This window comes from Azospirillum agricola (assembly GCF_017876095.1).
GTDB lineage: Bacteria > Pseudomonadota > Alphaproteobacteria > Azospirillales > Azospirillaceae > Azospirillum > Azospirillum agricola.
Genome location: NZ_JAGINM010000011.1, coordinates 108,490 through 164,522 on the forward strand (window position 1 = coordinate 108,490; position 56,033 = coordinate 164,522).

A 56,033-nucleotide genomic window follows, 5' to 3' on the forward strand; every position below is an offset into this window, starting at 1 on the left:
TTGCCGTAATCGTGCAGCGACACCCATTTCAGCGGGTCGCCGACCGGCTTGTCGGGCCACAGCACGCGCGGGATCGGCTCGGTGAAGAGCTGGAGATACTGGGTGAACCAAGTGTAGGTCCCCGACTGCTCCGGCACCACCCACAGGATGAAGGCGAGGAAGTCGAAGTTCGCCAGATCCTGGTTGGCCAGCGCGTCGATGGCGCGGCCGCCGTCGCCGGCGGTGGCGCGGAACAGGCTCGACCAGCCGGCGTCGCCGGCCAGGATGTCGCGCAGCGCGCCGCGGTTGTTGCCCAGGATGTTGAACAGCGCCAGCACCGGCAGGGCGACGGCGACGTGCCACAGGCGGAACCAGCGGGTGCGCGTCCGGTACAGCACCAGCAGCACCAGCCCGAGGATGCCCATGATGATCGCCCAGCGCCCCCAGCCGAGATAGGCGCGGTAGGCGACGAAGGCGCCGAAGGGGATGAAGGACAGCGGGTGGAAGCGGCAGACCCAGATCACCCCCAGCGTCAGCGGCAGGCCCATCGAATGCGCCTCGGCGATGTAGCCGGTGGTGTTGGTGTAGATCGGCTGGCCGGTCAGCGGGTCGCGCTCCATCTGCACGTCGCCGCTGCCGGTGAAGCTGGCGCCCTGCTGCCGCTGGATCGCCGAATAGACCGCCAGCGGGGCGAGCAGCGCCGCCGTGGTGACGAAGGCGACGATGTCCACCTTGTCGAAGCGGAAATCGGGCGTGCGCGACAGGTCGGGCCGAACGTTGCCGGCCCAGCCGCAGGCCAGCGCGAAGGCGATCAGCGCCACCGAGCTGACCATCAGCGTGAAGACGAACTGCTGCGCGTCGGGCCAGAAGCCGATGAACAGCCACACCTGATCGAAGTTGGCGGTGTGGACCAGGATCGGCCGCAGGACGAAGACCAGCCCGTGGAACACCAGATAGAGCGTCAGCGGGTGGAACATCGACGCGCTGCCGGTGCTGAGGAAGGCCACGGCGACCAGCAGCAGCACCAGCGTTTGCGCGATCAACGCGATTTCGATCATGCCGCGTCGGTCCTTGGGAGTGAAGGGGAGCGGGACGGTCCGGATAGGAGGAACGGCCAGCCTATACGCCAGGGTCCGGGGCTGGAGGGGTGCAGAGGGTGTGCGCCCTTCGCACCCGCGTCACTCCCTTCGCGCTTTTGCGCCTCTTCGGGGGATGGGGCAGCTTTCCCCTTCCTGCTCGGCCCTCCAGCTCGGGAGACACCCTCATGACGCATCGGATGGCACCCCGGATGGCGCGTCGGACGATCCTGGCGCTGGTCGCGTTCCTGTCCCTGACCGCTCCGCTGCGGGCGGAGGATGCGGAAAGCATCGTCTCCCCCCAGGGGAACGACCAATGGTCGGGGCGGCTGGCCGATCCGGCGCCGGATGGGCGCGACGGCCCCTTCGCCACGCCGGCCCGCGCGCTGGAGGAGGCGCGGCGCGGCGGGCCGAACACCATCCGGCTGCGCGCCGGCACCTACGCGCTGACGGAGCCGCTGGTCGTCGGCGGGAATCTGTCAGGACTGCGCATCGCCGCCTATCTCAAGGAAACCCCGGTTCTGTCCGGCGGCGAGCGGATCGGCGGCGCGTCGGTCGATGACAAGGGCGTGCTGTCGGCGCCGCTGGCGCGCGACCCCGGCCTCGACGTGGCGCTGGCCGGCGTCCGGCTCGACGCCGCCCGCAGCGGCGATTTCGATCCCGCCGACCCGGTCCGCAGCGGCTGGTTCCCGGCGAAGGCCAGCAAGGACGATCCCAAATCGCCGGGCAGCAAGCGCAAGCTGCTCGTGCCGCCCGGCACGCTGCGCGCCGGCTGGGCCGGACCGGGGGTGCGGGCGCAGGCGCTCGACCGCGAGCGGCTGTCCGACGACCTGCTCGGCGTCGCCTCGACCGACCCGCGCGGCCTGCTGACCCTCGACCGGGACGGACAGTACCCCTACCGCGACGGCTCGACCGTCCGGCTGCTCGGGCATCCGGACTTCCTGAAGCACCCCGGCCAGTTCGCCTGGGACGCGAAGGCCAAGCGGCTCATGGTCCTGCCACCGAAGGAGCGCGCCGATGGTCGGGGCGAACTGGTGGTGGCGCGGCTCGGCGCGCTGATCCGCGTCGAGGGCGCCCGCGACGTCGCCATCGAGGGACTCGGCTTCGCCGACGTGCCGCAGGACGGCACCGCCATCCTGCTGAAGGGCGGCGGCGGACACCGCGTCGCCGGCAACCGTTTCGCGCTGGTCGGGACCGCCGTGACACTCGACGGGACGGGCGGCAGCGAGATCGCCGGCAACCGCATGGACCATCTCGGGCGGTCGGGCGTCCAGCTGATGCCCGGCAGCGACGGCAACCGCATCCTCGGCAACCGCATGGCGAACATCGGCGAGGTGCGCTTCTTCGGCGGCGGGGTGATGGCGGCGGGGGTGAGGAACACGCTGATCGCCCACAACGACATCCGCCACGCCGCCCGCTACGGAATCTCGATCAAGAACTGGAACGAGCAGACGAAGAACGTCGACAACGTCGTCGAGTACAACCGCATCCGCGACACCGCCCGCCAGACCGCCGACGCCGGGGCCATCGAGACGCTGGGCCGCAGCGACATCGACACCCGCACGGTGATCCGCTTCAACGACATCCGCGACACCGGCGGGATCGCCACCGACGCGGCGGGCCAATGGCTGACCCGCTACAAGGGCTTCGGCATCTATCTCGACGACCTGACCGACGGGGTGACGGTGGAGGGCAACCTGCTGGAGAACACCGGCATGGCGGCCATCTTCCTGCACGGCGGCGACGGCAATCGGGTGACCAACAACGTTGCACTGCTGACCGACCCGAAGGACCGCTTCCTACGGCTGGAATGGGTGCCGAGCGCCGGCAAGGCCGGCTTCATGCGCGACAACGTGGCGACCGGCAACATCGTCCAGGGCGTCCATGGGCCGGCGGCGAAGGACCAGCTGGTCAACAGCCTGAGCGGCGGCGAGTACCGGATCGAAGGGACGGTGACCGGGCAGGTCGGCGAGCCGCTGCGCGGCGCGGCGATCCCGCGCGACCGGATCGGACCGGAAGGGATGAGGTGACGACCTTCCACCCCAATCCTTCCCCAACCCTTCCCCGCTGGGCGGGGAGGGATCGGGTGGGAGCACGGTCCGTCGCTTGAAAAGCTCTATCCCGCCACGCGCCGCTTGGCGCGGACGGCGGCGGCCGGGAGCGGCAGGGGGCCGGCGATGCGGTCGAGCAGCGCGTCCAGCCCGGAGCGTCCCGCCTCGAAGGCGACTCGGGCGCGGGTCAGCGCCTGTTCCGAGGCCGCCGCCAGCGCCTCGCGGTCGGCGCTCCAGGTGTCGAGGATCGGCAGCGCCGTGGCGACGAAATCGCCCTCCCGCGGCACCAGCCCCTCGTGCGGGATGTCGGAGCCGATGCAGCCCCGCTCATGGGCCAGCACCGGCACGCCGGCGGCCATCGCCTCGAACAGCACCAGCGGCTGCGCCTCGTTGCGGTAGCGGGTGGGGAAGGCGAAGACGTCGATGTCGCGGTAGAAGGCGTCCTTGGCGGCGCCGCTCACCGGGCCGCGATACTCGACGGCGCCGTCGAAGGCCAGCAGGCCGGCGGCGACCAGCGCGTTGTCGCGCTGGCTCAGCCCGGGCCCGGCCAACACCAGCCGGGCGTCGACCCCGGCGACCTGGAGCGCGCGCAGCAGGGCGAACAGCGTGTCCAGCCCCTTGTCGGCGCACAGGTTCGACAGGTGGCCGATGCGCAGCGGGCCGACGCGCGGCGGCCGGGGCGCCAGGGCGGGCGGCGTGAAGATGGCGTTGGACATGGTCGTGCAGGTCCGCGCCGCCGGGTAGGTCCGCTGGAAGCGCAACTGCATGGCCGGGCACAGCAGCACATGGGTGCAGTCCGGCCCGGCGACCCGCGTCAGCAGCCGCATCCGCCAGGTCGGCTTGGCGATGGGGGCGAAGGAATGGTGGTGCAGGGTGCGCTCATAGCCGAGCAGCCGTGCCGTGCCGGCCAGAGCCGCCGTGTAGAGCGCGCCCCAGCCGGCGTCGACCGGCATGTAGAAGCGCCGGTCCGCCCGCCGCACCCCGGCGGCGAGCCGGCCCATGGTGCCGAGCACCCGCCCGATCTTGCGCCGGTGGTAGCCGAAGCCGCCGCCGTTCCAGCCGGGCGACAGGTCGGCGACCTCGACGCGCCCGCGCAGCCGCTCCCGCAGCCGGTCGAGCACCAGGGCGGTGACCCGGCTCATCCCGTCCACCGGCGGCGGCAGCCGGCCCGACACGACGACGTGGGGCGTCGCCGGGTGGGGGAAACGGTCCGGGGCGCTCATCCCTGGCTCCCGCTCAGCTGGCCGGAGGGCTGGGCCTCACGCTCCGTTGCCGGAGCTCTCTTGGGATCGCCTTTGGAGCCGCCCAACGCCGCCACCGCCCGCTCGACCGATTCGGCGAAGAAGTCGGAGTCGGCCAGCGCCTGGAAGGGGCGGCCGTTCAGGCTCAGGCGCCGCCATTCCTCCTCGCTGCCGGCGACCGACAGCATGTAGCGGGCCAGCCCCTCCGGGTTGTCGGGCTCGACGATGTGGCCGTTCAGCCCGCTGCGGATCAGCACGTCGCGGGCGCCGCACTGGTCGGACAGGATGGTCGGCACGCCCATGGCCAGCGCCTCGTTCACGACCAGCCCGAACTGCTCCTCCAGCGAGGGCAGCAGCAGGCAGAGCGTCGAGCCGAGCGTCTCGGCGATGCCCTTCTCCTGGAGGAAGCCACGGAAGAGGATATGGCCGTCCAGGCCGCGCTTGCTCACCTCGGCGCGCAGGTCGCTCTCCAGCGGGCCGGAGCCGCACAGGTGCAGCGGCCGCGCCGCGCCGCCGGCCAACCGTCGGTAGAGGTCGTAGGCCTCGACCGCCCGGAACAGGTTCTTCTTCGGCACGAAGCGGGCGATGATCGTGAAGTGGCGGTCGGCGAAGGGCACGCCGCCCGGCGCCGGATCCATCCCCGACAGCCGGCGGATGCGGTCGAGCGACAGCGTGTCATAGCCGATGAACAGCCGGTCCTTGGGCAGGCCCAGCAGGCGGAAATAATCGACCGTGCGGTGGCTGCCGCCGATGCCCGCCTGATAGGGGGCGTAGAAGACGCTCTTGACCAGCTCGCGCCACAGGATGCGCGGCTTGTCGTCGTATTTCGACGCGTTCATGTTGATGACCTTGCGGCCCATCAGCCGCAGCGTCGTGGCCAGCGCGAAGACGTCGGCGTCCTCGTAATGGCAGAGGAAGACGTAGCGGGCATCCGCCTTGCGGCATTCGCGCAGCAGGGCGCGGTAGACCGTGGCCTTGGACAGGTCGGCCTTCGATTGGCCGGGAAAAAGCGTGATCTTGCGGAAATTCTGGCCGCCGCCGGTCGAATCCCAGGCGTAGGTGTGCGACTTCGACCCGACCTCGAGCCCGACCACGTCGTAGAGGTGGCCGAGCCGGCGGCCGACCGCCTCCAGCCGGTCCATGTGGTAGGGACCGAACATCTCCCAACTGAAGACGAGCGCGGGTTTCGTCATGGCTCATTCTCCGTGGGATTGTTGGGTGAGAAGCGTGGCGTAGCGGTCGAGCGCCACCGCACGGGTGGCGTTGCCCTCCACCCAGGCGCGGCCTCGGCGTCCCATGGCGGTGGCGAGCGCGCGGTCCTTGAGCAGCCGCGCCACCGCCTGCGCCAGCGCCAGCGGCTCGTCGGGCGGGGTGCAGAGGAAGGCGCCGATCTCCGCCTCCAGCGCCGACAGGGCCGAGCCGGGCAGGCAGGTCGCGACGAAGGGCCGCCCGGCCGCCAGGATCGTCACCGCCTTGCCGGGCATGGCGAAGGCCGCCCCCTCCGGCCGCTGCGGCACGAGATGGACGTCGCCCTCGGCCAGCGCCTCGTTCAGCCGGTCCTTGGGCGCCAGGGGGGAGAATTGGAGGTTGGTCAGGGCCATGGCGGCGGCCTGGGCCTTCAGTTCCTCCTCCAGCCCGCCCTGGCCGCGCAGCAGCACGCGCGCCTCGGGCATCAGCGCCGCCAGATGGCGGGCCATGTCGAGCACCTGCTCCAACCCCTGCTTGCGGGCGAAGGCGCCGCTGTAGAGCGCGGTCGGCGGCTGGTCGGGACGGGGCAGGGGGTGCACCGCGTCGGCGTCGACGTGGGGCGGGATGACGGTGATCGGCCGGGTCACGCCCAGTTCGCGCAGCACCGCCCGCATCGGGTCCGACAGCACGACGATGGCGTCGGCGCGGTTCAGCGCGGCGCGCTCCAGGGCGCGGATCGCCTTGACCGCCGCCTTGCCGCCCATGCCAAGGGCGCCCGCCAGCCCCGACTGGATGTCGTGGACGATGGCGACGTGCCGTCCGCCGGGGGCGGTGAAGCGGTCGGCCAGCGCGACGCTGAGGATCGACGGGCAGAGCGACAGCACGGCGCCGTGCCGGCCGACACGGCCCTTGGCGAGCGCCGACGCGAAGCCGGCGTGCAGCACGCCCTCGTGCAGCAGCCGCGCCTTCATGCCGCCGCCGGCCGGCGGGATGGTGGTCAGCCGCTCGATGCGCACGCCGTTCACGGTCGTGCTGTCCTGGGCGCCGTCGGCGTAGCCGTCATAGACCTGGTTGCCCGGGTAGTTGGGGCGCGCGGTCAGCACCGTGGTGCCGCAGCCGGCCGCCGCGAAGGCGGTGGCGAGGTCGGTCATCATCGGCGCGCTGCCCGCCGGTTCCGGCCAGTAGCTCTGGGCGACCAGCAACAGCTTCGGCGGCACCGCCGCCGCGAGGCGCGGCTGGCGGAGGAGCGAGGACTCGTCCGGCATCGGTCTCACTCCGCCGCCTGGGTGACGGAGGGGGCGGGAGCCGGGGGAGCGGCGTGCTCCAGGAACCAGTCGTAGGTCCGCCTCAGCCCCTCCTCCAGCCCGACCTTGGGCCGCCAGCCGGTGGCGAACAGGCGCGACACGTCCATCAGCTTGCGCGGGTGGCCGTCCGGCTTGTCGAGGTCGTGGCCGAGCGTGCCGGGGTAGCCGACGGTCTCGCGGATCAGGCAAGCGAGGTCGCCGATGGCGATGTCCTCGCCGGGGCCGACATTGACGATCTCCCCGGAGTCGTAATGCTCCATCAGGTGCAGGCAGGCGTCGGCCATGTCGTCGACGTAGAGGAACTCGCGGCGCGGCGTGCCGGTGCCCCACAGCGTCACCGTCGGGTCGCCCGCCATCTTGGCGTCGTGGAAGCGGCGGATCATGCCGGGCAGCGCGTGCGAGGTCTCCGGCTCGAAATGGTCGCCGGGGCCGTAGAGGTTGGACGGCATGGCGCAGATGGCGTTGAAGCCGTACTGCTTGCGGTAGGCCTGGCACATGGTGATGCCGGCGATCTTGGCGACGGCGTAGGGCTTGTTGCTCGGCTCCATCGGGCCGGACAGCAGCGCCTCCTCCCTGATCGGCTGCTCGGCGTGCTTGGGGTAGAGGCAGGAGGAACCGAGGAACAGCAGCTTCTTAACGCCGGCGCGCCAGGCGGCGTCGATGACGTTGGTCTGGATCAGCAGATTGTCGCGAATGAACTCGGCCCCGCTGCGCTCGTTGGCGAGGATGCCGCCGACCTTGGCGGCGGCGAGGATGACGTGCTCGATCCCCTCGCGGTCGAAGAAGGCGCGCACGGCGGCCTGGTCGGTGAGGTCGAGCTGCGAGCGGTCGCGGAGCACGAGGTCGGTGTACCCGGCCTCCGCCAGCCGCCGCAGAATGGCCGAGCCGACGAGGCCCCGATGGCCGGCGACGAAAATACGGCTGTTGCGGTCCATGCGCGCCGTCTCCTTGGTGATTTGGTTTCACTTGCCCCCACCCCGACCCTCCCCCGCTGGGCGGGGGAGGGAGCCTTCCGGAAAGGCGACGGCAATCCCCTCCCCTGCGGAGCGGGGGAGGGTTCAGGGTGGGGGCACGGGTGCCGGCGCCTTACTCGGCCGCCTGACGCCCGAACCGTCCGGCGTCGGCCCGAGTCCGCGCGGCGTACCAGTCCACCACCCCCGGCAGGCCCTGCGCCAACGGGATGCGCGGCGTGTAGCCGAGCGCCGTCAGGCGGGAAATGTCCGGGCTGCGCCGGTCGGTGCCGCCGGGGGCGGCCGGGCCGGGGACGATCTCCGCCTCGCGGCCCAGGCAGGCGATGGTCCGGCGGGCGAGGTCGGCGATCGACACCTCCTCCGGGTTCCCGACATGGTAGACGCCGAGATGCGCACCGCGCCCGATCACCGCGATGATGCCGTCGACGGCGTCGTCGATGTGGACGAAGGCGCGGGTCTGGCGGCCGTCGCCCTGGATCGGGAAGGCGACCGGCCCGCCGCCGGGGCTGCGGTCCACCGCCTCCACCCCGCGCCGGACGAATTCGGGGATGACGTGCTCCCACCCCATGTCGGCGCCGTAGACGTTGTGCGGCCGGAAGATCGCCACCCGGTCGAAGCCGGTGCGGCCCCAGTTCACCGCCAGCAGCTCCGAGATCAGCTTGGAGCCGCCGTAGCTGTAGCGCGCGTTCAGCACGTCCGGCACGACCAGCGGCACCTCTTCCGGCGTCGGCACCTGCGGCGGCGTCTGGTAGGCCTCCGACGAGGAGGCGACCACCAGATCGCCGACCCCGTTCGCCCGGCAGGCGTCCAGCACGTTCAGCATGCCGCGCACGCCGACGTCGAGCACCACCTCCGGTTTCTCGTAGAAATGCCTGGTGCCGTTGACGGCGGCCAGATGCAGCACGCCGTCGACGCCCTTCACCGCCCGCGTCACCGCGTCGGCGTCGCGGATGTCGCCCTGGACGAACTCGACCGCGTCGAGCACGCCGTCCAGCCGGCCGGTGTGCCCGCGCGAGTTGTCGTCGAGCACGCGGACCGTGTGGCCGTCGCGGACCAGCCGCCGGACCAGCGCCGCGCCGATGAAGCCGCTGCCGCCGGTGACGAGATAATGCGTCATCCTCAGTTCCCCTCAGGCCAAATCGTCTCAGGCCAAATCTCAGGCCACGTGCGCGTAGCGCGCGGCGCCATGGCTGCCCAGCGCGACGTAGGCGGTGCCCTCCGGCAGGTCGACGTCGCGGCTGTTGAAGTTGTTCCAGAAATCGTAGATCACCCCCGGCCGGTCCATCCGCCCCGCCAGATCGGGCAGCGGCATCGAGGTGAAGACCGGGTGGTTGTTCAGGATGACGGCGAGGTTGGCGCCGCGCACCGCGTCGGCCATGTTGGCCGCCGGCTCCAGACCGAAGGAGCGGATGTCCTCGGGCCGCACCACCGCGTCGAAGCCGCGCAGGCGGGCGGTGGGGAAGCGCTGGCGCAGCTCGTCGAGCACCGGCTTGGCCATGGTGCCGCGCAGGTCGTCGGTCGCCGGCCGGCCCTTGAAGGCAAGCCCCATCAGGCTGATGGTCGGCTCCGCCGGGAAGCCCTGCATCGAGTGGGCGAGGCGGCCGAGGAAGTCGGCGACCTCGACCGGCTGGCTCTCGTTCACCCGGCGGCCGGCGGCGGTGATCGCCATCTCGACCCCGGCCTCGCGCGCCGCCTCGATCAGGATGTGGGGATCCTTCTCCAGGCAGGGGCCGCCGACCGGGCCGGGCAGCGGCAGGTTGGTGCGCGGGTAGCCGAGCTTGCCGGCGCGCGCCACCTCGACCGCCGAGATCTCCATGGCGTTGCACAGCTTGGCGATCTCGTTGGAAAAGGCGAAGGTGACGTCGCGGTAGGTGTTGTCGACCAGCTTGATCAGCTCGGCCGTCTCCAGCGTCGAGACCTTGACCGTCGTCGGCGTCAGGAAGCCGAAAATCTGGGCGGCGCGGGTCGCCACCTCCAGGCTCTCGGCCCCGATGATCTGCGGAAGCTGGTTCAGCTCGACCAGCGCCTGTCCCTCCAGCGTGCGTTCCGGGCAGAAGGCGATGTCGAATTGCTTGCCGGTGGCGCGCAGGATCGGCGCCACCACGTTGCGGGTCGTCCCCAGCTTCACGGTGGAGCGCAGGATGACCAGATCGCCGTCGTGCAGGCAGTCGGCGACCTGCCGGGTCGCCGCCTCGATCATGTCGGTGCGGACCTGGCCGTTCTTTCCGAGCGGCGTGCCGACCGTGATGATGAAGACGCTGGCGGCGTCGCAGCCGTCGTGCGACTGGCTGAAGGTGAAGCGGCCGCGCGCCATCACGTGGCGCAGCTTTTCGGTCAGGCCGGGTTCGTAGAAGTGGGGATCGCCGTTGCCGAGCTTGTCGAGCACGTCGCGGCGCACCTCGACCCCATGCACCCGGAACCCGGCGTCGGCCATCGCCACGGCCAGCGTCAGCCCGACATAGCCAAGGCCGAGGACGCAGACATTGCGGTCGGAAAAACTGTTGGGAAGCATCGTCGCTCCTGCCGTTGCGGGAAGGCCCGCCGTCGCCGGTGAGCCATGGTCGGTCGAGAGGGGATATACGCTTCGGAAATAGTTCAAAGATGAAATTTCGCCATTCGAGCGATGACCTTCCTCATCGAACATGGTGCAGCGCGAAATGTTCCAGAAAACCTAGGCGCTTGAGAAGCCTATGATTGCTGAGCCATCTGGAGTTATTGGAGTTAACACCGGCCGAACACGAATGAATGCTTGGGATGACGAACCGTCACTTTCGAACGTGGTAATCGGGATCATGCGACGACCCCCGTCAGGCGGCGCAACCGGGTTGGCTGCACGAGGCCCGTCAGCAGCGTCGCCGCCGTGAAGACACCGACCACCACGGCGCCGCCGGCCAGGAAATCGACGATGGCCGGTGCCTTCTCCAACAGCGGGGAGGCGAAACGTTGCAGCGCCAGCGCCGCCGCGATGGCCAGCCCGCCGCACAGCGCCGCACGCGCGGCGAGCCGGCCATACAGCTCGCCCACCACCTTGCGGTGCAGCCAGGCGATGGCGACGGTCGCCGCCAGCTCGGCGGTCAGGGTCGCCATGGCGGCGCCCTGGATGCCGTAGCGGGGGATCCACCAGACGTTCAGCACGGCGTTCAGCGCGCCGCCGGCCAGCATGGCGATCATGTAGCCGGTCTGCCGGTGCCAGACGAGCAGCGGGTTGCCGAGGATCATGTTCGCGTAGACCACCGCCGACGCCACCATCAGGATGCGCAGCGGCAGGGCCGCCGGGTCGTAGGCGCCGCCGAACAGCGTCGCCAGGATCGACGGCGCCAGCGCCAGCCCGCCGGCCACCACCAGCGCGCCGACGGTCAGCATCACGGTGGCGTAGGCGCGCATCCGCTCGCGCATGTGGTCGAGGTCGCCGTGGGACGCGGCGAGCTGCGGCAGGAAGGCGTTCATCACGATGTTGCCGGCGAGGTTGGCCAGCGTCTGCACCTTCACCGCGGCGCTGTACCAGCCGACCTCGGCGTGGGGCGCCATGAATCCCAGCATGACGACGTCGAGATGGGTGAAGATCGCCCAGGCGAAGACGCCGACCGCCATCGGAGTCGCCGCCGTCAGGATCTCCCGCCACACCCTCAGGTCGATGCGCGGGCGCAAGCGACCGAAGTCGCGGCGGAAGCGGCCGATCATGATCAGCGCGTTGACGGTGATCGCCCCGCCGGTGATGGCGGCGGCGACGATCGCGTCGTCGGGCCCGCGCACCAGCAGGAACACCAGCAGCATCGAGCCGATCGAGGTGCCGATCTCGCGGGTCGCGATGACCCCCATCCGCTCCGTCGCCTGATAGACGAAGTCGAGCACCAGCGCGTTGCCGAGAAGCTGGACCGCCTGCACCAGCAGCACCGCCTTGACCGCCATCGGCTTGTCGAGCGACAGCACGAAGGCGGCGTAGAGCGCGCCGACCACCAGCGCCAGCACGGTGCGCAGCGTCAGCACATGCTCCGACAGCGGGCCGGCCTCGTCGCGGTCGCGGGCGATCTCGCGGACGGCGTAGGTGGACAGCCCCAGATTGACGAACAGCGCCGCGTAGGCCATCAGCGAGGTGCCGAACCCCAGCACGCCGAAGCTGTCCGGACCCAGCACGCGGGCGGTCCAGGCCGCGGTGACGAGTCCGCTCGCCATCGTCGCGGCCTTGGCGGCGGCCAGGGCGCGGATGTTCTGGAAGATGCGGCGTCCGGCGGTCATGCGAAGCTTTCCGGTGGTTTTCAGGCTCGTCCTGTCGGCGCGGCGACACCGGTCCCGATCCGGGACCCCCTCTCCCCATAGGCGCTGACGTTGCCCTCTCCCCCCTGGGGAGAGGGTTGGGTGAGGGGGACGCGTTGCGTGCCGTGAACCGGAAGCCATGGCTGAGCCATCGTCTTTTCCGGCCTCCGGCCGTAACGCCCCCTCACCGGCCCTGCGGGCCCCCCTCTCCCCGGAGGAGGAGAGGGTTAAGCCGGCGCCGACCTCAGTTCGCGTAGTAGCGCCGGTAGCCGTGGTAGCGTCCGCTGTCCGGGAACTCGTACTGGGCGTGGCGGCGGGTATCGACCTGGCTGAACAGCACGCCGACCACCTCGCCGCCGGCCTCGACCAGTTCCTTCAGGCCGGCCATCGCGGTGCCGCGCTTGGTCAGGCCCCAGCGGACGATGAACACCGTCTGGTCGGCCAGCGCCGCCAGGAGCTTGCCCTCCGACACCGCCAGCACGGGCGGCGAATCGAGCACCACCCGGTCGTATTCCATCGACAGCCGCGTCAACAGCTGATGCATGCGCGACGACCCCAGCATGTCCTGCGGCAGGCTCGACCCATGGCCGGCGGCAATGAAGGCGAGCCCCGTCCGGGGATCCGTCTGGATGACCTCGTCCGGGGTGCAGGCGCCGGTCAGCACCTCGGTCAGGCCGCGCGGGTTGGCCAGGTCCAGCATGTCGTGCAGGCATTTCCGCCGCAGGTCGCAATCGATCAGGATGGTGCGCTGGCCGGCGTTGGCGCAGGTGCGGGCGAAGGCGGCGGCGACCGAGCTCTTCCCCTCGCCCGGCACCGACGAGCTGAACAGGATCACCTTCTGCCGCCCGTCCGGGTTGGCGAGCAGCAGCGAGGTGCGCAGGTTCTGCATCGATTCGGCGAAGGCCGAGACCGGCTTGTCGAGCACGTAGGAGGCGGGCGAGCCGCCGAAGCGCGGGATGCGCGGCACGATGCCCAGGCTGCGCACGCCGGTCGCCGTCTCGAACTGGTGCGGGCTGCGGAAGCCGCTGTCGGCCCGCTCGCGCAGCATCGCCAGCAGCACGCCCAGCGTGCCCGACGCGATCAGCGCCAGCAGGATGATGACCTTGCGGTTGGGCTGCGACGGGTCGAGCGGGATCGCCGCCTCCGACACGATGCGAGCATCGGGCTGCTGGATGTTGCCCTGCGAGGCGATCTCCTGCGAGCGGGTCAGCAGCGCCTCGTACATCGCCTGGGCGGTGCTGGCGTCGCGCTCCAGCGTGCGCAGGCCGACGGTGGACTGCTGCTGCTCGTTCTGCTTGGCCTCCAGCTGGTCGAGGCTCTGCTTCAGCCCGGCCTCGCGGCTCTTGGCCAGCTCGACCTCGTTGCCGAGGTTGGCGACGATCTTGGCGACGTCGGTCCTCATCTGGCCCTGGAGGTCGCGCAGTTCGCTCTGCAACGCCTGCAACGCCGGATGGCGGGAGCCGTAGCGGTTGCTGGCGTCGGCGATGCGGCGCTGGATGTCGACCTCGCGCTGGCGCAGCGACTGGATTAGCGGCGACCCCAGCACCTCGCCGACCGCCGACACGCCGCGCGGCGACTCGGCGAGCGCCGTCACCTCGCGCAGCCGGGCCTCGGCCTCCTGCCGCTTGGTGCGGGCCAGCATGTAGTCGGTGTTGAGGGCGCCGAGCTGCTGCGTGACGACCGTGTTCTCACCGCTCGACGCGGTCAGGCCGTTCTGGGCGCGGTACTTCTCGACCGCGTCGCCGGTGGTCTGCGCCTCCTTGCGCAGATCGGCGATGCGCTCCTCCAGCCAGCGGGTGGCGCGCTGCGACGCCTTGAACTTCTCGTCGAGCTGGTCGACGAGGTACAGCTCGGCCATCGTGTTGGCGACCAGCGACGCCTTGCGCGGATCCTCGCTGTCGAAGCTGACGGCGATGACGTAGGAGCGGCCCTGCGGGCGCACCGCGACGTTGTCGAGCACCGCGTTGACCACGGCGGTGGTCTGGTTGCGGGCGGTTTCCTCCGGCGACAGCGGCAGGTCGCTGCGGGTGCCGCGCAGGGCGTCGATCCACCCGGCGGGAATCCAGTTTCGCGGGTTGAGCGCCGCCCAGAAGCCGGTCGGCTCGGGCCGCAGCGAGGCGTTGAACTCGGGATCGTTCATCAGCCCCAGCCGCTTGACCACCTTCTCGGCGAAGGCCGGCGATTTCAGGATCGCCACCTCGCTTTGCAGGGCGCTGATGTCGGGGTTCATGTCGGACATCACGTCCTGGAAGTTCAGGACGGTGTTCTTGCGGTGCTCCACCATGATCAGGGTTTCGGCGGTGTAGAGCGGCGTCATCCGCAGCGCCACCAGCGCCGCCAGGCCGGTGCCCAGCACGATCGCGGTGCCGATCAGAAGCTTGTGGCGCCTCAGCAGGCCGGTGGTCCGGCGCACCGCGGTGGCGGCGCTGGCCGACAGGTCGAGCGACACGGAGCCGGCGTTTCGTCGTCCGACCGGCTGGTGAGGCGGCTGTTCCTGGATGTCCTGGGTCGCCAAAGGGATCCTCCTCGCATAGCGGCCAACGGGCGGGGCAACCGGCGCCGGGGCGCTGACCGGTCCGAAGGGACGGGCCATAGGACCGGCCATGCGCCCGACACCCTGTGGGCAGGGTCGGCGGTTCGTCCGGTTGCCTGAAACGCAGTGTTAGGCCAGCCGTTGCATAGGCCGACCAGTGCATGCGGCGAGGTCGGGGCGCGGCCTGGGTAGCCTCCCTGCCCCTATTGCGTACAGGGCGGGCGGTTTCTCCGGTTGGCGGCGATAAGGGGGTTCTTCGAAAGGAGAGGTTGGAGCGCTCGTCCGAACGGACGAAGGAAGAAGGGAGCGGGATCAGCGGTGGCGATGGCGTGCCGGCGGCGGTCCCACGCGATTGTCGGCTCTCCGCATGGCTGGGCTGCGGTGTGGGCGCGGCGAGGCAATTTCCTTAGAGATCTTATCATCAGAAACGCAAACGGCCCGCCCCCGGTTCCGGGGACGGGCCATCGGTTTCGCGGCGCCGTGGCGTCGGGAGATCAGGCGCGTGGGGCGTGCTTGTTCAGGATGCGCTGGAGGGTCCGGCGGTGCATCTTCAGCCGGCGGGCGGTCTCCGACACGTTGCGGTCGCACTGCTCGAAGACACGCTGGATGTGCTCCCAGCGCACGCGGTCGGCCGACATCGGGTTGTCGGGCGGCTGGGGCAGGGGGCGCCCGTCGGCCAGCAGCGCCGATTCGACGGCGTCGGCGTCGGCCGGCTTGGGCAGGTAGTCGACCGCGCCGGCCTTCACCGCCGCCACCGCCGTGGCGATGTTGCCGTAGCCGGTCAGCATGACGATGCGGGCGTCGGGCCGCGCGTCGCGCAGCGCCGCCACCACGTCCAGCCCGCTGCCGTCGCCCAGCCGCAGGTCGACCACGGCGAAGGCGGGAGCCGATTCCTGGGCCACCTCGATGCCGAGCTGGACGCTGTCCACGGCGACGACGTTGAATCCGCGCTTCTCCATCGCGCGGGCCAGCCGCGTGCGGAAGGGGGCGTCGTCGTCCACGATCAGGAGGCTGCGGGTCACGTCGCCGGTGAAGGTGAGCTTGACGGCTTCGCCCGACAGCAGCTCGTCGGAAATCTTGACGTTGTCCACCGCTAGTCCTCTTTCCTGATGTTGATGCGTTTCCAGCGCACGGAGATCCGGGCGCCGCCGCCCTTGTTGTTTCCGTACATGACGGACGCCCCGGTCTTTTCCAGGAGCGTCTGCGCGATGAAGATTCCCAGCCCCATGTGGCTGCCCTGGCCGGACCGCTCGCCGCGGACCGACAGGTAGGGCTCGCCGATCCGCCCCAGCAGATGCGGCGGGAAGCCGGGCCCGTCGTCCATCACCGTGACGGTGACGGCCGTCTTGTCCCAGGAGGCCGCGACCGTCACGCGCCGGCGCGCGAACTGGTGGGCGTTCTGGATGAAGTTGCCCAGCCCGTGGATGATCTCCGGGCTGCGGCGCAGCACCGGCTCCTCGGTGTCCCCGGCCGGATGGGGTTCGACGGCGAGCGTGACGTGGCCCAGCCGGTGCGGGCCGGCCGCCGCCTCGATCAGGGCGGTCAGCGGCAGCCGCTCGAACGGATCGCCGCCGTCGGCCTCGGGCTTGCGCGCCAGATCGGCGAGGATCTCGCGGCAGCGCATGACCTGGCTTTGCAGCAGCTCGACGTCCTCGCCGTAGGGGCTGTCGGCCGGCAGGTCGCGCGCCAGCTCCTTCGCCACCACGGCGATGGTGCCGAGCGGCGAGCCCAGCTCGTGCGCGGCGGCGGCGGCGAGCGCGCCCAGCGACGACAGCCGCTGCTCGCGCGCCAGCGCCACCTGCGAGGCGGCGAGCGCGTCGGCGAAGCGCCGCGCCTCGGCGGCGACGCGGAAGACGTAGCCGGCGATGAACACCGCCGAGACCGACAGCGACAGCCACACCCCGAAGGCGTAGAGCGGCGCCATGTTGCGCACCGGCTCCTCCCACGGCAGCGGGAAGTGCCACAGGGCCAGCGCGGTCAGGCAGAGCAGGTTCAGCCCGGTCAGCAGCACCGTGCTGTAGCGCGACAGGATGGCGGCCCCCACCGTCATCGGCGCCAGCAGCAGGATGGCGAAGGGGTTGGTCAGCCCGCCGGTCAGGTAGAGCAGCAGGGTGAGCTGAAGCATGTCGTAGCTGAGGTACAGCGCCGCGTCGCGGTCGGCCAGCCGCAGCCGCCCGCCGCCCTGGGCCATGGCGATGACGTTCAGCACCGCCGAGGCGCTGACGGCGGCCAGCACCGGCCCCAGCGGCAGCGGGAAGCCCAGCACCAGATCGACGAAGGCGACCGTCGCCATCTGGCCCGCCACCGCAACCCAGCGGATCAGGATCAGCGTGCGCAGGGTGATCCGCCCGTCGGGCTGGGTCCCTTGCGGTGGCGGCGCCATGGCCGGCAGGCTGGAGGCGAAGGCGATCACGACGGCGTTCCCCCGGATAATCCCGATGTCGGCCGCGTGGTCCGCGGCTCTGGCGTTCTTGTGTCGCGGCTCCCGCCCTGGCGTTTCCACCGCGGGTGGCCATATTCTGTGCCCATGACCCAGCGCACCCCTTATCCCCGCGTCGCCGACACGCCCGACGCTCCGCCGGCCATCCCGGCCGCCATATCGGCCGCGGGGCTGACCAAGCGCTTCCCGACGCCGGGCGGCGGTTCGGTGACGGCGGTCGACGCGCTGTCCTTCACCGTGGCGCGCGGCGGCGTGACCGGCCTGCTCGGCGGCAACGGCGCGGGGAAGACGACGACCATCTCCATGCTGCTGGGGGTGCTGCTGCCGACGTCGGGCCGGGTGGAGATTCTCGGCGTCGACATGGCGCGCCACCGGCATGCCGTGCTTCCGCGCATGAACTTCTCCTCTCCCTACGTCGAACTGCCCCATCGGTTGACGGTGCGGGAGAACCTTACCGTCTATGGGCACCTCTACGGTTTGACCTGCGTCAAAAAGCGCGTCCAAGAGCTGGCCGAGCAGCTTGACCTGACCCGGTTTCTCAACCGTCCGTCCGGCGGACTGTCGGCCGGCCAGAAAACGAGGGTTGCGCTGGCCAAGGCCCTGCTCAACGATCCCGAGCTTTTGCTGCTCGACGAGCCGACCGCCTCGCTCGATCCCGACACGGCGGACTGGATCCGCACCTATCTGGAGCGCTACCGCGCCCGCACCGGCGCGACGATCCTGCTGGCCTCCCACAACATGCTGGAGGTGGAGCGGCTGTGCGACGACGTGCTGATGATGCGCCAGGGCCGCATCGTCGACCGGGGGGCGCCTCCGGCGCTGCTGGCGCGCTACGGCCGGAGCTCGCTGGAGGAGGTCTTTCTCGACATCGCCCGTGCGCGCGGCAACGCGGGCGCGGCGGAGGCGGCCGATGCGGCGGAGTGAGCGGTTGACCCATCCCACCCTCCATCCCGCCGCCGATTTCTCCCTGCGCCGGGTCGGGGCGATGGTGCTGCGCTACTGGTATCTGCTGCGCGGGTCCTGGCCGCGCATCCTGGAACTGGCCTACTGGCCGACGATGCAGATGATCCTGTGGGGCTACATCAACCAGTTCATGGCATCGGGCAGCGGCGGGGGCAGCGGCTGGGTGGCGCAGGGGGCCGGCGTGCTGGTCAGCGCCGTGCTGCTGTGGGACGTGCTGTTTCGGGGGCAACTCGGCGTGTCGGTCTCCTTCCTGGAGGAGATGTGGTCGCGCAACCTCGGCCACCTGTTCGTCAGCCCGCTGCGGCCGACCGAATGGGTGGTGTCGCTGATGGTGATGAGCCTGCTGCGCACGCTGATCGGCGTGCTGCCGGCCGCGCTGCTGGCGATCCCCTTCTTCGGCTATTCGGTGTTCGGGCTCGGCCTGCCGCTGGTGGCCTTCTTCATCAACCTGATCGTGCTGGGCTGGTCGCTGGGCCTGCTGATCGTCGCGCTGATCCTGCGCTACGGCATGGGGGCGGAGGGGCTGGCCTGGATCGTCGTCTTCATGCTGGCCCCGGTCAGCGCCGTCTACTACCCGATGAGCGTGCTGCCCGGCTGGCTCCAGGCGGTTTCCTGGGCGCTGCCGTCCTCCCATGTGTTCGAGGGGATGCGGGCGCTGCTCTACGAGGGCGCGATGCGCTGGGACCATCTGGCCTGGGCGACCGGTCTGAACGCGCTCTACATGGCGCTCAGCGTCGGCGTCTTTCTCTACGGCTTCCACCGGGCGCGGGTGCGCGGCGCCCTGCTGCAAACCGGGGAATAGGCTCCGAACACCCCACCGGTCATCCTCGCAGTCGCTGCCCGGCCGTGCTAGGGTCCCCGCCGTTTTTCGACCCAGACCCGGTGCCCGCCATGAAGCTGTCCGAGATCGCCGCCGCCCTGGATGCCCATGTCGAGGGCGACGCATCCCTCGTGATCCGGCGCGCCGTCCATCCGTCCGAGGCCGAGGGGCCGGAGGATCTGGCGCTCGCCATGGACAAGGAGCTGCTGGCGCTGCTGCCCGGCAGCAAGGCCGTCGCCGCCGTCGTGGCGGAAGGCGCGGAGGTGCCGGACGGCATCCAGGGCCGCATCGTGGTCAAGCGCCCGCGCTACGCCATGGCCGGGCTGCTCGACGTCTTCGAGCGCCCGGTCCACGCCGAGCCCGGAATCCACCCGCAGGCCTACGTCGCGCCCGACGCGGTGGTGGCGGACGGCGCGTCGATCGCGCCCTTCGCCTATGTCGGGCCGCGCGCCCGCATCGGCGCCGGGGCGATCGTGCTGCCGCACGTCACGGTCGGGGCCGACGCGGTGATCGGCGAGGGCAGCCTGCTGCACCCCGGCGCCCGCATCGGCGAGCGGGTGGTGCTGGGTGCCCGCTGCATCGTCCATCCCAATGCGGCGGTCGGCAACGACGGCTTCAGCTTCGTGACGCCGGAACCGGGCAGCGTCGAGTCGGCCAAGACGACCGGCCGCGTCGTCGGCACCAACGTGCTGATCCGCCGGGTCAATTCCATCGGCACCGTGGTGCTCGGCGACGACGTCGAGGTCGGCGCCGGGGCGACCATCGACCGCGGCACGGTGACGGCGACCCGTATCGGCAACGGCACCAAGATCGACAACCTCGTGCAGATCGGCCACAACGTGCAGGTCGGCACCAACTGCATGCTGTGCGGGCATGTCGGCATCGCCGGCAGCACGATCATCGGCGACCGGGTGGTGCTGGCCGGCAAGGTCGGGGTGGCCGACCATGTGAAGATCGGCAGCGACGCGGTGGTCGCCGCCAACTCCGGCGTCGGCACCGACATCCCGCCCAAGTCCGTCTACATGGGCTATCCCGCCGTCCCCCGCACCCGCGCCTTCGAGCAGTACAAGGGCCTCGCCCGGCTGAAGCGCCTGTTCGCCGACGTCGCCGACCTGAAGACCCGCCTGCGCGCCCTGGACGGGCAGGGCGGCGGGGCGGCGGTTCCGGCGGCGGCCGAGACCGAGCGGGACTGACGCCCCCGGCGCCTATGTCCCCACGTTCCTTCCCCCTCCTTGCAGCCCTCTCGAACATTCAACCCTCAGCACCGAACCCATGACCTCCGGCCAGAATCCCACCCTCCAGCCCGTCCTCGGCGGCCCCGCGATCATCCTGGTGCAGCCGCAGATGGGCGAGAACATCGGCGCCTGCGCGCGGGCCATGCTCAACTGCGGCCTGACCGATCTGCGGCTGGTCCGCCCGCGCGACGGCTGGCCGAACGAGAAGGCGACCGCCAACGCGTCGGGCGCCGACCTCGTGATCGACAACGCCCGCGTCTTCGAGACCACCGCCGAGGCGGTCGCTGACCTTGAGGCCGTCTTCGCCACCACGGCGCGCAGCCGCGACATGATCCAGCGCTTCGTCACCCCGCGCGTCGCGGCGGAGGAGATGCGCGACCGCCACAACGCCGGCCACCGCGTCGGGGTGATGTTCGGGCCGGAGCGCACCGGGCTGGTCAACGACGACCTGACCCTGGCCCAGACCCTGGTCACCGTGCCGCTGAACCCGGCCTTCGCCTCTCTCAACCTGGGGCAGGCGGTGCTGCTGATCGGCTACGAATGGTTCCAGACCGGGGACCTGCCGCCCGAGCGCTTCCTGCACACCGGCCAGACCCGCCCGGCGACCAAGGGCGAGCTGGTGAATTTCTTCGAGCATCTGGAAGGGGCGCTGGACCGCACCGGCTTCTTCACCAGCCCGGAGAAGCGCCCCTCGATGGTCCGCACCCTGCGCAACGCGCTGGAGCGCATGGACATGACCGAGCAGGAGGTCCGCACCTTCCACGGGGTCATCGCCGCGCTGACCGGCAAGCGGAAAGGCGCGCCCTGAGCCGCGCGTCCGGCTATACTCGCCGTCCATGGAATACGCGTTGCAGAACATGGACGTCGGGGTGGTGCTGCTGGATGCCGGGCGGCGGGTGACCGCGCTCAATCCGGCGGCGGTGCGCATGCTGGGCGACCGCGCCGCCGGGCTGGTCGGCGCCTTCCTGCACGACCTGCACCCGCCCTCGCACCGGGCCAAGGTCGAGTTGCTGCTCGCCGCCGCCACCGACCCGGCGGCCCCGGCCTCGGCCTGTTCGATGATGATCGCGCTGCCGGGCCGGGTGCTGGTGGTCAAGGCGTCGGCCCTGACGCTCGGCGACGGGCCGCCGATCACCGCCCTGATGCTGATGGAGGCGGCAAAGCCCGCCGCCGCCGCCGCTGCCGCCCCGTCCCCCGCCCCGGCCGAGCCGCTGGTGAAGCTGCCGGTCGAGAAGGGGCAGGGGCTGGTTCTGCTCGATCCGGCCGACGCGGTCTATCTCCAGGCCGACGGCCACTACACGACGGTCCACACCGCCGAAGGCGCCTTCTTCTGCGGTCTGCCTCTGTCGGAGCTGGAAACCCGTCTCGACCCGCGCAGCTTCGTGCGGACCCACCGCGGCTACATCGTCAACCTGCGCCACGCCCAGGCGGTGGAGCGGCGCGACGGCCGTGCCGCCTTCGTCATGGCCGCCCCCGGCGCCCCCCGTGTGCCGGTCAGCCGCGCCCGCGGCGAGGCGCTGAAGAAGCGGCTGGCGTTGTAGCCTCTCCTTTCCCATAAAAATTTTCCGGTCATTCACGCGGCTGCGGCGCCGTTCACGCGGGCGTGGGGCGGTTGGTGCACACACCATTGAAGGGGACCAGCTCGACCCGGCAGGTTGCGGTGCAACATCCCCGCTTCGCCCAGGAGGCCGCTTCCATGGACAGTGTCGACGCTCCCGACCGCTATGTTTCCTTCAAGGGAATCGACTGCGACGGCAATTCCCGCCAGATCATCGCCCGGCTGCGTTCGCACATCGACGACCCGGCCAAGACCAACGCCTTCTGGGAGCGCTTCAAGGAGAAGCTGGCGGTCGCCGACGACGTGCTGAAGCGGCAGGCCGACGGGCTGTGCCTGCTCTGCTCCAACGTCTATTACATCGCCGACCTGTTCGAGGAGTATGACGACGAGGAAGGGCTGGCGATGCTGCGCCAGCTGGAGGACGAGTGCTGTTGAGCGCACCCGCCTGACGGGGCGGGGCGTCCTCGTCCCGCCCCGCGACCGTCTTCCCCGGCTCGCCGATTCACGGTCCGGGCACTGGCCCTCAGCGCGCCGGCTCTGCCCCGATCAAGTCACTTGCGGGCGCCGAGGGCCGAAGCCCATACTTCGGCCAAAAGGTCTGGCGAGAAGGTCTGGCGGGCAGCGGCGATGATGGATGCGACTCCGACCATGGCGGAGCCGGCGGCGCTTTCGCCGTCCCGGCTGCGGCCCCTTCTGCTCGCCACCTTCGGGCTGATCGTGCTGTTCGCCGTCGGTTTCTGGGGTTTCGTCGCCTGGAGCGACCGCAATGAGACTCTTCACCACGCGCGCGAGCAGGCCCAGGGTACGGCCCGCCTGTTGCAGGAGCATGTGCGCCGTTCGGTCAACACCGGCGATCTGGCGCTGGCCCGCGTGCTGGACCAGATCCGCACGCACGGCATCGAGGGCCTCGCGACCAACCGCGCCGTGTGGGAAACCACCCACGAGATGGTGGAGAATCTTCCGGAGATCGCGGCGGTCTGGGTCCATGGCGCCGACGGCGGCAGCCTGCTGACCAGCCGGCAGTACCCGACGCCTTCGGTCAACGTCTCAGACCGCGCCTATTTCCAGGCCCATGCGGCGGGAGCGGATTTCCATGTCGGGGAGCGCATCGTCGGCCGCCACAGCGGCCAGCTCTCCTTCACCGTCAGCCGCCGGATCATGATGGACGGGCGGTTCCGGGGCGTCATCCACGCCAACGTCGAGATCGACTATTACCGCCAGCTTTTCGAAAGCCTCGATCTCGGCGCCGGCGCCAGCATCGCGCTGTTCCGTTCCGACGGCACGCCGGTGCTGCGCCTCCCGGCCGGCGAGCCGCTGGAGGGCGAGGATGGGCGCGAGGCGTTGCGCCGCGCCACCCAGGCCGCGACCGAGACGTTCGAGGTCGCCGCCCCGGTGGCGGGCGGCCTGCGCGTCGTCTCCTACCAGCGCGTCCCGTCCCTGCCGCTGGTCGCGGTGGTCGGGTTGTCGAAGGACACCGAACTGGCGGCGTGGCATGAACGGACGATCCGCAGCGGCGTCCTCGTGGCGCTGGCGGTGCTGGCCTGCGCCGGGCTGGCCTACGCCGCCGCCCGCAGCCTGGGGCGCGAGAGCGTCGGGCTGCGCCGTCTGGCCGAGGCCAACGCCGACCTCGACGCCACCGCCCGCCGCCTGGAGGAGGCCAACCGTGCCTTCGCCACCGCCAACCGGCGGATGAACCTGATCCTGCAATCGGCCTCCGACAGCATCTGCGGAGTCGACCGCGCCGGCCAGATCACCTTCGCCAACCCGGCGGCCTGCGCGCTGACCGGCTACGGCAAGGACGAGATGCTGGGCCGCAGCCTGCACGCGCTGATCCATCATTCGCGGGCCGACGGCAGCCCCTACCCGGTGGCCGAAAGCCCGGTGACCGAGGTGCTGCACAGCGGCGAGACCCGGCGCGGGCTGGAGGACACCTACTGGACGAGGTCGGGCCAGCCGGTGACGGTGGAGTTCACCGCCTCGCCGATGCTGGAGGACGGCCGGGTCGAGGGCGCCGTCGTCGTCTTCCACGAAATCGCCGAGCGCAAGAAGGCGGAGGAGGCGATGCAGAGCGCGCGCCTTGCCGCCGAGCTGGCCAGCCGCTCGAAGAGCGAGTTCCTGGCCAACATGAGCCACGAGATCCGCACCCCGATGAACGCGATCCTCGGGCTGATCCACCTGCTGCGGCAGACCGAGCTGTCGGCGCGGCAGGCCGATTACGTGCAGAAGGTGCGGGTGTCGGCGCAGTCGCTGCTCGGCATCCTCAACGACATCCTCGACTTCTCGAAGGTCGAGGCCGGGAAGATGGAACTGGAGCGCGTCGATTTCCGGCTCGACGAGCTGTTGCAGAATCTGGCCGTCATCATCGGCTCCGCCGCCCAGGAAAAGGACATCGAGGTGCTGTTCGCGGTGGCGCCCGACGTGCCGCTCGACCTGGTCGGCGACCCGCTGCGTCTCCAGCAGGTGCTGATCAACCTGGCCGGCAACGCCATCAAGTTCACCGACGCCGGCGAGGTGGTGGTCTCGGTGCGGCCGAAGCTGGTGGCCGCCGACCACGCGGTCCTCACCTTCTCGGTGCGCGACACCGGCATCGGCATCGCTCCGGAACAGCGCGAGCGGCTGTTCCAGGCCTTCAGCCAGGGCGACAGCTCCACCACCCGGCGCTTCGGCGGGACCGGGCTGGGGCTGGCGATCTGCACGCGGCTGGTCGGGCTGATGGGCGGTTCGATGGACGTGGACAGCGCGCCGGGGCAGGGCAGCGATTTCCATTTCGACGCGCGGTTCGACCGCCGCCCGTACGCCGCCGTCCGTACGCCGGCGATGCGCCCGCTGCCGCGTGACCTGTCGGTGCTGGTGGTGGACGACAACGCGACCGCGCGCGCGGTGCTGGCCGAGATCGCCCAAACCTTCGGCTGGTCGGTCACCGCCTGCCGCGACGCTCCGGCCGCGCTCGAGGAGTTGGAGCGGGCGGCGGCCGGCGGCGCGCCTTACGACGTCGTGCTGATGGACTGGAAGATGCCGGGGATGGACGGGATGGAGGCGGCGCGCCGCATCCGCGCCGATTCCAGCGTCGGCGCACCGATGATCATCGTCATCAGCGGCTATGGGCGCGAGCGGGTCGGGGCGCGGTTCGAGGAGATCGGCATCGCCGGCTTCCTGGTCAAGCCGGTCACCCCCTCCACCTTGCTGGACGCCGTGACGGTCGCCTACGCCGAGCCCGCCGGGAAGGCCGGGCCGGAGCCCTCGGCCCTGGCGGCGCCGGCCGCCGGCTCGGGCCCGGCCCTGTCGGGACCGGGCTGGGACGCCAGCCGCGTGCTGCGCGGCCGCCGGCTGCTGCTGGTCGAGGACAACGTCATCAGCCAGGAAGTCGCGCGCGAAATCCTGGAGCGGGCCGGCGCGCGCGTCACCACGGCCGGCACCGGGCGGCAGGCGCTCGACCGCGTCCGCCAGGCGGGGCATGGCTTCGACGCCGTGCTGATGGATGTGCAGATGCCGGACATGGACGGGTTCGAGGCGACGGCGGCGATCCGCGCCCTGCCCGGTGGGAGCGGTCTGCCGATCATCGCCATGACCGCCAGCGCCCTGCCGGTCGACCGGCAGCGCTGCCTCGACCATGGCATGAACGACCATGTCCCCAAGCCCTTCGATCTCCAGCAGCTTTTCGATGTGCTCGCCCGCTGGGTCGGTCCGCCGCTGCTGACGGCGGCGCCAGCCGGCGCGTCCCTCGGCGGACCGCCGCCATCCGGATCGCCACTATCCGGACCGCCGCCGGCGGAGGCCGCCGCCCTTCGCCCCGACGGGCTGCCGGACCGCCTGCCCGGCATCGACCTGACCGACGCGCTGAACCGCCTGGACGGCGACGCCGACCTGCTGCGCCGCTTCGTCGCGGAGTTCGCGCGCAGCTATGGCGGGGTGGCCGACGCCATCGCCACGGCGCTGGACGGTGGCGACCTGTCCCGCGCCAAGGCCATCAGCCATGAGTTGAAGAGCGTGGCCGGCAACGTCGGCGCCCGCCGCCTGTCCGCCGCCGCCGACACCATGCAGGTGGCCGCGTTCCAGGGCGATGCGGCGGGGGTGGCCGGACAGCTTCCCGTGCTGCGCGCCGAGCTGTCGGCCGTCCTCGAATCGGCGCGGCTGCTCGACGCCACGCCGTCGGCCGCAACCCCAGAGGGAACTGACGCGGTGAATTCGTCCCTCGACCGGGTTGCCCTGGAAGCCGCCTTGCCGCAATTTGCGACTTTGCTGCAAGACAGCAACTTCGCAGCGGCGGAGGAATTCGCTATCCTGTCGCCTCTTCTGGCGGATTGGGTCGATCCTTCCACCATGAAGGGTCTGTCGTCCGCCATCGACAGTCTGGATTTCACCAAGGCACTCGGCATCGTGCAGCGGATCGCACGGGAGTTGGGCCTTTCGACACAGACGGTTTGAACCGCCCATGGCCGATGTGCGCCCCAAGATCCTGGTCGTGGACGACATCCCTTCCAACATCCACGTCCTCAGCCGGATCCTGAAGGAGGATTACGACATCTATTTCGCCACCGACGGCGAACGTGCCCTGGATCTGGTGCAGACGCGGCTTCCCGACCTCGTTCTGCTCGACATCATGATGCCGGGCATGGACGGCTACGAGGTCTGCACCCGCATCAAGTCCGACCCGGCGACCCACGACATCCCGGTCATCTTCATCTCCGCCAAGAGCGAGGTCGAGGACGAGACCAGGGGGCTGGAGGTCGGGGCGATCGACTTCATCACCAAGCCGATCAGCCCGCCCATCGTGAAGGCGCGGGTGCGCAACCATCTGTTGCTGAAGCGGCAGGCCGACCTGCTGCGCAGCCTGTCCTTCCTCGACGGGCTGACCGGCATCGCCAACCGCCGCCGCTTCGACGAGGCGATGGCGCGGGAGTGGCGGCGCTGCGGGCGGGCGCAGCAGCCGATGTCGCTGATCCTGCTCGATGTCGATCATTTCAAGGCCTACAATGACCATTACGGCCATCAGGCCGGCGACGAATGCCTGCGTGCGGTCGCCGAACTGCTGGCCGAGCGGGTGCAGCGCCCCTGCGACCTCGTCGCCCGCTACGGCGGCGAGGAGTTCGTCTGCCTGCTTCCCGAGACGTCGAGCGCGGGGGCCGGGCAGGTCGCCGAGCGGCTGCGCGCCGCCGTCGCCGATTGCGGCATCCCGCATGCCCAGTCGCCGGTGGCGCCGCACATCACCATCAGCCTGGGCGTCGCCACCATGACCCCGGAGGTCGGCAGCGTGCCCGACCGGCTGGCGCAGACCGCCGACCAGATGCTGTACCAGGCCAAGCGGGCCGGACGGAACCGGGTGCAGGGTGTCAGCGTTCCAGCTTTGTGACCTTCGCAAACGAGCCGACGCCATCCCCCCCGTCCCAACCTTCCTCCCTCCGGCGGGGAAGGGAGCGGTCGCCGTGCGCCCCTCGCGCCGCCCCCTGCACCGTCGCCCCCTGCACCGTCGCCAGGACCGTCCCCTTTCATGACGTCCGGGAACGCGGTTTTCCCTCCCGCGCGCCGCTGGCGGCGGCGCAGGGCTGGATCGACCGCCACTGCCTCCCCTCCACGCCGCGTCGGGTGACGTTGGCCGACGCCGCCGGCCTCGCGCTGGCCGCGCCGATCCTCTCCCCCTGCGATCTTCCCGACCGTGACCGCGCCCTGCGGGACGGCTACGCCGTGGCCTCCGTGGACACGCTGGGGGCCGGCTCCTACAACCCGGTCCCGCTCCCGTCCGTTCGTCCGGTCTCCGCCGGAGAGGCGCTGCCGCCGGGCGCCGACGCCGTACTGCCCTTCGAGTTCGTGCAGGCCCTGGGCGTTCTGGTGGAGGCGCTCGACGCCGTTGCCCCCGGCGCCGGGGTGGAGCGGCGCGGCGCGGCGCTGAAGGCCGGCACGCCGGTGCTGGAGACCGGGCGCCGGCTGCGCCCGTCCGATCTCGGCCTGCTCGCCGCGCTGGGGTTGGCCGGAATCGCCGTCACGCCACGCCCGCGCGTCCGCATCCTGCTGGCCGGCGGCCCACGCGCCGGAGCCGAGGGGCTGGGCGCCCTGCTGACCGCGCTGGTCCGCCGCGACGGCGGCGTTCCCGAACTGGTCGGCCCGCTGCCCGCCGACCGGGACGCCCTGTGCGGCGCTCTGCTGCGGCCGGGGGCCGATCTGGTCCTGGGCGCCGGGCGCACCGGGCTGGGGCATGACGACCTCATGCCGCCGGCTCTGGCCCGCGCCGGCGAGCTGTCGATCCATGGCATCGCCGTGCGTCCCGGCGACAGCGCCGGGCTGGGCCTCGCGGGCGGGATCCCGGTGGTTCTGCTGCCCGGCGAGCCGATGGCCTGCCTTGCCGCCTACGAGCTGCTCGGCGGGCGGGCGGTGCGGCGGATGACCGGGTGCCCGGCGGCGCTGCCCCTGCGGGCGCTGCCCGCCGTGACCAGCCGCAAGCTGGTGTCCGAGATCGGCTGCGTCGACCTGCACCGGGTGCGGCTGATGGCCGATGGCCGTGTCGAGCCGGTGGCCTCGCCCTCGCTGCCGGGGCTGGCGGCGGCGGCTCGTGCCGACGGCTTCGTCCTGATCCCGGCCGAAAGTGAGGGTGTGCCCGAAGGGGCGCCCGTCACCATCTACCTCTTCGATCCGCCGGCCTGACGAAGAGGGAATTCCGCGTGGCCACCGAGGATGTCCGCCGTTTCGTCGCCCAGGCCGCGCGCCAGGAGCAGTTTCTCGACGTCGTCAGCGGCGAGGAGGCGCGCGCCCGCTTCCACCGCCACCTCGATCTCACGCCGCGCGGGGAGGAGAGCGTGACCCTCGCCGCGGCGCTCGGTCGGGTGCTGGCGACCGACGTGGTCGCCGGGGTGGACGTGCCGGGCTTCGACCGCTCGGTGGTGGACGGTTTCGCCCTGCGCGCCGCCGACAGCCTCGGTGCGGCCGAGGACAACCCGATCCGCCTGCGCCTCAACGACGAGGTGCTGGCCGCCGGCCGTGCCCCGGCCCTGACGGTGGAGCCGGGCACCGCCACGGTGATCGCCACCGGCGGCATGCTGCCGCGCGGGGCCGACGCGGTGGCGATGGTCGAACACACCGAGCCGGTCGAGACGCCGGGCGAGAGCGGCGGCCTTTTCATCGCCCTGTCGAGACCGTCGACCCCCGGCGCCTTCGTCGCCGCCGCCGGGTCCGACATCGGGCGCGGCGAGGTGGTGCTGCGGCGCGGGCAGGTGCTGACCTCGCGGGAGATCGGCGTGCTCGCCGCCATCGGGCAGGCCGAGGTCGCGGTGGTCCGCCGGCCGCGCGTCGCCATCCTGTCCACCGGCGACGAGATCGTCGCCCCCGGCCAGCCGATGCGGACCGGCGCCGTCTATGACAGCAACGCCGCGATCCTCGCCGCCGCCGTCGCCGAGTCGGGCGGCGAGCCGGTGCCGCTGGGCATCGCCGCCGACGACGACGCCCAGCTGGAGGCGCTGGTTGCCCGGGGGCTGGAATGCGACGCGCTGCTGCTGTCGGGCGGCACGTCGAAGGGGGCGGGGGACCGCTCCCACCGCGTCGTTGCGCGACTGACCGATCCCGGCATCGTCGCCCATGGCGTGGCGTTGAAGCCGGGCAAGCCGCTCTGTCTGGCGGTGACGCGCGGCAAGCCGGTGGTGATCCTGCCGGGCTTCCCGACCTCGGCGATGTTCACCTTCCACAGCTTCGTGGCGCCGGTGATCCGCGCGCTCGCCGGTCTGCCGCCGGCGGCGGTGGAGACGGTGCCGGCGACCCTGCCGGTCCGGCTGGGTTCGGAGCGCGGGCGCACCGAATATGTGATGGTCTCGCTGGTGCAGGGGGCGGAGGAGGGCGTGCTCGCCGCCTATCCGCTCTCCAAGGGCTCGGGGGCGGTGACCGCCTTCAGCCACGCCGACGGCTTTCTTGCCATCGACGCCCAGGCGGAAATGGTGGAAGCCGGCACGCCGGTGTCGGTGCAACGGCTCGGCCGTTCGCTGGCGCCGGCCGACCTGATCGTGGTCGGCAGCCAGTGCCTCGGCCTGAACGCCGTGCTTGGCGGGCTGATCGCCGGGGGGATGACGGTGAAGGCGCTCAACGTCGGCTCGATGGGCGGTCTGGCGGCGGCGCGGCGCGGCGAGTGCGACGTGGCGCCCATCCATCTGATGGATCCGGAGACGGAGGTCTACAACACGCCCTTCCTGGCGCCGGGCCTGGAGCTGGTCGCCGGCTACCGCCGCATGCAGGGCATCGTCTTCCGGCGCGGCGATCCGCGCTTCGAAGGCAGGGCGGCGGCGGAGGCCGCGCGGGCGGCGGCGGAGCGGCCGGACTGCATCCTGATCAACCGCAACGCCGGCAGCGGCACGCGCATCCTGGCCGACCGCCTGCTGGGGGCGGCGCGCCCGACCGGCTACTGGACCCAGGCGAAATCGCACAACGCGGTGGCGGTCGCGGTGGCGCAGGGCCGCGCCGACTGGGGACTGGCGATCGAGACCGCCGCGTCGCTCTACGGGCTGGGTTTCCTGCCCCTGCGCGAGGAGCGTTACGACTTCGTGATTCCCGCCGCCCGCCGGGACCGCCCGGCGGTCCGCCGGTTCGTCGAGGCGCTCGAATCGGTCGAGGTGGCGGATTCTCTGAGGGGAATGGGTTTCGCGCGCTGAGCCCGCGCCATCGCCTCAGTGGGTCGTGGCGCTGGTTCCGCAGGAGCCGCCGCCGCAACCGCAGCCGCCTTCCGGCGCCACCACCCGGATGGCGCCGCCGGCCGTCGCCAGCACGGCGGCCAGCGGCAGGCCGGTCGCCTCGGCGACGGCGCCCAGGCTGGCCTCGCCCGGCAGGCCGGCCTCGGGACCGAAGGCCGGGTGCAGCATCGCCAGCCGCCGCCGCGCCACCGGGTCGTGCGCGTCGAGGGCGGCGAGGCTGGTGTCGGCGGTGACGTCGAGGCTCATGGGAGCACATCCTTGAAAGCGGTGCGATGTCCCTCTCCCACAAGGGGAGAGGGGCTTTGGGAGGTTACCACGTCCCGGCCGGGCTCGGGTCGCCGTGGGCGCCGGCCGCCGGCTCGTGGTGGGCGAGCCAGCGCTCGGCCTCCAGCGCGGCCATGCAGCCCATGCCGGCCGCCGTCACCGCCTGCCGGTAGACCTTGTCCTTCACGTCGCCGGCCGCGAAGACGCCGGCCACGTCGGTCGCCGTCGAATCGGGGGCGGTGACGATGTAGCCGGCCTCGTCCATCGCGACCTTGCCCTTGAACACGGCGGTCGCCGGCTCGTGGCCGATGGCGACGAAGACGCCGGCCGCCGGGATGGTCCGGGTCTCGCCGGTCTTCACGTTCTTCACGCGCACGCCGGTGACGGCGCGCGGGTTGCCCAGGCTGCCGTCGCCCTCGCCGACGATCTCCTCGACCGCGCTGTCCCACACCACCTCGATCTTCGGGTGGCGGAACAGCCGGTCCTGCATGATGCGCTCGGCGCGGAAGCTGTCGCGGCGGTGGATGACCGTCACCTTGGTGGCGTGGTTGGTCAGGTAGAGCGCCTCCTCGACCGCCGAGTTGCCGCCGCCGATCACCGCGACCTCCTTGCCGCGGAAGAAGAAGCCGTCGCAGGTGGCGCAGGCCGACACGCCGGCGCCGCGGTAGATCTCCTCGCTGGAGATCCCCAGCCAGCGGGCCTGGGCGCCGGTCGCGATGATGACGCTGTCGGCGGTGTAGGTGTCGCCGCTGTCGCCCTTGCAGACGAAGGGCCGCACGGTGAAGTCGACCTCGGTGATGAGGTCGAACACCATCTTCGTGCCGACATGCTCGGCCTGCTTCTGCATCTGCTCCATCAGCCACGGACCCTGGATGGGGTCGGCGAAGCCGGGGAAATTCTCCACGTCGGTGGTGATCATCAGCTGGCCGCCCGGCTGCATGCCCTGGACCATGAGCGGCTCCAGATTGGCGCGGGCGGCGTAGATCGCCGCCGTGTAGCCGGCCGGACCGGCGCCGATGATGAGGACCTTGCTGTGATGGGTGCTGGGCATGGGGTCGTCCCGAACGAAAGGGGGCTCCAAAGAGGGAGCGTCAGAATCCGAACATATGGTCGAGGCTGAAGGCGCTGTCACCGTGCAGGCAGCCGTGGTAGCCGAACAGCCGGCAGGTCGTGTCGCGGATCAGCGCATAGCCGTGCTCGCCCGCCGCGGTCCGTTCCGCTTCCGTGAACATCTCGGAGGACCGCCAATAGAGCGAGCCGCCGCAGGGGATGGCGACCTTCCGCCGGGCGATTTCGACGCCGTCGCGCCGGGTCAGGACCAGGCTGGTGTCGGAGGTGGCATGCCAGGGTGTCGAGGCAGGGTAGACGAGATGGCAGAGCGTGTCCCACGGCGCCGCGCCCAGCCGCAGGAACAGCCGCGTCGACAATCCGGGCGGCCGCCCATGGTAGCTCTGCGGCTCGTCGCGGTAGACCATCGCCGTGTTGAAGATGTGGCTGCCGAAGCTGGTTTCCGCCACATGGCCGGTGTTCACGTCCTCGTAACGGACCAGCGCGTGCAGCCAGCCGTCGGCGACCGTTCCGGCTTCGAAATCATAGACCAGCTCGACATGGCCCCAACCGTCCGGAACGGCGGCGCCGGCGACCAGCCCGGTGACGTCGAGCGCCACGCTGTCGGAGCGCTTCAGGTTGCCGAAGCGGTGCTCGGCCAGCGCCGCGCCGTTGCGGTCGTAGACCACCGCCTTGACCGGCAACTCGGTCTGCGCCGTGCTCATCGGCGTCGGCAGCAGAATGGTGCGCCAGCGTTCCATCGGCAGCAGCGGAGCCGGCAGGATGTGGCCCTTGCCGATGGGGCCGCCGGTCAGCCTGGGCAGCCTGGGGTCGGGCTTGAGGTCGGTGCGCTCGACGTTGGCGTGGGCGACGCGGCGGCGGCCGTTTTCAGCGACGACTTCGTAACGCGGCCGGACGAAATGCTTGCCGGCCTGGATCTCGAACTGGAGGGGCCAGCGCGCGTCGGGGAACAGCTCGCGGGTGTCGAGCGCCAGGGTGGCGAAGGGGGCGATCTCGCGGTCGAGCGCGCGGATGTCATCGGAGCCCATCAGGTTGAGGCCGACGGCGCCCGCCGGGATCGGCGTCGGGTGGCTGTTCTGGATCCACAACGACACCCGTTCGTCCTCGCGTGGGGCGGGCAGGCCGGCGTAGCGCTCGGCCGGCCAGGCGTTGGCGTCGTGGGTGCAGGACAGCACGGTGTCGTCGTCGCCGTAGGTGTCGAGCGCGTATTTCACCACGTCGTGCCCGGCGGCGCCGATGACGTGCAGGAACAGCGTGCCGCAGAAGTCGTCCAGCCCAAGCCGCTCGCGCACCTGCCGGCTGTCGATCACCACCGTGCCGTCGCTGGGCGGCATCGCCTCGGTCCATTCGGCGATCGGGCGGCCGTTGCCGTCGAACAGGCAGGCCCACAGCCGGGTGCCCTTGGCGCCGTAGCGCGGCCAGTAGTTGGCCGAGACGATGCGGGTGTGCTGCCCGGCCTCGTCGCGGAACCAGGCGAAATTGGTCGCCCAGTTGAACTTGGACAGGTAATGGGCGGGATCGTTCAGCATGTCCTCGGGAACGCGCATGGCGTCCAGCGAAACGACGCCGGCGTCCTTCGGGATCAGGTGGGCGATGTGCCCTTCGCAGCGCTGGGAATCGAAGGCGACGACGAAGACGGTGCGGGCGCCGCTGTCCGGCAGCTCCGTCACCGCGCGGGCGGCGTGGCCGAAGATCTCGGTGCCGACCAGCTCGACGTTCTGCACATAGACCCCGGCCACCGGGATGGCCGACAGGTCGTAGAACTCGGCCAGACCCGACAGCAGCCCCAGCGGATCGTAGATGGCGACCGGACCGTAGGACGCCAGACGCGCCATCAGGATGGCCGCCTTGGGCGCCGCCAGCGGGTGGCCCACCGCCTTGAAGAAGCTGGAGCCGCCGGTGACGTTGGAGAAGGTCTCGATCCGAAGAGGCATAAGGACACACGCGAAAGAGCAGCCGAAGGCGTCGGTTATAGCCCGTCGGTTGGGGGCGCGACAGCCCTTTGTCCGGATGCCGGTGGATGTCCCCTCCCGGTGCTCCCCCTTCCCGCGGATCCCGTCGCCGCATTTCCTCCTTGCCGGCGACACGGTTTCGATATATCTAAGTTTTCGATATATCGAAACTGTATCAAGAGAGGGTCTGATGTTCCGGCATCTGTTTCACAAGGGCAGCCACCGCTTTTCCCGTCCGGATTTCGACGACGAGGGCGGCGGGCGCGGATTCGGCCGGGGTGGCCGGCATGGGCATCGCGGTGGTTGGGGTGGTTGGGGTGGCGGCCGCGAGCGCGGCGAGGGCCGTGTCTTCGGCCAGGGCGACCTGCGCCTCGTCCTGCTCTGGCTGATCGAGGAGAAGCCCCGCTCCGGCTACGACCTCATCAAGTCGATCGAGGAACTGGTCGGCGGCGCCTACAGCCCGAGCCCTGGCGTCGTCTACCCGACGCTGACCCTGCTGGAGGAGCAGGGCCACATCCGGGTGGCGTCGAGCGAGGGTTCCAAGAAGCTCTACGAGATCACGCCCGAGGGCGCCGACGCGCTGAAGGCCAACGCCGCGACCATCGCCGCGATCCGCGAGCGCATCGCCCATGTCCGCGCCCACCATGGCCGGGAGCCCGCGCCGCAGATCGTCCGGGCGGTGGAAAACTTCAAGCTGGCCTTGCGGTTGCGGCTGTCGCGTGGCGAACTGACGCCCGAACAGATTCAGGCCATCGCCGAGGCCGTCGACGCCGCCGCCCTGGCGGTCGAGCGGGCTTGAGCGGCGGTTTCACACGGGACGGAGGAGAAGCACCATGGCCGCATCGACCACGCGCATCGCGACGGCGAACGGGCGCCGCTACATGACCCAGCTGTGCAAGCACTGGGCGCACAAGTTCGCGGTGACGTATGACGACGATCAGGGCACCGTGCCCTTCGGCGAGGATCGCCTGTGCCGGCTGGCCGCCGACGATTCGGGGCTGGGGATCACCATCGAGGTGGCGGACGCGGCGGGGCTGCCGCAGCTCCAGCAGGTGGTGATCGACCACCTGAAGCGCTTCGCCTTCCGCGAGGATCTCGGCGAGCCGGTGTGGACGCCGGTGGGGTGAGGGAGAGACACTTGCCCCCACCCATTCCCTCCCCCGCTGGGCGGGGGAGGGAATGGCGGCCTCAATACCCCTTGGACTGGCCCCCGAACACGCCCTTGGCCCAGGCGCCGACGCGGTGGCGCCACTGCTCGTGCCAGATGTAGACGCTGCCCTTCACCCAGTTCATCTGGATGGCCCGGCGCTGGCCCTCGAAGGGGTGGTGGCCGTGCCAGGAGGTGTCGCTGCGGCGGAAGCACATCAGGGTGCCTTCCTCCGGCGGAACCTCGGCGGCGTAGTCCTCCAGGTTCTGCGAGCGCAGGATGCGCAGGCGCCCGCCCGCCGCTTCCCAGGGCGGGTTCATGTAGATCAGCACGGTGATGACCTTGCTCGCCGAATCCGGATGGATCTTGCCGTCCGTCGCCCGGCACATGCCGCGCGCGGTGAACATGGTCGGGTACTGCGACAGGTCGAGGTCGAACTTCTCGGAGAAGGCCTTGCAGACCTCCGGCCCCTTCAGCTCCTTGATCATCGCGTCGAAGGCCGGCCCCTGCGGGAAGACGCCGAGCGGGATGGAGCCCGGCTTGTCCACCTTCGGGTAGTCGCGGTGCAGCGCCTCCAGATGCTCCTTCTTCACGAATCCGGGCACGCACAGGAAGTCGTACGGGTCGTGTTGCAGGGGCGTGGCGCGGAACTTGTCCAGATCGAGCATGGACATCGCAGGAGGTCTCCAGGCGGAAAGGCGGTCGGCGACCGCCGTTGTCGACGGCTATTAATCACGCAATGGGCTGGTCGGGGAAGCACAGCTCGTGGCGCGCCCGCCATTCCGGCGAGACATAGTTGACGATGATCGACTTGCGCACGCCCTCGATCGGCCGCTTGGCGAAGCCGTGCCAGGTGTCGGCGCCGGGGATGAAGATCAGCCCCTCGTTGAAGGCGTAGGGCGCGCGGGCGACGATGGTCTTCGTCGAATCCAGCACGTCGGTCCCCCAATCGGCGCAGTTCTCCCCCTTCGAGAGATAGACCAGCATCGTGTATTTCTTCACGCCGATGTCGGTGTGCGGCTCCAGCCAGAAGCCGTCGGTGTCCTGGCAATACTCGATGCGCAGGCTGGTGCCCGACAGGTCGACGTCGCAGGTGCGCTGGATGGCGTCGGTGACCTCCCGGCTCTGGAAGGCCTGGGCGACCGTCTCGCACACCGGATGCTTCGCGCGGTTCTCCGCCCCGAAATAGGTGCGCGACGCGTTGTTGGTCTCGCGCTTGCCGTAGGTGTCGGACACCCGCGGTGGGCCCCAGGGCAGGGCGGCGATGGCGTCGGCGGACTCCTCCGGCAGCGCTTCTGTCAGCAGCCAGTGCCGGTAGGGCTGGGAGGACAGCCGGCTGTTGTCCAGGCAGCGCAGGAAGCTCTGGGAGACGGCGGCGGGGGTGGTCATGGTGCAGTCATCCAAATCGACGAAACTTTGGGCAGGACTGCCCGCGTTTATGGCATGGGGCGGCCCGCCGGACCGCCGTAAAACTGGTGATACCAGCGGGTGTGCGGTTTCGTCGCAAGATCATTGCGTGTGATGCCGTGCCCGGTGCACCGCAAGGCGGTGGCGCAGCTCGTCGGCGACGCCCTGGGTGTCGTTCAGCAGCGGGTGGTCCCATGTGTCGAGCGTGCCGTCGAAACGCCGGGTGATGCCGTCCTTGTAGAGCCCGTCGTGGAAGGCGCGGAACTTGGGCGAGCCGCCGTCGAGCTCGATGACGTAGGTGGGCTTGCCGGTCGAGCAGGCCTCCGAGGTCATCGACACGCTGTCGCAGGTGACGACCACCGCGTCGGCGAGGCCGAGATAGCCGAAATAAGGGTTCTCGCCGGTGCCGTCCCACACCTCGGCCGGCAGGCCGGACAGGCGCGCGCGCAGGATCGCCTCGTTGTCGGCCCCGGTGCGGCGCGACGGCGTCACCATCAGCCCGGCGCCGTGGCTGCGCGTCAGGTTGACCAGCTTCTCCGCCACCTCGCCCATGATCGCCGGGGTCAGGCTGTAGACGCCGTTGTTGCCGCCGATCAGCACGGCGACGCGCGGGTGCGGCAGATGGGCGAGGCGCGGGGCGAAACGGGCCGCCGCCTCGGCCAGGATGGCGGGTGTCACCCGGTGCAGGGCGCCGCGCGTCACCAGCACGTTGTCGCCGCGCAGCTTGTCGTGGCGCGGCACGACGACGAGGTCGAAATGGCGCGGTGAAATCTGCGGATCCTGGATCTGCACGGTGAAGCTGCGGCCGCGCGACTGCCGGCGCACCGCCAGCGACGGCGCGATGCTCTGCCGCCCGGTGCCGATCAGCAGGTCGGGCCAGGGCGCCTGGATCGGGTCGCCGCCCGGCCCGGCGGCGAAGCGGTTGCCGACGCGCAGGTAGGGGCTGAGCTGGCGCCAGGGGGCTCGCAGCGACACGCGCTTGACGACGGGCGTCAGGCCCAGCGCCTCGGCCAGGCCGATGCACTGGTTCTCCATGCCCGGCTTGCCGTCGGACACCACCCAGCAGGTCAGGGGCTGCATCATATCTCGGATTGTTGTGGGAGCGAAGGGAGGAGAGCAAAGCGCGGCATCAGGGGCGACCGCTCTTGCAGGGGTTTCGGTCTTGGCGTAGACACCATCACCGTGTAATATCCTTTCTCCAAATCACCCCCGGAGCGACCGAGTAAACCATGCGGCGGGTCAAACTCGACCGAATTGACCGGCGTATTCTGCGCGACTTGCAGAACGACGGTCGGATGACCAACGTGGAGCTTGCCCGGCGTGCCGGCATCTCCGCCCCGCCCTGCCTGCGCCGCGTCCGCGCGCTGGAAGAGGCGGGATTCATCCGCGGCTATCACGCGGACGTCAACCCCGACGCGTTGGGGTTCGGCGTGACCGTGTTCGCTCAGGTGGGCTTGAGCAGCCAAGCCGAAGCGGACCTAAAGAAATTCGAGGAGCTCGTCAACAGCTGGCCGCTGGTGCGCGAGTGCAACATGCTGGCCGGCGAGTACGACTTCGTGCTGAAGATCGTCGCGGAGGACTGGGACGATTACCAGCGCTTCCTGACGACCAAGCTGACGGCGGCGCCCAACGTCGCCCATGTGAAGTCGGCCCTGTCGATCCGCACCTCCAAGCACAACCCCGGCGTTCCCATCGACGTCGATTCGCCCGACATCCCCGAGGGGAGCGAGGACGACGAGGACGAGGATTTCGCCGAGGACGAGGCCCCCGCCCGCGCCACCCGGCGCTGAGGGCGATTCCCGGAACCTGTCAGAGGCCGGTGGCGGCGAGGGCCCGGACGAGGCCCGCGGCAGCCCCGGCCAGCACCACCCAATGGATGGCGGCGTTCCAGCGCACCAGCGCCACGAGCGCCGCCGCCATGACCGCCCAGGCCCAGAGCGTTCCGATCCAGCCGCCGTCTCCTCCATTCGGCAGCAGCACGGCCACTCCCAGATAGACGCCCAGATTCAGGATCACCCCGACCACCGCCGCCGCGATGGCCGCGAGCGCGCCCGCCGCCATGCGGTTGTGGATCAGCCGCTCGACATAGGGGGCGCCGGCAAAGATGAACAGGAAGCAGGGCAGGAAGGTGACGTAGGTCGTCAGCGCCGCCCCCAGCAGCCCGGCCTGGAGCGGCGTCAGCGCGCCGGGATGGTTCCAGCCGGCGAAGAAACCGACATACTGTGTGACCAGGATCAGCGGCCCCGGAGTCGTCTCGGCCAGCGCCAGCCCGTCGACCATCTCGCGCGGCGACAGCCAGCCCTGGATCTCCACCGCCTGCTGCGCGATGTAGGGCAGCACGGCGTAGGCGCCGCCGAAGGTGACGAAGGCCGCCTTGGTGAACAGCGCCGCGACGCCGCCCCAGGGCTCGGTCCCGAAGAGCGCCAGCACCGCTCCCACCGGCACCGCCCACAGCAGCGCGAACAGCAGGGCCAGCGCCGCCAGCCGCCCCGGCCGGGGGGCGGGTTCGGGAAGGATGGCCGAGTCGGCCGGATGGGGGTGGGCGAACCAGTGTCGGCCGCTCCACGCGGCGACCCCGCCGGTCAGCGCGGCGACGCCGATCACCAGCGGGAAGGGCAGGCCAAAGGCGAACAGACCCAGGAAGGCCGCCGCCGCCAGGGCGACCGCCGCCGGTCCCTTCAGCGTGCGCCGGCCCATGCGCCAGACGGCGGCGAGCACGATGGCGACCACCGCCGGCTTGATCCCGTCGAAGACCGCGCCGACCATCCCGGTGTCGCCATGCGCCGCCGCCAGCCAGGACAAGGCGAACAGCACGAGTGCGCCGGGCAGCAGGAACAGCCCGCCGGCCACCAGCCCGCCGCGCACCCCGTGCAGCCGCCAGCCGACATAGGTGGCGAGCTGCTGAGCCTCCGGCCCCGGCAGCAGCATGCAGAAGTTCAGCGCGTGCAGGAACCGGGTCTGGTCGATCCAGCGCCTCCGGTCCACCAACTCGCTCTGCATCATGGCGATCTGCCCGGCGGGGCCGCCGAAGCTGGTGAGGCCCAGGCGCAGCCAATAGAGGCAGAAGGGTTGGAAGGCTGGGGTGGGGGTGGTCATGGCGGGAGCCTGTGTCTTTAACCCTCGAGGCTCCCTGCTTAGCGCAGGCGCGGCCATCCCGCACGTCGCAAAATTCGCCCCACCCACCCACCGGCCCCGCCAGCGCGGGCCGGTGGTTTTCCGGCGAAGCGGTGCTAATATTGCAATCGCGAGCGCCGCCGCCGGGGTGGCGCGCCGGGTGCCGGGGACCTGCGAGAATGATGGCTTCTACCCTGCGTCTTGCGGTGGTGGCGGGAATGGCGATGGCGGCGTGGACGGTCGTGCCGTCCGCCGCGCGGGCCGCGTCGGGCGTGCATGCCGAGGAGATCGTGCGCTTCCCCTCGCAGGACGCCGACCTGACCGGCGGTGCCCCCACCACCCTGACCGGGCGCCTGCTGCGTCCCGCCGGCAGCGGTCCGCACCCGTCGGTGGTGCTGCTGCACGGCTGCGGCGGTCTCTACGCCAAGAGCACCGGGCGGGTGTCCCCGCGCCATGTCTGGTGGGCGACGACGCTCCAGCGCCAGGGCTACGAGGTGCTGATGGTCGACAGCTTCGGCCCGCGCGGCGTGTCCGACCTCTGCACCGCCAAGGAGCGCCCGGTCCGCGCCTCGGTCGAGCGCAAGCGCGACGCCTGGGCGGCGCTGGCCTATCTGCGCCACCGCCCCGAGGTGGATCGCGGCCGGATCGCGGTCATGGGCTGGTCGCAGGGCGCCGGCACGGTGCTGGCCGCCTTCGGCGCCGGCGAGGACGGGCCGGCGGGGTCGGAGGAGGGCGGCTTCCGCGCCGCCATCGCCTTCTACCCCGGCTGCAAGACCCCGCTGGGCGACGAGGACTGGCAGCCCGACGGTCCGCTGCTGATGCTGGTCGGCGAGAAGGATGACTGGAACCCGCCGCAAAGCTGCGTCGAGCTGTCCAAGCGCGACGTCGTGAAGGAGCGGATGGAGTTGGTCGTCTACCCCAACGCCTACCACGGCTTCGACGCGCCCGACGCGCCGGTGCGCAAGCGCAAGGATCTGGCGACGGTTCCCGGCGGCACCGCGCATGTCGGCACCGACGAGGACGCGCGCAACGACGCCATCGCGCGGGTGACGAACTTCCTGAACGAGCGGCTGCGCGCCGGCGGCTGAGCTTCCCGGTCCGCCGCCCGTCAGTCCAGCGAGAAGATCTTCGCCCCGACCCCGTTGTCGAGCAGCACCGTCGCGAACAGCGTCAGGATCGGCACCAGGAACATCAGGCCGATGACGCAGCGGATCAGCAGATCCTTGCGGCGGGCCGAGCGGCACAGCGGGCAGTCGTCGGGGCCGTGCCCATAGTCGGAGCCGCAATAGGGGCAGGCGGTGGTGTCGCTCATGATCGATCGGTCTTTCCCAGGCGTCCCCACCACGGGCTCGGGGCCATGGGCGTAGGATTGGCCGCATTGTGGGCCAATCCCGCCGCCGTCCGTCATGAAATCCCTGTCATCCGCGCCCCGGTCCCGTCCGGCTGTCCAGGGGCGGCGTGCTCAGAGCAGCGCCATGGCGCCGACCCAGCCGCCCAGCGCCAGGATCGTCAGCAGCACCAGCGTCGTGCCGATCACCGCGTTGGTGCGGCGGATCGAAAGGCAGTTCGGGCAGCCGCTCTCCTCCGCCGGGTAGGTCTTGTGGCAGCGCTCGCAGCGGACGGTCGGGTCCGTCATGGCAATCCTCGTGGGGGAACGGAAAGCGGTTGGTGATCCGCCGCCGGGGTGGGCGGCGCGGCGCACGCTAGCACAGGCGCCGTCACTCCGCATCGCCGCCGCCGGCTTCGGAGCCGGCGTCCAGGTCGGCGGGGTCGGAATCATACTCCAGCAGGTCGGCGGGCTGGCATTCCAGCGCGGCGCAGATCCGGGCCAGCGTCTCGAACCGCAGCCCCTTCACCTTTCCGGTGCGCAGCAGCGACAGGTTGGCCTCGGTGATGCCGATGCGCTGGGCCAACTCCTTGGCCTTCATCCTGCGGCGGGCAAGCATCTGGTCGAGCGTGACGCGAATGGGCATTGAGTCGGACAGACAATGGGTTAGACGAAGCCGGCGTTCTCATCGGCCAGGGCGGCGGCCTCGCCCATCACCCAGGCGATGACCAGAAGAACCATGCCCAGCAGGACGACGGACAAATCGCCGGTGCTGAGCGACAGCGAGCCTCGCGGTCCCCCCCCATCCGGGACGGAACGCAGCACCGCCATCGACAGCAGCACCGATCCGACCGGCTCGCCGAGGCCCGACACCATGAGCGATGCGGCGAAGCGCCGCAAGCGCCGGGCGGAGGTCGGGGAGAACACGAGACCGGCGGCGAACCCCCGGAACAGCGCCCGCAACTCCCACAGCCCCCACAGGCCCGGCAGCGCGGCGACCAGCAAGGCCGCCGTGGCCAGCGCGGAGTCCAGCGCCGACAGGCTGCGCGCCGGCAGGCGCAGCGCGGCGAGCCAGGGATGTCCGGTCAGCATCGCGTCGGAGAAGGCGAAGGCGTAGAGCGCGAGACCGGCCGGCGTCAGCACCAGCAGCGCGGTCATGAGGCCGGCGAGACGGCGGCTGACGCGGGCGATGCGCGCCTGCCGTTTCTGGCGGAGGGAATGGGACATGAAGCCGTGTCCTGTCTGAAATTACTGCTTGGCAATAACTAATTATCGTTTTACAGAAATTACAGGGAGCGGTCAAGGCGCCTGGCCGGCTCCCGTCCATCCCGCTGTCCAACCGAACGAGGTTCCTTCATGCTGCGTTTCCTTCCCGTCCTGGCGCTGGTTCTGGCAACCGGGGCCTGCACCGCCATCGTCCAGCTCCCCGTCACCGGCACGGTTGGCGACCGGACGTCCCTGAATGGTTTCGCGGTGGCGCGCAGCGACACGCCGCTCGGCCGCTACGCCGTGCAGACGGCGGACAGGACGCTGTCCTGCAACGGCGTCTACGACGCGTCGAGCAACGAGCCGCGCATGATCGTCGCCGTGTCCTGCGACGACGGTCGCTTCGGCGCGGTGGACGTGCGGCGGACTCCGGACCTGATGAGCGGCACCGGCAGCGGCCGTCTCAACGACGGCACCCCGATCAAGGTCGCCTTCAGTCCGCCGCCGAAGGCGGAATGACCGGTTCCATCTGGAATTCGGCTGTCCGCAAGTCGGAGGGCCGAAGATCGGAGGTCCGCAGCTCCGCCGCCTGGAGGCGGCGCGGGCTGTGGTCGAGCGGCTCCAGCAGCGGCAGCTCGGCGCCCTCGGGCGCGGCGTGCAGGTCGCGGAAGCGCCGCGCGGTGACCAGCACGCGCGACTCCAGCGTGCCGACCGCGCCGTTGTAGCAGCCGACCGCCTTGTCGAGCTGCGAGCCCAGCCGCTCCAGATGGCCGCCCAGATCGGACAGCCGCTTGTACAGTTCGCCGCCCAGCGCGCTGATCTCGCGGGCGTTGTCCGCCAGCCGCTCCTGCCGCCAGCCATAGGCGACGGCGCGCAGCAGCGCGATCAGGGTGGTGGGTGTGGACAGGATCACCCGGTGGTCGATGCCGGCCTCGATCAGCGCGGGATCCTGCTCCAGCGCGGCGGAGAAGAAATTCTCGCCGGGCAGGAACAGCACGACGAACTCCGGGCTGTCCTGGAACTGGTCCCAATAGGCCTTGGTGCCGAGTTGCCTCATGTGGTCACGCACATGGCGGGCGTGGCGGGCCATGCCGTCGCGGCGCCCGGCCTCGTCGGCCGCCTGGAGGGCGTCGAGATAGCCCTCCAGCGGGGTCTTGGCGTCGACGACGATGGTCTTGCGGCCGGGCAGGGTGACGACCAGATCGGGGCGCAGCCGGCCGTTTGCGCTGTCCACCGTCGCCTGTTCGAGGAAGTCGCAATGGTCGAGCATCCCGGCCATCTCGCAGACCCGGCGGAGCTGGATCTCGCCCCAGCGGCCGCGCGCGGCGGGGCTGCGCAGGGCGCGCACGAGGTTGCCGGTCTCGGAACGGAGCTGGCTCTGCGTCTCGACCAGCGACAACACCTGCTGCCGCAGCCCTTCGTAGGCGCCGGCGCGGGTGGTCTCCATCTCGCGGATCTGGCGGTCCATGGTCTCCAGCGTCTGACGCACCGGATCGACGATGGCGGCGATGGCGGTCTGCCGCTTGTCGAGGTCGCCCCTGGCCTGCTCCTGGAAGCCGTTCAGCGTCTCGCGCGCCAGGTCGAGGAAGCTGCGGTTGTTGTGGCGCAGTGCCTCGGCCGACAGCGCCTTGAAGCTGTCGGACAGGGTGGCCTGGGCACGCTCCAGCAGGGCCAGCTTCTCGGCGGCGGCGGCGCGCTCGGCCTCCAGGCTGGTGGTCAACTCGCCCTGGCGCTGGCGGGCCGCCGCGATCTCGCTCTGGAGGCGGGCGATCTGGTGGTCGCGCGCCTCGACCTCCTCGCGCAGGTCGTCCTCGACCCGTTCGGCAAGGTCGAGCCGGGTGGCCAGTTCGGCGTGCAGCGCCGCGGCGGCGGCCTCGGCGCGGGCGGATGCGGCGCCCAGGATCGCCCAGACCAAGCCACCTCCCAGGCAGAGTCCGGCGAATCCACCCAGCGCCAGCGATACGGCGTCCACCGCGACCTGCATGCAACCCCTCGACCGACCGTCGTCACGCGAAACCGAAGGGGCGCAGCCTACAGGAACGAATCGCGAATTGGAACGGGGCGCGAACAGACGCGCAAGCGCCGCTTCTCCGCTTGTCCAACGGAGGGCTCCGCGCCATATCGGAGGCCATGTCCGACGATACCCTTTCCCCCGGCGGTCCCCGTGTCCGCGCCATCCCGCCCGGCGAGGACCGCGAGCGGCTGCTGTGCCCCGACTGCGGCTACATCGCCTACCAGAATCCGCTGATCGTGGTGGGCTCGGTCGCCACCTGGGAGGATGGGCGCATCCTGCTGTGCCGCCGCGCCATCGAGCCGCGCAAGGGCTTCTGGACGCTGCCCGCCGGCTACATGGAGGAGCGCGAGAGCACGGCCGACGGCGCCGCCCGCGAAGCCTGGGAGGAGGCACGGGCGCGCATCGCCACCGGCCCGCTGCTGGCGATCTACGACATCCCGCGCATCAGCCAGGTGCAGTTGATCTTCCACGCCCGGCTGCTGTCCGCCGACATCGCCGCCGGCCCGGAGAGCGAGGAGGTCGGACTGTTCGCCTGGGAGGAGATCCCGTGGGGCGAGCTGGCTTTTCCGACCGTCCATTGGGCGCTGCGCGAGCACCGCGAGCGGCTGGGGCGCGGCGACTGCGCCCCGGCGGTCAACCCGACCCCCGACGCGCTGGCCCGCTGGGCGACCATGCTGTAGCGCGCCGCCCGCGTCACTCGGCGGGGAATTTCGCCACCACGTCCCGCGTCGCCTCGCCCCGGCGCACGGTAATCGGCAGCCAGGTGCCGGGGGCCTGCCGCTGGACGATGGCGGTCAGGTCGGCTGGCTTGCGGATCGGGCTGCCGGCGGCGCTGACCAGCCGGTCCCCGGCGGCCAGGCCGGCGGCGGCGGCGACGCTGTTGTCGAGCACCGAGCCGATCCTCACCCCGTCGGGCGCCGGGTCGAGCTGCACGCCCAGCCGTGGGCGCGGCGGTTCGGCGGGCTCTTTCGACGGGCCGAGTCCGAACACCGCGTCGGCGACGCGGCCGTCGAGATCGGCGCAGGGGCGGTCGGCGTCCCAGGGCAGCAGCACCGCCGAGTCGGGAATGCCGAGGTCGGCGAGCTGGTGCGGCACGCCGTTGCGCTGCTCGGCGTGGCCGGCGCCGAGGATGGCGACGACGCCGCGGCCGGTGGCGCGGCGGGTGTCGGCGATGCGCTCGGCCATCGCGCGGTCCCAGATGCTCTGCGCCTCGATGAAGCGCTCGGCCGCCTCGGGCGGCGAGTCCGGCCGGTTGTGGGCGGCCAGCGTCTCCAGCAGCCGTTCGCGGTAGGCGGCGGTCGGCGGGGCGGGGGTGCCGACGCCCTCCCGGTCCGCTTCGGGGACGGCGGACCAGCCCTCGCGGGCGATGCGGGAGATCAGCGTGCGCTCGACGTTCAGCCCGACCACCGGCAGCCGGTGCATGCGGGCGAAATGCAGGATCGGCATGTAGAAGGCCGGGTCGAAGCCCCAGACGTTGCGCCAGTCGCTCTCCTTCAGGAAGGTGGCCTCGTCCAGCCCACCGGCCGACCAGCGGTCGAGCAGCGGCTGGAGCCGGCGCGGCATCATCTCCAGCCCGACCGCCAGATCGGGGTTCAGCGCGTGCAGGCCGGCCAGCGCGTGGAGCTGCCAGCGATGGTGCTCGGCCTTGTCGTGCTGCTCGCCCAGCAGGACGGCCGGCTGTTCGGCGACCCGGCGCAGCAGCGGCGCCGTCTCCTGGCGCCGGCCGGTGCCGTCGGCCCAGACGCCCGGCGGAACGCAGGCGGGCGCCGTCTCCTCCGCGCGCAGCGGAAGGGCGGTCAGCAGAAGCAGGGCGAGCAGGGGAAGGCGGCGCACGGGGCAGCTCCGTCGTGAAGGCATGGCCCCAAGGTTGGGCATGGCCGGCACGGCGTCAACGGCGCCGTCGGGGTGGCGCCGCCGGGTTGATGAAGCCGCGTTCAGGATCGGTCCCCGGGCGGGCCTCCGCGGGCGCCGGCAGAATCGCCGGACCGTTCGCGACCCTTCCGCAACGGCCCGGACCGCGCTAGCATGGCGTTATGCCGCACCGTAAGACCGTCATCCTGACCGGCGCCAGCCGGGGTATCGGACACGCCACCGTCGCGCGCTTCAGCGCCGAGGGCTGGCGCGTGATCTCCTGCTCGCGCGAGGACGTCCCGGCGCATTGCCGGCGCGATCCCAACTGGACCCACCACATCCCGACCGACCTGTCCGATCCGGCCAGCCGCGCCGCCTTCGTCGAGGAGGCCAACGACGCCCTCGACGGCGCGCCGCTGCACGCGCTGATCAACAACGCCGGAATCTCGCCCAAGACGCCGATCAAGGAGCGGCTCGGCTGCCTGAACGGCTCGCTGGAGGGCTGGCACCGGGTCTTCGAGCTGAACTTCTTCGCCGCCCTGGTGCTGGCGCGCGGCTTCGCGGCGCCGCTGTCGCGGGCCAAGGGGGCGATCGTCAACGTCACCTCCATCGCCGGCCATTCGGTGCATCCCTTTGCCGGCTCGGCCTATTCGACCTCCAAGGCGGCGCTGTCGGGCCTGACGCGCGAGATGGCGGTGGAGTTCGCCGAGATCGGCGTCCGCGTCAACGCGGTGGCCCCCGGCGAGATCGAGACGGCGATGACCGGCCCGGAATACGACGTGCTGATCCCGCGCATCCCGCTGAAGCGCATGGGCACGCCGGAGGACGTCGCGGCGGTGATCTTCTACCTGTGCGGTCCCGACTCGGCCTATGTGACGGGGACCGAGACCTTCATCACCGGCGGCCAGCACCTGTTCTGAGAAGGCTTCGCCACCGCCGGACGGCGCCTCCCGTATGAGGGGCACAGGGATCGCAGCGATGAGCAGTCTCTACGATCGTGATTTCTACGCGTGGGCCAACGAGCAGGCGGCGCTGCTGCGGGCGGGGCAATGGTCGGCCGCCGACGTCGCGCGCATCGCCGAGGAGATCGAGAGCATGGGGCGGAGCGAGAAGCGCGAACTCGTAAGCCGACTGACCGTGCTGCTGCTCCGTCTTTTGAAGTGGCAATTCCAGCCGGCGCTGCGCGGCAATTCCTGGCGCCTGTCGATCGCCAACGCCCGCGACCGGCTTGTCGATCATCTCGACGACAACCCAAGCCTGAAGGCCAAGCTGCCGGACGCGACGGCATCGGCCTACCGCTACGCCCGACGCGAAGCGTCGGCGGAATCCGGATTGCCGGAGGACATTTTCCCGCCCGGCTGCCCCTGGTCCTTCGAAACCTTCATGGCTCAGGATTTCTGGCCGGAGTGACGACCAGCTCAATGGAAGTTCCGGCCCGAGGGAAAGACCCCCTGTTCGGCCGGGGCCAGGGCGCCGGTGCGCTGGCCGGTGGCGAGGCCGCCCATCAGTTCGCCCAGCCGGTGGGTCAGGTCGATCAGCGTCTCGACCCGCAGATGCACCACGCCGTCGTGATTCTGCACGCGGCCGGTGGCGGCCAGCAGGCGGGCGGTCATGATCGGGCGGCGGAAGGTCTCGAACAGGTCCGGCATCACGACGAGGTTGGCGACGCCGGTCTCGTCCTCCAGCGTCAGGAAGACGACGCCCTCGGCGCTGCCCGGCCGCTGGCGCACCAGCACCAGCCCGGCCACCGTCAGCCGCCGGCCGTCGCGGGTGGCGGCCAGCCGCTCGGACGGGGTGACGCCGGGCAGCCCGTCGCGCAGCAGCGCCAGCGGGTGGGCCTTCAGCGATAGGGACAGGCTGCCGTAATCCATCACCACATGCTCGCCCAGCGGCATGGCGGGCAGCGGGGCGTCGGGCTCGTCCGCCGGGTTGCCGTCGAGCCGGGCGAACAGCGGCAGGGGTAAGCCGCCCAGCGCCCGCACCGCCCACAGCGCCGCCCGCCGGTCCAGCCCGACCGAGCGGAAGGCGTCCGCCCTGGCAAGCCGTTCCAGGGCGGCGGCCGGCAGCCGGGAGCGCCGCCACAGGTCGTAGGCGTCGCGGTAGCCGCCGGCGCGCGACAGGACGAGCGCCTTGGCGTCGGGTTCGGTGAAGTCCTTGATCAGGCGGAAGCCCAATCTCAATCCGAGCCTTTCCGCCTTCGCCCCGCTTTCCGCTCCGGGGAGAGGGGGCGGGGCGTCGGGCTGGATCGGTTCCAGCACGCAGTCCCACTCCGAAAGATTCACGTCCGGCGGCAGCACGGTCACGCCGTGCTCGCGGGCGTCGCGGACGATCTGGGCCGGGGCGTAGAAGCCCATCGGCTGGCTGTTCAGCAGCGCCGCCGCGAACACCGCCGGGTGGTGGCACTTGATCCAGGCCGACACATAGACCAGCAGGGCGAAGCTCGCCGCGTGGCTCTCGGGGAAGCCGTACTCGCCGAACCCCTCGATCTGCCGGAAGCAGCGCTCGGCGAAGTCGGAGGGGCAACCGTTGGCGAGCATCCCGGCGATGAATTTTTCGCGGAAGCGGTGGACGTCCCCGCTCTTGCGGAAGGAGGCCATGGCCCGGCGCAGCCGGTCGGCGTCGGCCGCGCTGAAGCCGGCGCCGACCATGGCGATCTTCATCGCCTGCTCCTGGAACAGCGGCACGCCGTAGGTCCTGCGCAGCACCGGCTCCAGTCGCGGCATCGGGTAGGTCACATCCTCCTCCCCGCGGCGGCGGCGCAGGTAGGGGTGGACCATGCCGCCCTGGATCGGGCCGGGCCGGACGATGGCGACCTCGACGACCAGGTCGTAGAAGGAGCGCGGCCTCAGGCGCGGCAGCATCGACATCTGCGCCCGGCTTTCCACCTGGAACACCCCCAGGCTGTCGGCCCGCCCCAGCATGTCGTAGACCCGCTCGTCGTCCGGCGGCAGGCTGGCGAGCGTCAGGCGCGGCCCGCCGTGATGCCGCTCGATCAGGTCGAACGCCTTGCGCACGCAGGTCAGCATGCCGAGCGCCAGCACGTCGACCTTCAGGATGCCCAGCGCGTCGATGTCGTCCTTGTCCCACTCGATGGTGGTGCGGTCCTCCATGGCGGCGTTGGCGACCGGGCAGAGGTCCGACAGTGGGCCGCGCGTGATGACGAAGCCGCCGACATGCTGCGACAGGTGGCGGGGAAAGCCGATCAGCTCCTCCGCCAGCTCCAGCGTTTGCCGGAGGCGCGGGTCGTCGGGATCGACGCCGCAGCGCCGGGCGCGCTCCGCGTCGACGCCCTTCGAACTCCAGCCCCAGATCGAGCCGGTCAGCCGCGCCACCAGATCGGCCGACAGCCCCATCGCCTTGCCGACGTCCCGCAGCGCTCCGCGCGCGCGGTAGCGGATGACGGTCGCGGTCAGTCCGGCGCGGTGGCGCCCGTATTTTCCGTAGATGTGCTGGATGACCTCCTCACGCCGCTCATGCTCGAAATCGACGTCGATGTCGGGCGGCTCGTTGCGGGCGGTGGAGATGAAGCGCTCGAACAGCAACTCGACCTCGGTCGGGTCGACGGCGGTGATGCCCAGGCAGTAGCAGACCGCCGAATTGGCGGCGCTGCCCCGGCCCTGGCAGAGGATACCCTGCGCCCTGGCGAAGCGCACGATGTCGTGGACGGTCAGGAAATAGGGCGCGTAGCGGAGCTGCCCGATCAGCGTCAGCTCGCGCTCCACCGTCTCCCGCACCGGGTCGGGGATGCCGCCGGGGTAGCGTTCCCTCGCTCCCGCCCAGGTCAGCGCGACCAGCGTCTCCTGCGGGTCGCGCCCTTCGGCCACCTCGTCGGGGTATTCGTAGCGCAGTTCGTCCAGCGAGAAGCGGCAGGCGTTGGCGATCTCCACCGTGCGGGCAACCGCGTCGGGATGGTCGCGGAACAGGCGGGCCATCTCGACGCCGGCCTTCAGGTGGCGCTCGACGTTGGCGGCGAGCCGCCAGCCGGCCGTGTCGATGGTGGCGTGGTGGCGGATGCAGGTCAGCACGTCGGCCAGCGCCCGGCGCGACGGGTGATGGCACAGCACGTCGTTGGTGGCGACCAGCGGCACGCGTTCCGCCGCCGCCAGCCCGGCCAGCCAGTGCAGCCGCCGGGCGTCGTCGCCCCGGTAGCGGTGGCTGGCGGCGAGGTGAAGCTGCCCGCGCGCCAGCCCGCCGCGCCACGCCCGCAATTCGTGGACGAAGGACGGGTCGCGGCGGTCGGGCGGCAGCAGCAGGACCAGCAGGCCCTCGGCGTGGGCCAGCACGTCGGCGCGGGCGAGGAAGCACTCCCCCTTGGGCGCCCGCATCTTGCCGAGCGTCAGCAGGCGCGACAGCCGGGCGTAGGCGGCGCGGTCGGTCGGGTAGGCGAGGACGCTGTCGGCGTCGGTCAGGTCGAGCCGGCAGCCGATCACCGGCCGGATGCCGGCCTCCCTGGCGGCGGCGTGCATCTGGACGACGCCGGCCAGCGTGTTGCGGTCGGTCACGCCGATGGCGGCGTGGCCGAGCCGCGCCGCCATCGCGGCCAACTCGCCGGGGTGGGAGGCGCCCTCCAGGAAGGTGAAGCTGGTGGCGACCTGAAGCTCGGCGTAGGGGGTCATGACGGCCGTCCGCCCGTCGTCCGCCGGCACCATCCCCCTCTCCCCTCGGGGAGGGGGGACGGGAGGGAGGGTGGGGAAGGGTGAAGAGACGAAACCCTCATCCGAAGAACCCGTGCAGATACCAGCGCGGCGTTGCATCCGGAGGCATGTCCGGCCGGTAGAGCCCGTCGCGGAACAGCCAGAAGCGCCGGCCGTCACGGTCCTCCACCCGGTAATAGTCGCGCGGGTTTCCCGTCCGGTCCGCCCCCCTATCCGTCCTGGGGCGCCACCATTCGGTCTCGATCCGCTCCGGCCCGTCGGCGTGGCGGACGCGGTGCAGCGCGCCGCGCCAGCGGAATTGCAGCGGCGGGTCGTCGGGGACCGGGGCGGTCGCCTCGACCGGCTCCGGCGGGCTGAGCAGCCGGACCGGGCGGGGGCGGTCGTCCGGCCAGCGGGCGATGGGCAGCCCCGCAGCCGATGAGCGGCCGGGTGGAGAAGTGGCAAGCGCCGAAGTGGCAAGCGGCGGGGCGGGAGCGACGCTGCGCTCCGGGAGCCAGCTCTCGCGCGGGACCAGCCGCAGCACCGCCCGCTCGCCGAGCCGCGTGCCCAGCCGGTCGACCAGCTCGCCCAGCCCGGTGTCGTCGCCCTCCCCATCCAGCGCGGCCTGGATGGCGCCGAGCGGCGCCGTCTCGGTGGCGGTGAGGATCATCGTCTCGATCCCCGGCCCCGGCTCGATCCGCTCCAGAATCTGCCCGAACAGGCGGGCCAGCGCCGCCGGGTCGCGGACCGGCCGGCTGGTGCCGAGCGTCAGCCGCTGCGGCGCGTCGTCCAGGCGCCGGTCGGTGCGGTGAACCTCCAGCGCCAGCCGCCGGGCGCCGCGACCGGCCGCCTCCAGCCCGGCGCAGAGGGTGCCGAGCAGATGGCGCACCGCCGCCGCGATGGTGTCGGCGGTGGCGATGGGCTCGGCGAAGGCGAGCCTCGCCTCGTGCGGCTCCACCGGCCGGTGCGGCGAGACCGGTTCGTCGAGCCGTCCCTGCGCCTGGTCGAGGCGCCGCAGCACGCCGTCGCCGAAGCGCGCCGCCAGCGCCGCGCGGGGCAGGGCGTGCAGGTCGCCGATCCGGCGCAGGCCGACGGCGGCCAGCCCGTCGAGGGTCGCCACCGGCAGGCGCAGCGCCGCCATGGGCAGCGCGTCGAGCGCCTCGCGTCGCCGGCTGTCGGCGTCGCCGAAGCGCGCCAGCCCCCAGGCGGCGGCCGGGGTGGCGGCGATGGCGGGGCGGGCGGTGAAGCCGGCGTCCCGCAGGCGGCGGTGCAGGTCGGCGAGCAGCGCCGCCTCGCCACCGAACAGATGGGCGCAGCCGGTGATGTCGATCGTCACCCCGTCGGTCCCGTCGGGCGCCGTCCACGGGCTGTAGCGCCGGCACCAGCCGGCGATGCGGTCGAGCAGCCGGGCGTCGTCCTCGGGCGTCGCGTCGGCGACGTCGAGGCCGGGAAGCAGGGCGCGGGCGTCGGCCAGCGTCAGGCCGGGGAGGATGCCGGCGGTCTCCGCCACCCGGTTGACCGCAACGACCAGCCGGCGCCCGCGCTCGGTCCGCAGCAGCGCCAGCGGGAGCGCGCGCCGATCCGTCGCCGGACCGCGCGTGCGCGCGTCGGTCGGCAGGCGGGGCAGCCACAGCGCCAGGATGCGGCGGACCATGCGTCGCTCTCTCCTTGAATTGGACAAGGTTGATCGAACAAAACATGAACATCCTAACGGCAAAGCTCACGCAGGGGGAGTCCCTCTTTCGGGTCCCCCTGGGTCTTCCGTCGGAGCCGGCTTGCCGAAACGATGGGAAGCGCCGACATTCCGGACATGATCGCACCGCTCCCGGCCCGCCATCGCTGGCTTCTTGCCCTGACCGTCCTGTCGCCGCTCGCCGCCTGCGCGCCGTCCGATCTGCGCGACGACATGCCGGGCCGTGCCCAGGGCTTCCCACCGATCCACACCCAGACGCTGCGGCCCGGAGGGACGGCGCCCAGCGCCGACCTGCCCCCGCAGCCGACCCGGCGCTGGAGCCAGGTCCAGGCCGAGCAGGCGGAGCCGGGCCGCGCGGGGCCGGGGGACCAGCCGCCCAAGCGCCGGCGTGGCAGCTCCTCGCCGCCGCCCGACCCGGCGGTCCTGCCGCAGCCGCCGCGCCCGGTCCCCTTGCCCCCGGTTCCCTCGACCCAGAGCGCCACAGACGCCTTCAAGCGCGACCTGATCCGCCCGGAGGTCGACCGCCTGCGCGCCGACGACGCGATGGGCCGCCTTGACCCGCTGGGCCAGCGCGACCTGATGCGGCGGGAGAACGACCTGCGCCAGTTGGGCGATCCGCTGGCCCGCTAGGCGCGCGGCGGGACCCGCCAACTGGAGCTTGACCACCCGATGCCGCCCCGCCATACCGGCCCCCGGATCGACGCCGGAGGGGGAATGGGTATGACGACGGTGACGGGCGCCTTCGGCACCGGGCTGACCGAGCCGGTGTGGGTGCTCCAGCATCTGCTGGGCTTTCTCGCCATCGGGATGTGGGCCGGGCAGACCGGCGGTACCGCCGTCTGGCAGGTGCCGGCCGCCGCCGTCACCGCGGCGCTGGCCGCCGGCATCGCCGCGCAGATGGGGCTGCGTCTGCCCTACGCCGCGCCGGGCCTCGCCGGGGCGCTGATCGTCACCGGCGGGCTGGTCGCGCTGGGGGTGAAGGCGCCGGTGGCGCTGGCGGTTCTGGTCGCTGCCGTCGCGGCGGTCTTCCACGGTCACCCGCACCAGGGATCGCCGCTGTTCTGGAGCGGCTTCGCCACCGGGATGCTGCTGGTCTCCTGCGCCGGGCTGGGGCTGTCGATCGCGGTGACCCAGGCGGAGTCGGCCCGCGCCGTGCAGATCTGTGGCGGTGCGGTGGCGGTCGGAGGCGTTCTCGACCTCGTCGGCGTGATTTAACCGTTCACGGCTTGAAAAGCCGCCGTTGCGCAGAGATCTTTGCCTGACGAGACGTTCCTTCCACCCCCGACCAAGAACGGGATGAGCCGTGCCCCGCGCAGGAGACAAGACCCGTTCCGAGCCCCCCGGCCACCCGCCGGCGGCGGCCTGTTCGCGTCGCCACATGCTTGCCGGCGCCGCGGCGCTCGGCCTGATGCCCGTCCTGCCCCTGTCCGCCGGGACGGCGGCGGCGCAGGAGCTGCGTTATTTCCGCCTCGCCACCGGCACGACCTCGGGCACCTATTTCCCGATCGGCGGGCTGATCGCCAACGCCGTCTCCAACCCGCCGGGCTCGCGCCCGTGCGACAAGGGCGGCAGTTGCGGCATCCCCGGCCTGATCGTGGTGGCGCAGGCGTCGAACGGCTCGGTCGAGAACATCGAACTGCTGCGCTCCGGCGCGGTGGAGGCCGGCTTCGCCCAGGCCGACGTCGCCTATTGGGCCTACAGCGGCACCGGCAGCTTCACCGGCAAGCCGGCCTTCGAGGGGCTGCGCTCGCTCGGCATGCTCTATTCCGAGGCGATCCAGGTCGTCGTCCGCTCCGACGGCTTCATCGACCGCATGGCCGACCTGAAGGGGCGGGCCATCTCGCTGGGCGAGGAGGGCTCCGGTACGCTGGTGGAGGCGCGGCTGATCCTCGACGCCTTCGGCCTGTCGGAAACCACCGTCACCCCCGCCTATCTGAAGCCGGGCACGGCGGCCGACCGGCTGGCGAAGGGGGAGCTCGACGGCTTCTTCATGGTCGGCGGCTTCCCGGTCGCGGCGGTCAGCGACGTGGCGGCGCGGGTGCCGATCCGCCTGATCCCGATCGACGGCGAACCGGCGGAACGGCTGCGCCGCTCCCTGCGCTTCTACATCGAGACGGAAATCCCGGCCGAGGCCTACCCCGGCACCGCCCCGACACCGACGCTCAGCCTGGGGGCCGAACTCCTGACCCGCGCCGACCGCGACCCCGACCTGATCCACGGCGTGGTCAAGGCGCTGTGGCACGAGAACACCCGCCGTGTCCTGGCCGAGGGCCATCCCAAGGGCCGCAGCTTCGACCCGGCCAAGGCGGCGGTGAACGTGTCGGTCCCGCTGCATCCGGGGGCCGAGCGCTACTACCGCGAAGCCGGGCTGCTCGGCAACGCGGCGAACGAGACGGACGCCCGCGCGCCCGTCCTGGAGCCTCCGCCGGCCGCCAAGCCGTGACGCACGGCCGGCCGCCGTCGCGTCAGAGGTCCAGGGTCCAGGGCTCGGCCTTGGCGGCGGCGGTCCAGTCGCGCATCGCCGGCAGGGCCAGCACCGCGTCCATGTAGGCGCGCGCCTCCGGTTCCACCGCGACCCCGTAGGTGGCGAAGCGGGTGACCACCGGGGCGAACATCGCGTCGGCGATGGTGAAGCGTCCGAACAGGAACGGCCCCGCCTGCCCGAAGCGGGCGCGGGCGTCGGTCCACAGGGACTGGATGCGGGTGATGTCGGCCGCCGTCTCCGGGGTCATGCCCTGGCCGGAGCGATCCTGCTTGAGGTCCATCGACATGCTGGTGCGCAGCGCGGCGAAGCCCGAATGCATCTCCGCCGACACCGAGCGGGCGACGGCGCGTGCGTGGGACTCGTCCGGCCACAGCCCGGCGGCAGGGGCGAGTTCCGCCACATACTCGCAGATCGCCAGCGAATCCCAGATGATCCGTTCGCCGTGGCGCAGGCAGGGCACCCGGCCCGAGGGCGAGAACGCGCGGATGCGCTCGGCCGTGTCGGGCTGGCGCAGCGGGACCAAGCTCTCCGCGAACGGCAGCCCGGCCTGCTTCAGCGCCAGCCACGGCCGCAGCGACCAGGAGGAATAGGCCTTGTTGCCGATCAGCAGCGTCAGGTCGGTCATGGCGGACTCCGTGCGAGGGAAAGGGCATCGACCATGCCGGCGCGCGCGCGGTCCGTCCACCCGCCTGTCGCGCAGGGCACGCATTCCCCCCTTTCCAGCCGCGCCGCCGCGCGCCATCCTTACGGGAACGCCTGTTGGTCCCGTCATAAGGAACGTCCGTCTTGCTCGCCACCCTGCTCGCCGTCGCGCCTCCGGACACCGTCGCCCTCACCCCCGTGACCAAGGCCGGCCTGCCGGACTGGCTCGCCGGCCAGCCCGCCGCCGTCGCCGCCTGGGTCAAGGCCGTCGGCTTCACAGGCGACGCCGGTTCCACCGCCTTCCTGCCGGGGGACGGCGGCGCCGTTGCCCGCGTGCTGGTCGGCGTGTCGGCGCTCGACGATCTGTGGGCTTTCGCCGGGCTGCCGGCCTCGCTGCCGGCCGGCTCCTACCGCATCGACGCGGCTCTCGACCGGCGGGTGGCGACCCGCGCGGCGCTGGGCTGGGCGCTCGGCAGCTACCGCTTCGGGCGCTACAGGAAATCCGACAAGAGCTTCGCCGGCCTGGTCTGGCCCGCCGAGGCCGACCGCGGCGAGGTGGAGCGCGCGGCGACCGCGACCTTCCTGGTCCGCGACCTCGTCAACACCCCGGCCTGCGACCTGGGCCCGGCCGAGCTGGCCGAGGCGGCGCAGGCCCTGGCCGACGAGTTCCAGGCCGGGCTGGACGTGATCGTCGGCACCGACCTGCTCGACCGCGATTACCCGGCGATCCACGCGGTCGGCCGCGCCAGCCCGCGCGCGCCGCGCCTGATCGACCTGCGCTGGGGCAACCCGGAGCATCCGAAGGTCACCATCGTCGGCAAGGGCGTCTGCTTCGACACGGGCGGACTGGACCTCAAGCCGTCCTCGGCCATGCTGATGATGAAGAAGGACATGGGCGGCGCCGCGCACGCCCTGGCGCTCGGCCGCATGGTGATGATGGCCGGACTGCCGGT

The 56,033-nt window shown here is 71.4% G+C and carries 50 protein-coding genes (2 of these 50 only partly in view); 23 read left to right on the plus strand and 27 right to left on the minus strand.

Going from position 1 to position 56,033, the window contains the following annotated elements; translation table 11 throughout:
• Nucleotides 1-1,037 carry the 5' portion of a hypothetical protein gene (locus J2847_RS17705; RefSeq protein WP_209780219.1) on the minus strand. It extends 361 nt beyond the left edge of the window, so 1,037 of the gene's 1,398 nt are visible here — the first part of the coding sequence; it begins with the start codon at nt 1,035-1,037; its stop codon lies beyond the left edge, outside the window.
• Nucleotides 1,038-1,243: 206 nt separating this feature from the next.
• Between J2847_RS17705 and J2847_RS17710 the strand changes: the two genes are divergently transcribed.
• Nucleotides 1,244-3,085: a right-handed parallel beta-helix repeat-containing protein gene (locus J2847_RS17710; RefSeq protein ID WP_209780220.1), complete on the plus strand. Its 1,842-nt coding sequence runs from the start codon at nt 1,244-1,246 to the stop codon at nt 3,083-3,085.
• Between the two features lie 86 nt (nt 3,086-3,171).
• On the opposite strand, the gene J2847_RS17715 is transcribed toward J2847_RS17710, so the two are convergent.
• From J2847_RS17715 to J2847_RS17760, 10 genes are all read right to left on the minus strand, one after another.
• Nucleotides 3,172-4,329 (minus strand): glycosyltransferase family 4 protein, encoded by a 1,158-nt coding sequence (locus J2847_RS17715; RefSeq protein ID WP_233474599.1) that lies wholly within the window; start codon nt 4,327-4,329, stop codon nt 3,172-3,174.
• Entirely contained in the window at nt 4,326-5,540 is a 1,215-nt protein-coding gene (locus tag J2847_RS17720; RefSeq protein ID WP_233474600.1) for a glycosyltransferase family 4 protein, read from the minus strand. Before J2847_RS17720 ends, J2847_RS17715 begins: the two co-directional genes overlap by 4 nt.
• A gap of 3 nt (nt 5,541-5,543) precedes the next feature.
• Entirely contained in the window at nt 5,544-6,800 is a 1,257-nt protein-coding gene (locus tag J2847_RS17725; RefSeq protein ID WP_209780221.1) for a glycosyltransferase family 4 protein, read from the minus strand.
• A 5-nt stretch (nt 6,801-6,805) separates the two neighbouring features.
• Complete coding sequence (locus J2847_RS17730) at nt 6,806-7,774, minus strand: GDP-L-fucose synthase family protein (RefSeq protein WP_209780222.1); 969 nt, start codon at nt 7,772-7,774, stop codon at nt 6,806-6,808.
• A gap of 151 nt (nt 7,775-7,925) precedes the next feature.
• A complete protein-coding gene (locus J2847_RS17735; protein ID WP_209780223.1) occupies nt 7,926-8,927 on the minus strand; it encodes an NAD-dependent epimerase/dehydratase family protein in 1,002 nt (333 codons plus the stop codon).
• Between the two features lie 39 nt (nt 8,928-8,966).
• The gene (locus J2847_RS17740; protein WP_209780224.1) at nt 8,967-10,322 is read right to left on the minus strand and encodes a nucleotide sugar dehydrogenase; all 1,356 of its coding nucleotides are present in this window, start codon (nt 10,320-10,322) and stop codon (nt 8,967-8,969) included.
• A gap of 278 nt (nt 10,323-10,600) precedes the next feature.
• A complete protein-coding gene (locus tag J2847_RS17745) occupies nt 10,601-12,046 on the minus strand; it encodes a flippase (protein ID WP_209780225.1) in 1,446 nt (481 codons plus the stop codon).
• A gap of 262 nt (nt 12,047-12,308) precedes the next feature.
• Entirely contained in the window at nt 12,309-14,579 is a 2,271-nt protein-coding gene (locus J2847_RS17750) for a GumC family protein (RefSeq protein WP_209780226.1), read from the minus strand.
• A gap of 512 nt (nt 14,580-15,091) precedes the next feature.
• Nucleotides 15,092-15,688 (minus strand): ActR/PrrA/RegA family redox response regulator transcription factor, encoded by a 597-nt coding sequence (locus J2847_RS17755; RefSeq protein ID WP_085554968.1) that lies wholly within the window; start codon nt 15,686-15,688, stop codon nt 15,092-15,094.
• Nucleotides 15,689-15,690: 2 nt separating this feature from the next.
• Nucleotides 15,691-17,010, minus strand: coding sequence for an ActS/PrrB/RegB family redox-sensitive histidine kinase (locus tag J2847_RS17760; protein WP_325169437.1), 1,320 nt, complete (start codon nt 17,008-17,010; stop codon nt 15,691-15,693).
• A gap of 114 nt (nt 17,011-17,124) precedes the next feature.
• Here J2847_RS17760 and J2847_RS17765 point away from each other — a divergent pair, with 114 nt between their 5' ends.
• The 10 genes from J2847_RS17765 (at nt 17,125) to J2847_RS17810 (ending at nt 30,237) form a co-directional block, all read left to right on the plus strand.
• Entirely contained in the window at nt 17,125-17,961 is an 837-nt protein-coding gene (locus J2847_RS17765; RefSeq protein ID WP_233474601.1) for an ABC transporter ATP-binding protein, read from the plus strand.
• On the plus strand, nt 17,948-18,802 hold the full coding sequence (locus tag J2847_RS17770) for an ABC transporter permease (protein WP_209780227.1): 855 nt from the start codon (nt 17,948-17,950) through the stop codon (nt 18,800-18,802). The genes J2847_RS17765 and J2847_RS17770 overlap by 14 nt, the downstream gene beginning before the upstream one ends.
• A gap of 89 nt (nt 18,803-18,891) precedes the next feature.
• Complete coding sequence (gene lpxD, locus J2847_RS17775; protein ID WP_209780228.1) at nt 18,892-20,013, plus strand: UDP-3-O-(3-hydroxymyristoyl)glucosamine N-acyltransferase; 1,122 nt, start codon at nt 18,892-18,894, stop codon at nt 20,011-20,013.
• 79 nt (nt 20,014-20,092) lie between these two features.
• Nucleotides 20,093-20,863: an RNA methyltransferase gene (locus J2847_RS17780; RefSeq protein ID WP_209780229.1), complete on the plus strand. Its 771-nt coding sequence runs from the start codon at nt 20,093-20,095 to the stop codon at nt 20,861-20,863.
• A 49-nt stretch (nt 20,864-20,912) separates the two neighbouring features.
• Complete coding sequence (locus J2847_RS17785) at nt 20,913-21,596, plus strand: LytTR family DNA-binding domain-containing protein (RefSeq protein WP_233474609.1); 684 nt, start codon at nt 20,913-20,915, stop codon at nt 21,594-21,596.
• A 155-nt stretch (nt 21,597-21,751) separates the two neighbouring features.
• Nucleotides 21,752-22,048, plus strand: coding sequence for a N(2)-fixation sustaining protein CowN (cowN, locus tag J2847_RS17790; RefSeq protein ID WP_209780231.1), 297 nt, complete (start codon nt 21,752-21,754; stop codon nt 22,046-22,048).
• A gap of 192 nt (nt 22,049-22,240) precedes the next feature.
• Nucleotides 22,241-26,038: a response regulator gene (locus J2847_RS17795; RefSeq protein WP_209780232.1), complete on the plus strand. Its 3,798-nt coding sequence runs from the start codon at nt 22,241-22,243 to the stop codon at nt 26,036-26,038.
• 7 nt (nt 26,039-26,045) lie between these two features.
• Nucleotides 26,046-26,963 (plus strand): diguanylate cyclase domain-containing protein, encoded by a 918-nt coding sequence (locus tag J2847_RS17800; RefSeq protein ID WP_085554959.1) that lies wholly within the window; start codon nt 26,046-26,048, stop codon nt 26,961-26,963.
• A gap of 176 nt (nt 26,964-27,139) precedes the next feature.
• Nucleotides 27,140-28,249: a molybdopterin-binding protein gene (locus tag J2847_RS17805; protein WP_211114776.1), complete on the plus strand. Its 1,110-nt coding sequence runs from the start codon at nt 27,140-27,142 to the stop codon at nt 28,247-28,249.
• Nucleotides 28,250-28,266: 17 nt separating this feature from the next.
• A complete protein-coding gene (locus tag J2847_RS17810) occupies nt 28,267-30,237 on the plus strand; it encodes a molybdopterin biosynthesis protein (protein WP_209780234.1) in 1,971 nt (656 codons plus the stop codon).
• A gap of 15 nt (nt 30,238-30,252) precedes the next feature.
• On the opposite strand, the gene J2847_RS17815 is transcribed toward J2847_RS17810, so the two are convergent.
• From J2847_RS17815 to J2847_RS17825, 3 genes are all read right to left on the minus strand, one after another.
• Entirely contained in the window at nt 30,253-30,522 is a 270-nt protein-coding gene (locus J2847_RS17815; RefSeq protein ID WP_085554956.1) for a hypothetical protein, read from the minus strand.
• Between the two features lie 64 nt (nt 30,523-30,586).
• Complete coding sequence (gene trxB, locus J2847_RS17820) at nt 30,587-31,591, minus strand: thioredoxin-disulfide reductase (protein WP_209780235.1); 1,005 nt, start codon at nt 31,589-31,591, stop codon at nt 30,587-30,589.
• Nucleotides 31,592-31,631: 40 nt separating this feature from the next.
• Entirely contained in the window at nt 31,632-33,542 is a 1,911-nt protein-coding gene (locus J2847_RS17825) for a hypothetical protein (protein WP_209780236.1), read from the minus strand.
• A 208-nt stretch (nt 33,543-33,750) separates the two neighbouring features.
• Between J2847_RS17825 and J2847_RS17830 the strand changes: the two genes are divergently transcribed.
• Entirely contained in the window at nt 33,751-34,359 is a 609-nt protein-coding gene (locus tag J2847_RS17830) for a PadR family transcriptional regulator (RefSeq protein ID WP_209780237.1), read from the plus strand.
• A 34-nt stretch (nt 34,360-34,393) separates the two neighbouring features.
• Complete coding sequence (locus J2847_RS17835) at nt 34,394-34,687, plus strand: DUF2218 domain-containing protein (protein ID WP_209780238.1); 294 nt, start codon at nt 34,394-34,396, stop codon at nt 34,685-34,687.
• Nucleotides 34,688-34,748: 61 nt separating this feature from the next.
• On the opposite strand, the gene J2847_RS17840 is transcribed toward J2847_RS17835, so the two are convergent.
• The 3 genes from J2847_RS17840 to J2847_RS17850 all read right to left on the minus strand — a co-directional run bounded on the left by J2847_RS17840 (nt 34,749) and on the right by J2847_RS17850 (nt 37,197).
• Nucleotides 34,749-35,381, minus strand: a complete 633-nt coding sequence (locus J2847_RS17840) for a 2OG-Fe(II) oxygenase (RefSeq protein ID WP_085554952.1) — start codon at nt 35,379-35,381, stop codon at nt 34,749-34,751.
• A gap of 58 nt (nt 35,382-35,439) precedes the next feature.
• Nucleotides 35,440-36,096, minus strand: coding sequence for a 2OG-Fe(II) oxygenase (locus J2847_RS17845; protein WP_209780239.1), 657 nt, complete (start codon nt 36,094-36,096; stop codon nt 35,440-35,442).
• 120 nt (nt 36,097-36,216) lie between these two features.
• Nucleotides 36,217-37,197 (minus strand): mitochondrial fission ELM1 family protein, encoded by a 981-nt coding sequence (locus tag J2847_RS17850; RefSeq protein WP_209780240.1) that lies wholly within the window; start codon nt 37,195-37,197, stop codon nt 36,217-36,219.
• Nucleotides 37,198-37,343: 146 nt separating this feature from the next.
• Between J2847_RS17850 and J2847_RS17855 the strand changes: the two genes are divergently transcribed.
• A complete protein-coding gene (locus J2847_RS17855; RefSeq protein ID WP_209780241.1) occupies nt 37,344-37,904 on the plus strand; it encodes an Lrp/AsnC family transcriptional regulator in 561 nt (186 codons plus the stop codon).
• Between the two features lie 19 nt (nt 37,905-37,923).
• Here the strand turns inward: J2847_RS17855 and chrA are convergent, their stop codons facing one another.
• On the minus strand, nt 37,924-39,210 hold the full coding sequence (chrA, locus tag J2847_RS17860; protein ID WP_209780242.1) for a chromate efflux transporter: 1,287 nt from the start codon (nt 39,208-39,210) through the stop codon (nt 37,924-37,926).
• Nucleotides 39,211-39,407: 197 nt separating this feature from the next.
• Here chrA and J2847_RS17865 point away from each other — a divergent pair, with 197 nt between their 5' ends.
• Entirely contained in the window at nt 39,408-40,316 is a 909-nt protein-coding gene (locus J2847_RS17865) for a dienelactone hydrolase family protein (protein ID WP_209780243.1), read from the plus strand.
• A 20-nt stretch (nt 40,317-40,336) separates the two neighbouring features.
• Here the strand turns inward: J2847_RS17865 and J2847_RS17870 are convergent, their stop codons facing one another.
• From J2847_RS17870 to J2847_RS17885, 4 genes are all read right to left on the minus strand, one after another.
• A complete protein-coding gene (locus tag J2847_RS17870) occupies nt 40,337-40,540 on the minus strand; it encodes a hypothetical protein (RefSeq protein WP_085554948.1) in 204 nt (67 codons plus the stop codon).
• 150 nt (nt 40,541-40,690) lie between these two features.
• The gene (locus tag J2847_RS17875) at nt 40,691-40,864 is read right to left on the minus strand and encodes a hypothetical protein (protein WP_209780244.1); all 174 of its coding nucleotides are present in this window, start codon (nt 40,862-40,864) and stop codon (nt 40,691-40,693) included.
• Nucleotides 40,865-40,946: 82 nt separating this feature from the next.
• A complete protein-coding gene (locus J2847_RS17880) occupies nt 40,947-41,201 on the minus strand; it encodes a helix-turn-helix domain-containing protein (RefSeq protein ID WP_209780245.1) in 255 nt (84 codons plus the stop codon).
• Between the two features lie 20 nt (nt 41,202-41,221).
• The gene (locus tag J2847_RS17885; protein WP_209780246.1) at nt 41,222-41,782 is read right to left on the minus strand and encodes a DUF2975 domain-containing protein; all 561 of its coding nucleotides are present in this window, start codon (nt 41,780-41,782) and stop codon (nt 41,222-41,224) included.
• A 129-nt stretch (nt 41,783-41,911) separates the two neighbouring features.
• On the opposite strand from J2847_RS17885, the gene J2847_RS17890 reads away from it, so the two are divergent.
• Nucleotides 41,912-42,280 carry a hypothetical protein gene (locus J2847_RS17890; RefSeq protein WP_209780247.1) on the plus strand — a complete coding sequence of 123 codons (369 nt, stop codon included), beginning with the start codon at nt 41,912-41,914 and terminating at the stop codon, nt 42,278-42,280.
• Here J2847_RS17890 and J2847_RS17895 read toward each other — a convergent pair.
• Nucleotides 42,255-43,745 (minus strand): DNA recombination protein RmuC, encoded by a 1,491-nt coding sequence (locus tag J2847_RS17895; RefSeq protein ID WP_209780248.1) that lies wholly within the window; start codon nt 43,743-43,745, stop codon nt 42,255-42,257. The two genes, J2847_RS17890 and J2847_RS17895, sit on opposite strands and share 26 nt — an antisense overlap.
• 146 nt (nt 43,746-43,891) lie before the next feature.
• On the opposite strand from J2847_RS17895, the gene J2847_RS17900 reads away from it, so the two are divergent.
• Nucleotides 43,892-44,455, plus strand: coding sequence for an NUDIX hydrolase (locus J2847_RS17900; protein ID WP_209780249.1), 564 nt, complete (start codon nt 43,892-43,894; stop codon nt 44,453-44,455).
• A gap of 13 nt (nt 44,456-44,468) precedes the next feature.
• Here J2847_RS17900 and J2847_RS17905 read toward each other — a convergent pair whose 3' ends face one another.
• Nucleotides 44,469-45,608 (minus strand): ChaN family lipoprotein, encoded by a 1,140-nt coding sequence (locus J2847_RS17905; RefSeq protein WP_325169438.1) that lies wholly within the window; start codon nt 45,606-45,608, stop codon nt 44,469-44,471.
• Nucleotides 45,609-45,808: 200 nt separating this feature from the next.
• Between J2847_RS17905 and J2847_RS17910 the strand changes: the two genes are divergently transcribed.
• Together J2847_RS17910 and J2847_RS17915 are read left to right on the plus strand one after the other, a co-directional pair.
• Nucleotides 45,809-46,546 carry an SDR family NAD(P)-dependent oxidoreductase gene (locus J2847_RS17910; RefSeq protein WP_209780251.1) on the plus strand — a complete coding sequence of 246 codons (738 nt, stop codon included), beginning with the start codon at nt 45,809-45,811 and terminating at the stop codon, nt 46,544-46,546.
• Between the two features lie 58 nt (nt 46,547-46,604).
• Entirely contained in the window at nt 46,605-47,036 is a 432-nt protein-coding gene (locus J2847_RS17915) for a DUF29 domain-containing protein (RefSeq protein ID WP_209780252.1), read from the plus strand.
• Nucleotides 47,037-47,044: 8 nt separating this feature from the next.
• On the opposite strand, the gene J2847_RS17920 is transcribed toward J2847_RS17915, so the two are convergent.
• On the minus strand, nt 47,045-50,242 hold the full coding sequence (locus tag J2847_RS17920) for an error-prone DNA polymerase (RefSeq protein ID WP_209780341.1): 3,198 nt from the start codon (nt 50,240-50,242) through the stop codon (nt 47,045-47,047).
• Between the two features lie 97 nt (nt 50,243-50,339).
• Complete coding sequence (locus J2847_RS17925; RefSeq protein WP_209780253.1) at nt 50,340-51,914, minus strand: Y-family DNA polymerase; 1,575 nt, start codon at nt 51,912-51,914, stop codon at nt 50,340-50,342.
• A gap of 156 nt (nt 51,915-52,070) precedes the next feature.
• On the opposite strand from J2847_RS17925, the gene J2847_RS17930 reads away from it, so the two are divergent.
• The 3 genes from J2847_RS17930 to J2847_RS17940 all read left to right on the plus strand — a co-directional run bounded on the left by J2847_RS17930 (nt 52,071) and on the right by J2847_RS17940 (nt 54,396).
• On the plus strand, nt 52,071-52,583 hold the full coding sequence (locus J2847_RS17930) for a hypothetical protein (RefSeq protein ID WP_233474602.1): 513 nt from the start codon (nt 52,071-52,073) through the stop codon (nt 52,581-52,583).
• A 90-nt stretch (nt 52,584-52,673) separates the two neighbouring features.
• A complete protein-coding gene (locus J2847_RS17935) occupies nt 52,674-53,168 on the plus strand; it encodes a HupE/UreJ family protein (RefSeq protein ID WP_209780255.1) in 495 nt (164 codons plus the stop codon).
• 163 nt (nt 53,169-53,331) lie between these two features.
• Nucleotides 53,332-54,396, plus strand: a complete 1,065-nt coding sequence (locus tag J2847_RS17940) for a TAXI family TRAP transporter solute-binding subunit (protein WP_209780256.1) — start codon at nt 53,332-53,334, stop codon at nt 54,394-54,396.
• 22 nt (nt 54,397-54,418) lie between these two features.
• On the opposite strand, the gene J2847_RS17945 is transcribed toward J2847_RS17940, so the two are convergent.
• Nucleotides 54,419-55,063, minus strand: a complete 645-nt coding sequence (locus J2847_RS17945) for a glutathione S-transferase family protein (protein WP_209780257.1) — start codon at nt 55,061-55,063, stop codon at nt 54,419-54,421.
• Nucleotides 55,064-55,224: 161 nt separating this feature from the next.
• Here J2847_RS17945 and J2847_RS17950 point away from each other — a divergent pair, with 161 nt between their 5' ends.
• Nucleotides 55,225-56,033, plus strand: the 5' portion of a protein-coding gene (locus J2847_RS17950) for a leucyl aminopeptidase family protein (RefSeq protein ID WP_209780258.1). Its footprint extends 568 nt past the window's final position; the window shows 809 of its 1,377 coding nt (coding positions 1-809); it begins with the start codon at nt 55,225-55,227; the stop codon falls past the right edge of the window.

What these genes read in the sequence shown, in the direction of transcription:
- J2847_RS17710 (WP_209780220.1), top strand. Translation starts at nt 1,244, where the DNA reads ATGACGCATCGGATGGCACCCCGGATGGCGCGTCGGACGATCCTGGCG.
- J2847_RS17715 (WP_233474599.1), bottom strand. Translation starts at nt 4,329, where the DNA reads ATGAGCGCCCCGGACCGTTTCCCCCACCCGGCGACGCCCCACGTCGTC.
- J2847_RS17720 (WP_233474600.1), bottom strand. Translation starts at nt 5,540, where the DNA reads ATGACGAAACCCGCGCTCGTCTTCAGTTGGGAGATGTTCGGTCCCTAC.
- J2847_RS17725 (WP_209780221.1), bottom strand. Translation starts at nt 6,800, where the DNA reads ATGCCGGACGAGTCCTCGCTCCTCCGCCAGCCGCGCCTCGCGGCGGCG.
- J2847_RS17730 (WP_209780222.1), bottom strand. Translation starts at nt 7,774, where the DNA reads ATGGACCGCAACAGCCGTATTTTCGTCGCCGGCCATCGGGGCCTCGTC.
- J2847_RS17735 (WP_209780223.1), bottom strand. Translation starts at nt 8,927, where the DNA reads ATGACGCATTATCTCGTCACCGGCGGCAGCGGCTTCATCGGCGCGGCG.
- J2847_RS17740 (WP_209780224.1), bottom strand. Translation starts at nt 10,322, where the DNA reads ATGCTTCCCAACAGTTTTTCCGACCGCAATGTCTGCGTCCTCGGCCTT.
- J2847_RS17745 (WP_209780225.1), bottom strand. Translation starts at nt 12,046, where the DNA reads ATGACCGCCGGACGCCGCATCTTCCAGAACATCCGCGCCCTGGCCGCC.
- J2847_RS17765 (WP_233474601.1), top strand. Translation starts at nt 17,125, where the DNA reads ATGACCCAGCGCACCCCTTATCCCCGCGTCGCCGACACGCCCGACGCT.
- J2847_RS17770 (WP_209780227.1), top strand. Translation starts at nt 17,948, where the DNA reads ATGCGGCGGAGTGAGCGGTTGACCCATCCCACCCTCCATCCCGCCGCC.
- lpxD (WP_209780228.1), top strand. Translation starts at nt 18,892, where the DNA reads ATGAAGCTGTCCGAGATCGCCGCCGCCCTGGATGCCCATGTCGAGGGC.
- J2847_RS17780 (WP_209780229.1), top strand. Translation starts at nt 20,093, where the DNA reads ATGACCTCCGGCCAGAATCCCACCCTCCAGCCCGTCCTCGGCGGCCCC.
- J2847_RS17785 (WP_233474609.1), top strand. Translation starts at nt 20,913, where the DNA reads ATGGACGTCGGGGTGGTGCTGCTGGATGCCGGGCGGCGGGTGACCGCG.
- cowN (WP_209780231.1), top strand. Translation starts at nt 21,752, where the DNA reads ATGGACAGTGTCGACGCTCCCGACCGCTATGTTTCCTTCAAGGGAATC.
- J2847_RS17795 (WP_209780232.1), top strand. Translation starts at nt 22,241, where the DNA reads ATGATGGATGCGACTCCGACCATGGCGGAGCCGGCGGCGCTTTCGCCG.
- J2847_RS17800 (WP_085554959.1), top strand. Translation starts at nt 26,046, where the DNA reads ATGGCCGATGTGCGCCCCAAGATCCTGGTCGTGGACGACATCCCTTCC.
- J2847_RS17815 (WP_085554956.1), bottom strand. Translation starts at nt 30,522, where the DNA reads ATGAGCCTCGACGTCACCGCCGACACCAGCCTCGCCGCCCTCGACGCG.
- trxB (WP_209780235.1), bottom strand. Translation starts at nt 31,591, where the DNA reads ATGCCCAGCACCCATCACAGCAAGGTCCTCATCATCGGCGCCGGTCCG.
- J2847_RS17825 (WP_209780236.1), bottom strand. Translation starts at nt 33,542, where the DNA reads ATGCCTCTTCGGATCGAGACCTTCTCCAACGTCACCGGCGGCTCCAGC.
- J2847_RS17830 (WP_209780237.1), top strand. Translation starts at nt 33,751, where the DNA reads ATGTTCCGGCATCTGTTTCACAAGGGCAGCCACCGCTTTTCCCGTCCG.
- J2847_RS17835 (WP_209780238.1), top strand. Translation starts at nt 34,394, where the DNA reads ATGGCCGCATCGACCACGCGCATCGCGACGGCGAACGGGCGCCGCTAC.
- J2847_RS17840 (WP_085554952.1), bottom strand. Translation starts at nt 35,381, where the DNA reads ATGTCCATGCTCGATCTGGACAAGTTCCGCGCCACGCCCCTGCAACAC.
- J2847_RS17845 (WP_209780239.1), bottom strand. Translation starts at nt 36,096, where the DNA reads ATGACCACCCCCGCCGCCGTCTCCCAGAGCTTCCTGCGCTGCCTGGAC.
- J2847_RS17850 (WP_209780240.1), bottom strand. Translation starts at nt 37,197, where the DNA reads ATGATGCAGCCCCTGACCTGCTGGGTGGTGTCCGACGGCAAGCCGGGC.
- J2847_RS17855 (WP_209780241.1), top strand. Translation starts at nt 37,344, where the DNA reads ATGCGGCGGGTCAAACTCGACCGAATTGACCGGCGTATTCTGCGCGAC.
- chrA (WP_209780242.1), bottom strand. Translation starts at nt 39,210, where the DNA reads ATGACCACCCCCACCCCAGCCTTCCAACCCTTCTGCCTCTATTGGCTG.
- J2847_RS17865 (WP_209780243.1), top strand. Translation starts at nt 39,408, where the DNA reads ATGATGGCTTCTACCCTGCGTCTTGCGGTGGTGGCGGGAATGGCGATG.
- J2847_RS17870 (WP_085554948.1), bottom strand. Translation starts at nt 40,540, where the DNA reads ATGAGCGACACCACCGCCTGCCCCTATTGCGGCTCCGACTATGGGCAC.
- J2847_RS17875 (WP_209780244.1), bottom strand. Translation starts at nt 40,864, where the DNA reads ATGACGGACCCGACCGTCCGCTGCGAGCGCTGCCACAAGACCTACCCG.
- J2847_RS17880 (WP_209780245.1), bottom strand. Translation starts at nt 41,201, where the DNA reads ATGCCCATTCGCGTCACGCTCGACCAGATGCTTGCCCGCCGCAGGATG.
- J2847_RS17885 (WP_209780246.1), bottom strand. Translation starts at nt 41,782, where the DNA reads ATGTCCCATTCCCTCCGCCAGAAACGGCAGGCGCGCATCGCCCGCGTC.
- J2847_RS17890 (WP_209780247.1), top strand. Translation starts at nt 41,912, where the DNA reads ATGCTGCGTTTCCTTCCCGTCCTGGCGCTGGTTCTGGCAACCGGGGCC.
- J2847_RS17895 (WP_209780248.1), bottom strand. Translation starts at nt 43,745, where the DNA reads ATGCAGGTCGCGGTGGACGCCGTATCGCTGGCGCTGGGTGGATTCGCC.
- J2847_RS17900 (WP_209780249.1), top strand. Translation starts at nt 43,892, where the DNA reads ATGTCCGACGATACCCTTTCCCCCGGCGGTCCCCGTGTCCGCGCCATC.
- J2847_RS17910 (WP_209780251.1), top strand. Translation starts at nt 45,809, where the DNA reads ATGCCGCACCGTAAGACCGTCATCCTGACCGGCGCCAGCCGGGGTATC.
- J2847_RS17915 (WP_209780252.1), top strand. Translation starts at nt 46,605, where the DNA reads ATGAGCAGTCTCTACGATCGTGATTTCTACGCGTGGGCCAACGAGCAG.
- J2847_RS17920 (WP_209780341.1), bottom strand. Translation starts at nt 50,242, where the DNA reads ATGACCCCCTACGCCGAGCTTCAGGTCGCCACCAGCTTCACCTTCCTG.
- J2847_RS17925 (WP_209780253.1), bottom strand. Translation starts at nt 51,914, where the DNA reads ATGGTCCGCCGCATCCTGGCGCTGTGGCTGCCCCGCCTGCCGACCGAC.
- J2847_RS17930 (WP_233474602.1), top strand. Translation starts at nt 52,071, where the DNA reads ATGATCGCACCGCTCCCGGCCCGCCATCGCTGGCTTCTTGCCCTGACC.
- J2847_RS17935 (WP_209780255.1), top strand. Translation starts at nt 52,674, where the DNA reads ATGACGACGGTGACGGGCGCCTTCGGCACCGGGCTGACCGAGCCGGTG.
- J2847_RS17940 (WP_209780256.1), top strand. Translation starts at nt 53,332, where the DNA reads ATGCTTGCCGGCGCCGCGGCGCTCGGCCTGATGCCCGTCCTGCCCCTG.
- J2847_RS17945 (WP_209780257.1), bottom strand. Translation starts at nt 55,063, where the DNA reads ATGACCGACCTGACGCTGCTGATCGGCAACAAGGCCTATTCCTCCTGG.